The following is a 57,671-nucleotide window of genomic DNA, read 5'->3' as shown; positions in this document are numbered from 1 at the left end:
CTCATCGCCACCGGTGGCCGCATCGAACCCCAGCGTCCGGTAGGCGGTGCACAACGACGCCCACAGTGGTGTCGAGATCGTTGAGACGATCTCCAGCGGATCGCCATCGACACCGGTGGTGGCCAGCCCGAGGTCAAGGGTGGTTTGGCCTTCGGCCAGCCGCTGACGAGCCGCAGCCTTGAGGGCTTCGACCTCGCCCTCATCGTGCGCTGAGCCCAGGTGCTCGATGTTGCGCGACCCACGCCGGGTGGACCACACGATCTGCACCGCGACCGCGCCCGAGGCCGTTTTCACGGTGCGCACATAGGCCACCACAGCACCCTAGAGTCCCCGGTTTAGTGTGCAAATCTCGACCCGACAACCAGAAAACCCGCAGCTCAACCCCCCACAGGACTAAGCAACCCCAGAAAATGTCCTAAGTCGGGTTGGACGGGATATCAGTTTTCACGTCCACAATGGGCAGCCCTTGAGGGTTGTGGAAGCTCAGGTGTACTCGGATATCACTAGGTCGGAAATCGCGGGCCACACGCCTAGGGCCCACTCGCCGAAAACGCGGTCGGTTAGGACCACCAGCGCCAGATTCGTCTCTGGATCCGCCCATATAAAACCGCCTGATACCCCGAAATGTCCGTAGGTTCGTGCCGAATTGCGCCCACCCGTCCAGTGTGGTGATTTCGAACCCCGAACCTCGAATCCCAGCCCCCAATCGTTGGGCCGGTGCACGCCGAATCCGGGCAATACGCCGTCTAGACCCGGGAATTGCACCGCGATCGCTTCGGCGTGCATCGGCGCTGAGACCAGCGACGGACGAAGCAGTTCGCCCGCGAAAGCCGCTAGGTCGGCAACTGTCGAAGTTGCCCCGAACCCGGCCGCCCATGCACCGTAATCAAACCGGCTGGCGGCCATGCCCAGCGGTTCGAATACGGACTTGGTGAGGTAGTTACTGAATTCGATGCCTGAGGCCTGCTGTACCGTCTCGGCTACCACCCGAAAGCCATAGTTGGAGTACATCCGGCGGACGCCGGGCTTGCTGAACGTAAACTTGGAATGCATCGATAGTCCTGCCGCGTGCGCGAGCAGGTGACGGACCGTGGAATCGGGAGGGCCGGCAGCGGCGTCGAGATCGACGAGCCCCTCCTCGATGGCGATATGCGCGGCGCGTGCTACCAGTGGCTTGGTCACCGAGGCGAGCTCGAACTCCCGTTCAGTGTCACCGTGGGTGGCCAGGATTCCGCTAGGTCCGATCACCGCGGCGGCGGCAGTCGGGACCGGCCAGTTGTCAAGAGCGTCGAGAGCGGTCATCAGGTCGGGCACGTCACTTCCTGGCGATGTCGTAGTTATCGAGCGGGTCCGGCTCGATTTCAGGTAGGCGCACATGGCCGAACCCGGCGTCGGCGTGGCTCGAGGTGGCGAACGGGGTTCCCCAAAACAGCGATAAGCGGAAGGATGCCCGCTGGCTTGCCGGGAAGCATGTTGTCGAGCTGCCATGTTAACCAACCGATTTGGGGATAGCTACTAAGTGCGGTAGCTTCGCCGAGTACACCCGCGAGCAGTAGATCGTCGGAATCAACAACCTGGACTACCGCACTTCGGACGCGACCCATCGGGCGGTCTCGGGTTTGAGCTTCGCTGAATTGGCGCTGATGCAAATGGTTTTCAGCGAACGGAAGCTGTGCCATGCCTGCGCATACGTCGGTTTGGTCGCTGTCTTCCAGACCTGTCCGTTCCCGTATCCAGCCAAGAGGACGCACCTGATATGCGCGGCTGTGGCGTGCTTCTGTGGGCAAGTCCCGTAGTGATCGTTGAACGGGAGCCAGCTCAAAGGTAGTGGGCACGGTTGGACTCCGTTCTGCTCGGTTCGGCTCGGTTCTGCTCGAAATCGAGAACTCTCGGGTTACGTGTTATTTGCGAACGCTGCTCGTTGACAAGGCGGGTCGTATGGTAGAGCGCGCAGTATCTGGCTCCATTGCTGGGGGGTTAGCACGTTGCGCGTGCTGGCACAGATACGTTTGGTGGCGTTGTCGGTGTTGAGCTTCCAGATGCGTAAAGTAGCATTTCTGCTGGCGGCGTACAGACGACCATGAGGATCGAACGTGACCCGTGTGCGTGACGCGGCTCGTGGGGGTACCAGCGAGTCACCGACCGCGACAGGTTTAGTTTGGTCGGTTATGTCCCATAGGAGCACGCTTCCGTCGTCACTGCCCGATGCTAATGTCTTTCCATCTGGGCTGAAGGCGATCTGGACTTCATCGCTGCGCGATTGGAGTGGATGGCCAATTGGTGCGGCATGTAGTGGGTTGGTGATATCCCATAGCCAGATGGTTTGGTCCTGACTGCCTGTGGCAAGGGTTTTGCCGTCGGGGCTAACACTTAACGACACGACTGCTCCGGTGTGGCCGGTGATTGCGGCGGCCGATGGTTGCGGGTGGTGGCGGTCGGTGATATCCCAAGCGCGCACGGTGCCGTCGGCACTACCGGCGATGACCGTCCGGGCGTCTGGGCTGAATGTTACTGCGTTGATGAAGCCGGTGAATCCGGTTAGCGGCTCCGAAAGTGGTTGCGGGCGCTTGGGATCGGTGATATCCCACAGTTGCAATGTGTAGTCGTCACTGGCTGTGGCGACGGTATGTTCGTCGTGGCTGAACGCGACGACATTGGTGTATTTCGCTTTATTGGGCAGCATGCTGAGCTCGACCGGTTTCGCAATGTCGGAGATGTCCCACAACACCGTGGGCGTCGAACTCATTTCTGTGGCCATGATGGTACCGCTTGCGTTGACGCGGGCTTCATACTCGTAGCCGCCCCCCGAATTATCGGGCAAGTGTAGCGTCGCGGCGCGTATTAACCGGTTCGGGTTGGTCCACAGCTGAATGATGTTGTCTGATGCGGTGACCATGACTTTGCCGTTCGCGCTGAATGCGGGGGAATTGATGCGGCCCAAGTGATTCGGGATGAGTCCGGTGGGCAGTGTCCACAGCGATACAGCACCGGACGTCCCAGAGGTTGCGAGGTAGTGGCCGTCGGGACGAAATGTCACCGACGTCAGTCCACTGCTAGCGTCGGTTAGCGGCTGCCCAAACGCAATAGGATTAGATGGGTCGAGCACATTCCAGAGTTTGGCCATGCCGTCGTAGCTCGCCGAAGCAAGGGTAGTGCCGTCGGGGCTGAATTCCAGGGACCAAGATGCTTCGTTGTGGGCTGCGAGCGGATCGGCCAAACGGATGGGGCGAGCGGGATTGGTAACGTTCCACAGGCGGATCACGCCGTCCTCGCCGGTTGCCGCCAAGAGGCGGCTGGCGGGATCAAAGGCAACCGCGTGCGCGATGTTGGTGAATCCGGTTAGAGGCGGTCCCATCTGCTGTACACGAGTCGGGTCGGTGACGTCCCAGAGTCGTACGGTCTTGTCGTTGCTTGCTGATGCAAGAGTGTGCCCGTTCGAGCTGAAGGCAATTGCTCTAACTGGACCTGTGTGGCCCGACAAGATAGGACCGGCATGTGGTGCGCGCCGGTTCGTCACGTCCCATAATCGGACGGTGCGATCGTCGTTCGGCGCTGCGAGCGTGCGGCCATCAGGGCTAAAGGCAACCATGTAGAAGGCGCCGTCACCCGTCAATGGCTCAGTGAGCATCTTGACATCCCTCGGTCTCGTGAGATCCCAGAGCCGTACGGTTTTGTCGCCACTGCTTGAGGCGAGTGTCTTTCCATCGGGGCTGAACGCAACAGAGGTAACGAAACTGGTATGCCCCCGTAATGGCTGGCCAACGGGCCTAGGATCGTTGGGGTCAGAAGTGTCCCAGAGTCTGATGGTGTTATCCCAGCTTGCTGACGCTAAGAGGTTGCCATCCGGGCTGAACCTCACTGTGGCCACTTGGCCGCTATGGCCTGTCAGTTGTGTGGCCAGGGGCGCGTTCTCGGTCGCCACTAGGCGGGACCGTACCTGGTTATTCGGGCGCAGTTGCTGAGCGACCATCAGCAATTGCGCAGAGAGCGACGGATCAATCAGTAGTCGCTCATCGGCGGCAGCCAAGACTTGATTGAAAATTGCTTCGCTGTATTGACGGGCAATCGCGCTGCGCTGTCGGATCGCGACAACGGCTACTGACGCGCAAACGACGGTCAGTATGATAAGGAGCACTGCTGCTGCGCGCACTGACCTAGTCACGAGTCGCTTATGTTGCAGCGATGCTTTTACAAACTCCGCGAGCGCATGATCGACGTCTTGGTCATCAGCGAGCAAGGCGAGAGTGTCCACTAACCGGGCTCCTCGCTGCAAGAAGGACCTGTTTTGGCCATTCTTGATCCAGGCGGCGGCGTCGTCTTCGGCTCGCTGGCGCATCGGCGCGTTGGCTCGGTCGTCGTCGATCCAGGCGGCTAACCGCGGCCAGGCACGCAACACAATTTCGTGTGTGAAGGTGACATCGCTGTCGTGGATAGTGAGAAGGCGGGCTGAGGTGAGCATTTCCAGCACATCCGCAGCATCTTCGGCATCGGCAAACCTCGCCAGTAGCGCCTGCTTGGGTTCCCGGCGGCAGCCGTCGTGCCCAGCTTCGCCGATGGCGACCAAGCGCATCAGCATGCGCCGGGCGATTTTGCGTTGTGCCGCATCGAGCTGACTCCAGGCGTGTTCACCGGTTGCGGCCACCGAGCCACGTAAGCCGCCGGCAGCTCGATAACCGGCGATGGTCAATTTGCCAACCCGGCGCCGTAACCACGTGCCGGCCAACACATGTGACAACAATGGAAGCCGCGCGGCCTCGACAGAGCATTCTTCGACTCCGACGTCATTCAGGATGAGATCGACGAGGCCCGATTCTATGCGCAGCCCCGCCGTCTTGGCCGGCTCGACGATAACGTCGCGAAGCTCGGCGCGGTTCATCGGTCCGAGCACCATGCACCGAGATTGGACAGCTGTGGCCAATACGGGCAGTTCAACGCAACGGCCGAGAACATCGGAACGAAGGGCCATAATGACGACCGCGCTCGGCGCCGACATGGATGGCTGGCTCATCGCGTGAAGCGCACCGACGAATTCCGCCCGAGATTGCGGGCAGGCGTCCAGCGTGAAAAGCTCTTCGCCTTGATCAACTATCATCAACAGCCGTACACCCTCGGCTCGCCCCTGAATGTCTGGTTGATCGAGGCATCGCTGAAGTTGTGTCATTGGCTCATTGCCGGGGGTCATGCGCGCCGATACCCAGCCACCGTCGCTATCTGAAACAGATTGGCATGCCCCGCCCATGGGTGTACCTATTTCGAGGGCCCCTGAGCACGCCGCAGAGATGAGGCCCGCTGACAGCAACGAGGACTTACCCGCCCCCGAGGCGCCCGTCAACAACACAATCCCCGGATTGACGCCCTGGACTTTTGCGATGAGGGCCACCAACTCGTTGATGGTGCGTGCTCTTCCGAAGAATCGGGCACTATCAACGGCGCCGAAAGAGGCAAGTCCTTGATAAGGACAGATAGTGCTGGGGGCACCGTCCATCCGCGGTCGTCGGTCGGTTGCGTCGGCAGCTGAGGCGGTCCGCGCTTCGCTCCACCATCGCCGCCAACGCCCGATGTCATACATTCCGGCCATTGCTGGCGGCGCATTCCTCCGTTGCGCCTCGCCGATCAGTACGCGCAGCACCGTCTCAACCGATTCAAACCGCTGCGGCACGCGGCTGCCTCGGCGCCAATCGCTGACCCGCTGCACTGTCACCGCAGAGGCTCCGGGATAAAGCTGCTGCTGCGCAGCAGAGGCCGCAGCGGCCACTTTCTTTAAGGGTGGATTGCCCGCGCACACGAACAACAACGACAACGCCTCGGAGAACGCCGACCGCTGCCGAGGTGGCGAAGCCTCAGGGATCGTCTCTCACCTCCTCAGACCGTCAACCAAGACCTCGCCACCCGCGGAACTTCGTCAACATGGCCACGGGATTGCGTGAAACGTCGACAGCATACGACCCAGTTGGGCATTTCAGGATGTCTGCGGCTCAGGATGTCTGCGGCGCGAAGTTCTCCAAGGACCACCTTTCGAACGCCCTGAGGAGTCCGCGTTCCGCATGCGGAAAACACGCACATAGCTTCTGAGCTGGTATAACGCGACCCTTGGCGAATGGCTCGGTTGTACCTCTGGCTCTCCGGTTGCTTGCATTCCCTGCCATGTGTCAGTTCGAGCTGGCCCTGACCCGGCTTGGCCTCAGGAAGTGGTCTCGACCGTCTTCGTGCGAAGACCACCACAAGTCGCATCAACCGGCTCACGCCCGACGATCGCCACCGATGGCAAGGACCGCAGACTTGGATGCCGAGGAGTCCTCGACCGAGCGGACTCCGTCGACGAGTGCGTCGCCAATACACCGGCGGTCGCCACGGTAAGCCGCCATGCGGCCAGCCGCATATCCCTCGCAATACAAACCCGCAATTTGGAGATTAATGATGCTCGACACCACCGCACACCACGTCGCCGAGCCTGCGTTCGTGGTGGCCGCCAGCAGCACTCACACACCGTTCTCCATCGACAACGACGCATTCGCCGGATGGCTCGCCACCGGAGGCGATCAGCTGCAACGCAACCTCCCCGCCCCGAGCAACGAAGCCCCCGGGCAGACTTTGTCGGAACTGGCCTATCGGGCGCTACGTGCGGCGGTTCTCGTTGGCGATCCCGGCATCGAGCTGAACGTCCACGGTTGCGTCGCCATCGGGACTGGATACGTCGTGCGGCTCAACAACCTCGCCGGCTCCCAACAGCTAGTCGGAATAACCAGAGGATCGCACGAACCGCGATGGCCGGCAAACAATCCTCCTGCAGGTGAGAAGGCGCGCTGTTACCTGCAGCAAATCTGCGAGGTCGCCAACGCATTGCTGAACGATCTGCTGACAACTATTCCAGCGTTTGATGCGACGAGGGGACAGGGCCGTCCGCTCATCGCGACCTCCCCGGTGGATGCGGGGGAAATCGCATCCACGAGCCAAGAGAGGCCTTCCTATGGAGTGTGACGGCAGGCAGTTGGTTGGGATCGATCAGCATCGGCAGCGCTCTGACGCGGTTGTGGCGCAAATGCCAACGCCGCGCGACAGCCCGTTTCGACGCCGAATCGACTGGCTCAGGAGCCCAATAACGTTGCAAGGCTGTGGCCTGGTGACTGATCCGACTCCCTGGGTATCTCGTGCGCCAGCTGAAGTTCTCGATCGACTGGCCGGGAAGTCGATCATCTCCGTTCTGGACATGAGCCGCGATGAACTATTGGCCCTTTTTTCGACCGCCGCCCGACTGCAGATCACCGGCATCCCCCCGAAAGCTCTGTCCGACAAGATCCTGCTCACCGCTTTCTTCGAGCCCAGTACCCGAACTCGCCTATCATTTGAATCCGCTGCCCTCCGACTCGGAGGGTCGGTCATTAGCGTTCATGATGTGCGGTTCGCAAGTGTCGAGAAGGGAGAGTCCCTCTCCGACACCGGCGTCATGTTTGCGTCCTATGCAGATGCGGTTGTTCTGCGCCATTTCAACAAAAATGCGGTGCATGACATACGCGCTGGCGGAATGATGATCCCGCTTATTAACGGCGGAAACGGATGCCACGAACATCCCACGCAAGCAATGGCTGATTGGTACACATTGGCGAAATGGCGTCCAAAATTAATGGACGTCAGCCCAACCGAGGAGTCCAGGATTTCCTTATGCATCCTGGGCACACCGCGCCGAATGCGATCGATACGCAGTTTCTTGCTCACAGGTGTCACGCATTTTCCTGATGCAATTAGAGACATCACAATTATTTCCGACGAAAACGATCCGCTGGACGTCGAGCTGTTATCAGCTTTGACACGTCACCGTGTTGCACACCGGCGCAACCAAGAATTCCAGCGTTTGGCGTCCGAATTCGATGTGATCTACCAGAATGCTCTGGCTCTGGTCGGAGAGGAACATCAGATGATCGGGCCGCAGACCACCGTCGACGCGAACACACCACTCAAGCCCGGCACGGTCGTGATGCATCCCTTGGCCAGGCGATACGAACTCAGCACTGATCTCGACGCCACACCGCACAATCTGTACTTCGACCAAGCCGCGGGAGCAGTACCTATACGGCAAGCGCTGCTACTGGCGGTTATCGGACGCCTCAACACCAAGAGCGATGGTTGAACGAATGTGCGGAATGACGGGCTTTATCACACACCAGCGACTTTCACCCGACACACCACGCACCCTCGACCGGATGCTTAACACACTTATGCACCGAGGACCGGACGGCCCGGCTGTCCGAATCCTATTCGAAGCGGGAGTAGCAATGGGTCACGTCCGACTGGCGATCAACGACCTCAGAACGCAGGCAACACAACCACTGGTATCCACAGACGGCAATATCGTTGCGACGATCACGGGCGAACTGTACGGATTTCGTCGGATCCGGGCGGAGCTGACCGCGCAGGGAGAACAATTCGTCTCGAAATCTGACAGCGAACTGGTTGTCGCGCTCTACAGGCGGCATGGTCTTAATTTCGTCCGCCACCTGCGTGGTGAATTCGCCATTGCCCTAGTCGACCTCCGCCTAAATCGGCTTGTGCTCGTTCGAGACCGTTTCGGCGTTCGACCGCTGTTCTTTCATGCCGGGACCGACATGTTTGCCTGGGGATCGGAGGCAAAGGCACTACTGACCCACCCAGCTATCCCATGCCGGCTTTCGCGGCCTGCAGCGATCAACCAGCTGATCCAGGTAATGGCACCGGGAACAACGGCTTTCGACTCGATCGAGTCTGTCCGACCCGGCCAGATGGTGGTCGTTCATCGGGCAGACGGTCGGTTCCGCGTTCGCACGCACCAATACTGGGATCTGAATTTCCCCCATCGAGATGAATCGGATCTTATTGAACCCGAGGCCCACGTCGACGCGGTCCGACGAGTAGTGACGGACGCGCTGATGGTGCGCCTCGAAGCGGATGTGCCCATTGGACACTATCTGTCCGGCGGCATGGATAGCGGCGCGCTGCTTGGACTGTCGCAGGCATTGTCACAGACACCCTCGTCCGCTTTCACGATCGCATTCAATGACCGTGCTTATGACGAGTCTGCCATCGCGACCAAGGTAGCGAAACACACCGGTGTCAACCTTACCGTGCGACACGTCCCAGATGAGGAGCTCTACGCCGAGCATTACGTCCGGGCCATCTGGCACTGCGAGCGGACCTTCTACAACACCCTGGGCATCGCCAAAATGCAGCTGAGTGCGGCTGCACACGAGCACGGAATACGTGCAGTCATATCCGGCGAAGGCGCCGACGAACTGTTCGCCGGATACCCCGCATTCGCACTCGATAACGCTTCGCCGCAACAACATCCGGCCGACAAGCTATTCATTGGCGCCATCTTGCCGTCACACCCACACCGACATCCCGGATTCGATCGCGTCGTGGGATTCACGCCCGGCTGGGTCCAACCGTGGGTGTCGACGTGGCATCGCGTACGGCCACTGCTCGTCGATGGACTCACCGACGAACTCGGCGGCTATGACCCACTCGATGCCGTGGCCGAACAACTCGACAGACGTCGGCTCGATAGCCGGGCACGGCTGGACAAGGCCCAATATAGCTGGATCAAAACCATGTTGGACGGTCAAATCCTCAGCTGGGGCGGTGACCGGGTAGACATGGCCAACGCGGTAGAGAGCCGTCCGGCGTTGCTGGATCACTTGGTTGCCGAAACCGCTGTGCGAATCCCACCAGAACTGCGCATCCGTAATGGGACCGAAAAATGGGTACTGCGTGAAGCACTGCGGTATGCGATGCCCGAATTTCTGTACAGCAGACGGAAATTCGCATTTATGGCACCTCCGGCGCATCGATCGGCTTCTCGGGCGGCGCAATTATCACGGCTTACGTCCAAATATCTCACTCGCGACCGGATCGCTGAGCTTGGGATCTGTGATCCTGACCGCACCCTGGGATTTCTATCCGAATCTCCCGCGGATCCGGCAATTGCCAACGAGCACGACAAGATTCACAACCACTTGCTGGGTCTGCATATCCTGCATGACTTATTCACTAGGTAAAGGGGAACAGAGCAATGATTACGACCGGTCAGCCCACTATCCGCTGCGCGCCAAGGATCACCGGCCTGCCGCCGGCCCGCCCCGACGAGGCCCAACCTGGCGATTGGGCCGGTTATGGAGGCCTCCCTCTCGTCATAGAGGGTGTCGCCGGTCAATGGGAAGCTATCGGCAAGTGGACCGCCGATTATCTAGTCGAGCGGTGCGGTGATGAACAGGTCACGGCATTCATGACGAACGCTTCACTCCAGGGCACTGTGCTGCAACAAGTTAACAACACAGTCACCACGCGCTTCGGTGAGATTATTCGACACATCTTCGGTATCGAGAGACGCGATCCGAACCTGTCCTACTACCTTCGAGTCGAACCAGGATCCGAGGTATACGAGAAGCTGTCGCCCGACTTCGAAATCCCTTACACCGGACGCGAATTCAATCCGCAGTGGACCGGTATCTGGATGGGGCAGGCCGGAAACGCTACCCCCTTCCACAACGATCAGTGGCATGGCCTGCTGTTCCAAATATCCGGACACAAGCGCTATACGATGGTGCACCCGTTTGATGCCGTGCAGCTGCAGCATAACTGGCCTGCCGAGGCTCGTTACGACCTGGCGCACGCCGACATTCTGCCGGAGGATGCTCCGGTGCTCAATGAACTCGAGCAGGTCTATCAGGGCATCTTGGCGCCGGGTGAGGTTCTCTACGTTCCGCCCTTCTGGATGCATCAGGTGGTTACCCTCGATGACGGCAATATCTCGATGCCAACCCGGTTCAACACCTCGCAGTCCCCGGATGTGTCGCTATTCCAGTTCAGTCAACGGTCCTCGCTGCGTGATCTGACCAACCAGCCAGTGTTCGACGTGGACACCATCGTGAACTTTCTACGTGACAATCGCGCACATTTTGCAGAACTCGAAAGTGAATTTGTCGAAGCATTGGTGCGTGTGCGACAGCTGAATGTCACCGCAGCCGATCTGCTCGGCGCGGTGTCGACCCGGAAGGGGGCGTGAGGTGGGATCACTACTCGAGGAATGCATTTCCGCGGCGGGACCGGCATGGACGCGTTATGAAAACCATCCTTGGTTTCAGGCGCTGGAACAGGGACTGCTTCCTATCGAGCGATTCGTTCACTTCCAGCTCGACGACGCACCGTTCATCCCCTATCTGCACCAGACAGTGGCACTGGCGCTGGCGAAAGCTCCGGTGGGGTCGAAGTGGTCTCATACAGCGGCAAAGATGTTGAGTCAGGTGTTTGTCGCCAACGAACTTGCCACAAAGAAGGAAATCCTCGAAGCACTCGGGGTGCGAAACCCGCGGTTCGACCGCTGGGCGCTGTCGCCGCGGCGGGAGGCCTACGCGAACCATCTGGTCCGTGTGGCGCTCGAAGGTACTACAGCCGAGACCGCTGCCGCGTTACTCCCGTGCACGTTTTTTACCCGGCTCGTGGGCCGTCGCTTCGAATCGGTCGAGATCCCGGGCCCCGAGGCGTACCGGAGGTGGGCACGGATTTATGCAGACAAGCAGATGTATCAAATGCTCGAAGCGCACGAACAGATGATGGAAGACGAAGTCGCCCGCGAGCCTAGCCGCCGCGAGCACCTTGTTCGCTTGTTCGTCCGCAGCACCCAACATCAGGTCGCAGTCTTCGACGATGCCCTCAACCCTGGTCAGTCATGGCCAACCGTGGCCCTCTCAGACTTCCAACCCCAGCTCACTGACCTATGACTGACGAGTCGACTCGGCGTATTGAGCATGCTCGCGACGGCCTGGAATTGCGGTTCGGCTCTGGTGTTCAGCTCGAAACGCCGGTAGTCAACTGGGACAACCGGGCGGTATGCCATGCGCAGCTCCCCAACGGCCGCAAGGTCGTGGTCAAGATCGATGCCGACGGCGTCCGGCATCGCCGCGAAACTGCGGGCCTCTTGGCGGCAGCGCGCGGCGGAGCGCCGGTTCCTCGGATGCTGTGGCACGGGTTCCACGGCTCCTGGTTGCTTGTGCTCGAAGAAATCCCAACCAGCGTGACACTGGCAGATGCCGCGGGGGCGTGGCGGACGGCGGGTGGAGCGGTACGGGCGCTGCACGATTGTCCGATTCCGCCAGACATGGCGATGTTCTGCGAAGGCGGCGTGCATTGGCGCAGCCACGTCGACCACCGGATTGCAACAGAATGCAAGGACGCTGTCGCACGTGGGCTTCTCAACCAACACGAATCCGATGCCGTTCGTCGCTATTCGATGCGTGTGTTGGCCGCCGCCGGACCGGCTAGTGCCGTTCTATTACACGGGGATCTGCAGGCCCGCCACTTGCTGGCCCACCGAAACCAGATCATTCTCATCGATTTTGGCGACGCCGGATGGGGCGATCCCGCAATGGATCTCGTGGTGCTCACACACTTGGATCCACAACGCATCGAGGATGTCCTTGATGGCTATGGGGCCGATAAATATCTGCGCGAGCGAGTGGCGCAGTTGGGCCCACTGTACTCGCTGTGGCGCAATCTGTTCGTATCTCGGTGGTACTTCGACAATGCTTTCGAGCAGCACCGCAATTCCGAGCTGGCCCGTCACATCGTGGACACCGTTGTAATGCCAAATGATGTGATCACCCCGATTCGGCTCGAATGCTGTGCAGTGCTAATAGATTTCGATGGTTTGCTCATCGACACTGAATACGCGGGGTGGCAATCATGGCATGAGCTGTATGCCCGCTATGGGGGGAACTTAGCGATCACGACATGGGCGCAGCGCTGCGGTGGTGACGATCCTTTGTCGCCGTGGCAGGAACTGGAAGAAATCGCGGGCACAATACTAGACCGAGACAGCATGGAACAGGCGCGCCGCACACGCCGCGATTTCTTGCTCACCGTGTTGCCCGGCGTACACAGATTTCTGCAGCGGTGTCAGGACCGAGGAATTGTTGTCGGGTTGGTGAGCAACTCGCCGCTGAAATGGATCGAACGGCAAATGATGGCGCTGGGCGTCGATCCCGATGGATTTCGACTGATTGTCTCTGGCGAAGGCCACGCGCCCAAGCCGGCCCCAGACGGATATCTCATTGCGTTAGCTTCGCTGGGATTGTCAGCAGAAAGAGTCGTCGCATTCGAAGATTCAGCGAAAGGTATCAGTGCCGCTAAAGCGGCAGGGCTGCGGTGTGTCGTCGTTCCCAACCGGGTGACCATACATTCCAACTTGTCCCACGCCGACGCTGTAGTCGACGCGCTTGATGCAATCGAACTTGTCTCCACAAGTGGGGCCGTGGCGTGACGATCGGAGTCACCGCGGAGGACGCTCACCTACGAGAGCAGATAACCGAGTTGATCGAGTCAACATCGGATGCGACGGACTGTGTACGCATCGTCACCATCGACGCCGACCTCGGCGTTGACTCGGTGCATCAACAACTGTTCATCACCGATCGCGACGGGATTGGACTCAAACGACTCGCTGATCTCGTGACTCTGAGGCGCCGCATCACACCCAGCCGCGGCGAATACGCGATGCATGCAGCCTACGGCGCTGCGCTGCGGTCGGCAGCAATGCGAGGCGGAGTTGGCGCCGCGCTGGCCGATAACAACGGCGAAGTGGTCGCCTTAGGCACTGCAGAAGTGCCGACGTCCGGTGGCGGGCAGTATTGGGATGGCGACAGCACCGACGCCCGTGACATCGTCTACGGTGTCGACCCGGCGACGACTGCGCGCAACGGAACCGTGACGCGGCTGCTTGAGCTGCTATCGCGAATGGGGACCGTCTTACCGTCTTCGCCGGCCCGGACAGCCGACGTATTGCTGGCCGACTTCGATTCCGATCAGGATTCACTCGGTGTCGGGCATGGTGAAGCATTAGCACAAAGTTTCGAATCGCTCGGCCGGGTGGTGCACGCCGAAATGGCCGCAATGCTGTCCGCCGCAAGGTCCGGAATTCCCGTTAAAGGAAAGAGCCTGTACGTTACTGCACAGCCATGCCGACAATGCTTGCGACATCTAGTTTGCGCGGGGCTCAAACGTGTGGTTTTCCTGGGTCGGCAATTGGCTAAACCGCCTCCGTTCCACGCCGACTCTATTAGCACGACCCTGGACGGCTCCGACAGAATGCTTCTGTTGCCATTCACCGGTGTCGGGCCAGGTGCCTACGAACTCTTGTTCGCCCATCAGATGCGGGCAGCCGCAAGAATAAGGAGATAAATTGCATACCAAAGACAATTCCGGGATAACCGAAACCATCGCGACAAAGCTAGGGGTGAGAACCGTTTTTGTTGCCGGCCCCTTTTTTAAGCTTGTCGATCCGACAACCGGAGTCATGCAAGCACGGGATCGAACACGCTTTGAGCGGCTGATCCATTATTTTGAAGGCAGCGGCTGCACCGTCCATAACGCACACCGACGCGAAAGCTGGGGCGAGGCCTTCCTGGAACCCGACGACTTCACCAAACTCGACTATGATGAGATCGCCGCATCAGATCTTATTGTGGCCGTACCCGGACCACCGGCGTCGCTTGGCACACATATCGAATTGGGCTGGGCATCGGCGATGGGTAAGCCCATCGTGTTGCTGCTGGAAAAAGATGAGGACCATGCGTTGATGGTGTACGGGCTGCGCCACATCACAAAAACGGCGATAGTTGAAATAATCAACGGCGAATTCGAATTCTCGGCGCTCAAGGATGCGGTCATCGCAGTGTGCGGCGCATGAGTTCGAACCCTGGTATACACCAAGTCGCCAAGATAACGGCGCGCGACGTTGCCGACACCCTCGCCGACATCTGCCCCGATCTGGTCGTATCGTCCGTTAGCCGCGGACCCAGCAGTTACAGCAACCGACTCTGGCGAGCCGACACTAGCGACGGAGCCGTGCTGGTGCGCATCCCCGGCCGCAATACCAATGTGGAGCATGCTCGCGCCACCCTGATTGCGACGGAACTGGCTCGCCGCGCGGGCATCCCGACTGTGCACTACCGAACCTTTGCCTCGACCACCCGTCTAGGACTCCCGGTGATTGTCCAGGAGCTGCTGCCGGGTGAGAACGCAACCACTGCCGTGCGCGCAGGTCGGGCCGATATCCGTGAGATAGCCGCCAGACTCGGCGATTGGATCGGCCGCCTACACGGAGTGAGGCGCGATACTTTCGGCGACGTCGCGGTCGACGCGGGTGCGCAAAGCTGGCCCGTTGCGGTTGCAGCACAAGTTTCCGCAGCCCTGTCCACGGTGTTTGAGGACATCCTCCCTACCGACCGCACGACGATCGAAACGGCCTTCGACCAAGCCATCGCCGAACTCGGACCGACCTGCCGAGCGTCGCTGACTCATGGCGATCTGTATCTGGATAACATTCTTGTCGACTGCGGTAAACCGGTGGCACTTCTGGATTTCGAGGCTGCGCGATTCTCGGACAGATTCGCCGATTTCGGTAAGCTTAGCGAACTCCTTTTCGAGTGGTGGCCCGATAGTAAAGAGCCCTTCTTAAGAAGCTATTTCGAGCACTTTTCCGCAGCGCCGTCGGATCCGGTACGTCTGCGTCTGGGAATCGGGCTCTACGCATTGAATCAGCTTGCCTACTTCGCCAAATGGCAGCCTGACCTCGTACCGGAATACCGAATGCGCCTCGAACACTGGCTGTCCTCACGAGCCTAACTGTGACAGTCGGAGATTGTCTACTCTGCTGCGATCAGATGCGGAAAATGTAAAGGAGAGCCATATGACCGCTGCGTGGTTTACCCATTCTTACGAGACTTTTCAACAAGCATATTTGGCACATCTGCGAAGGGTGCGCGACCAGCCAGAGTTCTGCAACTCACCCCGCGGATATCACAGTCGCGAGATCCTCGGCGTTGCATATCGACTCGTCAACCCCCGCGAGCGAGTTATTCGAGTGCCAAGCCGTCGAACAAACATTGTATTCAATTTCGCCGAGGCTTTGTGGTATCTTTCTGGATCGAATTCACTCGATTTCATACGGTTCTACGCGCCGTCTATGGACAGGTACTCCACTGACGGGCACACGCTGCGCGGCACCGCATACGGACCCCGCATTTTCAACTGCGGCGGCGCAGGTTTCGACCAATGGGATAGCGTAGTGAATACGCTGCGCGCAGACCCCGACTCCAAGCGCGCTCTCATACAGATCTTCGCGCCCGAGGAACTGCTCATAGCGGGCAACATCGACGTCGCGTGCACCATCGGACTGCAGTATTTAGTCCGTGAAGGACAGTTGCACGCAGTGAGTTTCATGCGCGCAAACGACGCCTATCGCGGCGCTGCGAGCGACGTGTTCTCCTTCACGTTCCTGCAGGAAGTGCTCGCCCACCAATTGGATCTCGATGTCGGCAGCTATACTCATATCGCTGGCTCGTATCACCTGTACGATAACGATCGCGAACGCGCCGACCGGGTGTTGGCCGATCCTGATGCCAGCACCCACGCTGATCCCTTTCCGGCGATGCCGGCCGGCGATAACTGGCCGGCGATCCGGGAAGTGCTCACCTACGAGGCGTTGCTGCGTACGGGGCGCAGCCACCCAAATCGTGCGGACATCGAACGACTTGGCCTGTCGCACTACTGGACACAAGTGCTGGCATTGCTGTGCCTGCATGCCTATCGCAAACACGCCGGAAAGACCGATCCAGACCTCTTTGCCCTGCTCGATCCGCTATACGGCCAGTTGCTTGAAAACTGCTGGTGTGACAGTTATGCGACCGCATCATGACGAACCGCGACGACAACGGTCCAACAATATTGGCGTCGGCTGCCTCTAGCGTGCCGGTGGGGCTAACGATTGGCTCATCCGATTCCAGCGGAGGAGCAGGAATTCAAGGCGACATCAAAGCCATGGCTGCGGTGGGCTGTTACGCAGCGACGGTCGTTGTTGGAGTAACTGCCCAGAACACCAATGGAATCATGGACCGCTTCACCGTGCCGGTCGATACGGTGCTGACGCAGCTGGATGCCGTGTTGTCCGACATCGATGTCGACGCTATCAAGGTGGGCATGACATGGAGTGCTGCACATATCCAGGCTGTGGCCGAAAGACTCGGCGAGCTGGACACTCCTATCGTGGTCGATCCCGTGATGGTGACAGCGGCCGGTGCCAAGTTGGCCGGCGCCTGTGCCGTCGACGCCGTCCGCCGGTGGTTGTTTCCAATCGCCACTGTCATAACGCCGAATATCAGTGAGGCCAGGATGCTGACTGGCCTTTCGGACGGAACCCCATGCGAGATGGCAGAGCGCTTAGTCGAATTCGGCGCCGCCGCGGCGGTGGTGACGTGCGGCGGAGTAGATGGCGGTGAATGGTACGCCGAGGACGCGATTTCCCATGAGTTGTTCCGCCCTGGCTACGTGACCGGCGCCGAGCACGGTGCCGGTTGTTCCCACTCTGCGCTGCTAACCGGGCTGTTAGCATCTGGAACGCCCACACGTGTAGCAGCCGAACAAGCGACGCAGCTGGCTGCTGAAGGCGTTCGTGCCGGCCTGATTTCAGTCGGCAACGGCGTTCATCCGGTCGACATGCTCGGTATCGGCCAGACGTATCAGCGAAGGAAATCGAAGATCGTCAACAGTTCTTAGCGGAGTACGCCCGAGGAGAGCACTATTGTCGCCGCGAGTTGCGCAAGGATACCGAGTAATAGTACGTAGCAGAGGCGGGCCGATGTTGATCGGTGCGCTGATTGTCGATGCGGTCGGATACGGCTTGTTCATGCCGTTGTCGCTGGTCTATTTCGTCAAAATGACCGGCGTGCCGATCGGCATGATCGGTATTCTGGTCAGCTTCGCCAACGTGATCAGTCTGCCAGCCCCGCTACTCGCAGGCTGGCTCGCCGATCGTCTCGGCGCCAGACGGGTGGTCATAGCAGCCCAAGTCATCCAGGGCATGGGCTACCTGCTCTACAGTGCGGTCGCTGGACCGTACGGCATTCTATTTGCCGTCGGCCTCGTATCTTCGGGTGTGCGCTGCTTCTGGGCATGCGTATTCACCGCGATTGCCGATTTGGTAGATGGCAGCAACTCACCGTCTGCGAACAAAGACAGCTGGTATGCCTGGGCGAACATGGCGCGCACAGCGGGAATCAGTATCGGTGGCCTCATAACGTCGGTAGTCGTAGCAATCGGCACCGACGCGGCATATCGGACGATCGCACGTGGCTCCGCCGCATGCTTTCTCGCCGCGGCCGTCGCGGTTGCAACCGCGGTCCGAAGCCCGAGAGGAGGCGTTACACCACTTGAGGATGACACCTCAACACAGGGCTACCGAACGATGTTGCGGGATCGCCTGTTCATCTCGTTCGTGAGCATCAACACAGTCTTCGCGCTGTCCAGCCGAATGCTTGCCTTGAGCATGCCCGTTTTCGTAGCCGAAGCGCTGCACGGCCCATCGTGGTTGGCTCCGGTCCTCTTGGTTGCGAACACAGTAGCGCTAGCCGTACTCGCCGCTCCGGTAGTGAGAAGACTGGCGCCTTACCGTAGAACCCGAGTGATCGCTACGGCAGCAGGACTATGGGCGGCGTGGTGTATAGCGGTGGCGATCCTAGATTCGGCCGAACAAGAATGGACCATCCTCGCCCTATTTGCAGCGACCGTGCTGTTTACCACGGCCGAACTTATCCACGCTCCTCTTTCGATGGCGTTGGCTACAGCCTTGTCCCCGCCTACCGCGCGTGGACGCTACCTCGCCTCATTCCAGTATTCGTTCGTGATATCCGGAATCATTGCTCCAACGTTTTTCACAACACTTTTCCAATTCAACCATCGACTCCCCTGGCTCGTTTTAGGGATCCTGAACATCGTGGCAATTCCCGGCATGTTGTGCATAGAACGAATGATCTCGAAGCCCCAGCTCGCCAAAGATCCGGCCGCTCGAAGCGCCTGATTTGCATCCTGCGATGATTCAACATGGCCCACATTCTTCCGCACAACCAGACGTAAACGAATTAACGACACGCAACACTAACCCGGATCTTTCGCACGGTTGATGTGCTGGCCTGGTAGGTTTCGGATTTGTTTGTTGATCCCGAATTTCGGGCGTTGGGGGTGGCTGAACCGCCCGGTCAGCGGGTTCCGCCGGGTTCCTTGGGCCCGGTGTGGGTGGTCCTCTCTGGTCCCGACTTAGGACAATTTAGTGTGCACGGCCCGGGGTGATCGCTGCGATGGCTTGGCTGAGGTCGTCGGGTAGTGGATCTGCGGCGGTCAGGATTTGGCGGCCGGCTTTGATTTGCACGGTGCGGTAGCGGCGTGCGGTCCGCACGAATTTCTTGATGCTCCAACCGGTTCGGGTCTCGATGTAGTGGCTGACGGCCATGGCTGCGAACACGATCGTCAGGTGGGCGTCGATGGACTCGCGTTTGTGGTGGTAGATCGGGCGGGCCTGTAGGTCGTGCTTGGAGACATCCGAAAGGCCTTCTCGATGCGCCAGAGCTGGTGATATGCACCGATGACGAACTCCGCAGACTGGTCGGTGAGGTTGGTGGTATAGCCCTTCCACCCGGCCAGTGCCCGGCTCTTTGCCTCCAACGCACGGTCGACGGTCTTGGTGGCACCGGCTAGCTTGATGAACCGGTTGCGTTTGACCGCGGCGTGTCCGTCGACGGCGCGTTGGGCCTTGGCGACCTGCTCGTCGATCCCGCGCAGACTGCGCCGAGCCCGGTCGTGCCGGTATTGGTAGTAGGTGACCCGATCCGGGATCCCGCGGGTCTTCTCGCTGCTGGTTGCCGGCCAGGGCTGGGTCAGCACCAGCCCGTCCGGGACTGCTTCTTCGGGGTGCTTGTCACGCCATTCGCGCACCACGTCGGGCAGGAACGGGATCCGCGCACCCAGGATGTAGGAGAGGCCAGCAGCCTTTAGATCGACCTGGTTGGCTTCGGAGATCATGCCTGCGTCGGCGACCACGGTCACGTCGGTCAGGTTGTGGGCGGCCTTGAATGCGTTGATGACCGGCAGCATGGTGGCGGTCTCGGCCTTGTTGCCTTCGAATGCCTCGACCGCCAGCGGCAGGCCCGAAACGTCGGTGAGCAAGCCGATGGTAATTTGCGGCTCCAGGCGTCGCTCCTTGGAGAACCCGGGTTCGCGGAACCCGTCTGCGGTGTCAGTCTCGAAGTACAGGGTGGACACGTCGTAGAGCACCAGTGACGCCGGTCCCAGCCCGGCCCGCGCTGCACATGCCGCTGACAGTTGTTGGCGGACAGCGGGTTTGGCGAACTTCGGGAGGCGTCGTGTCACGGTGCGGTAATCGACGGCGGCCACGCCGGCCTCGGCGACCACCCGCAACGCATCGGCCTTACTGGTCGGTTCGATGATCCGCGCGAGCACCAGATCCCGGAACACCGCATCACCGCCGACAGCGGTATCGAATCCCATCACCCGATACGCGGCGCATAGCGCATCCCACAGGTGGCTGGATTTCGTGGCCAGCAGCTCCAGCGGCTCGCCATCGGTGCCGGTCGTCTCGATGCCCAGGTCTAGGGCGCCCTGGCCTTCGGCCAGCCGCTGGCGAGCAGCGGCTTTGAGCGCTTCGACCTCACCGTCATCATGGGCTGAACCCAAGTGCTCGATCTGGCGTGACCCGCGCCTCGTGGACCACACGATCTGCACGGCGACCGCGCCCGAGGCTGTCTTCACGGTGCGCACGTAGGTCACCCCAGCACCCTACGAAGCCATATTTAGTGTGCAAATTTTCGGCCGGCAACACACTAACCCACAGGTCAAAGCACTGGGCCGTCACCGACTCCCAAAAAATGTCCTAAGTCGGGCCCCGGGATTCAGAAACCGCCCCCACTACCGACCGCCCCCACTACCGCACTGCGGCAACCTCACCCAAGGGATCGGCGCACACTAATCCCCCTCCCCCCGGAACAGCCTCGAAACATCGATTTACACAACGGAACATGCAGACAGGAATTTCATTCATGAAACTGCCCCTGCGGCATTCTCAATGAATCTGGGGCACCGATGTAGAAGACAACTGGAATCGCGACATGTGTTCCAAGCCTGGGTTGCAGCGGAAACAGTTGTCGTACAGCCTAGTTCGAGCCGCCGTCGATAGCGCCGCTTAGGCGGAGAGCTTCGCGGTGGAGCGTTGCGAGTTCGGGATCGCTCGCCCAGCCATCGAACAGCGCTCGCAGTTCAGAATCGTCAAATGCGTGTTCTAGCACCCCGAGGAGAACGACCTCTCGTGTCCGTTGATCGTCGCTGCGCGCAAGTCGCTGGAGCATCGCAAGAATGGCCGCTTTTGCAGGATCCGCGTTGGGGTCCTTGGACGTTGACAGCTGGTTCAGCCAGCCAAGGACTGTGTGCGCCCACACGTAGGGGCCGTCGGGCAGGGCGGATCCGAACGTTCCAGCGAGCGCCTCTTCAAGGAACTCGATGCAGAGCTCGATGCGCCGCGCTCCAGAGAGCCCCGGCACATCCCCAGGATGAACGTAAACCGTGTGGAATGCTAAGTACCGCAGTTGAGGATCGGCCGCCGAAGCCCATTCCTCCAGCCGCGTTAACGGGACCGGACCGTGTCCGGTTTGGCTGGTCATTATTCTTGAGTCACCACTCGTACACCATTACTGGCGAGAATGCCGAGCACAGTCGCGAGTGCCTCCTCGGAGAGGATTCCGGCGAGAGCACCGACAACCACTGCTCCACACGGCTCGGCCACGATGCATGCGATTATTAGCCCGATGACCACCACGGCTATCGCGTACGGCAGGGCCTCATAGATCTGGTCTTTTATCCGCTCGCGCCGCTGCTCGGGAGACTCTTCGGGTACCGACTCGGGCACGGGGATGTAATGCGGCTGGTCTCTGCATTTGATTTGGGCGATGTTTACACAGTTTTCCAGAGCGCGCGTGAGGTCTTCGATCTCTGCGAGATGACGTCCCCCTGGATAATTCGCATCGGGATGAGTTAAGTCCCATTCCCGATGGCGCTTGATTGTGTGCTTGAGATAGTTGATCTTCAGCGAGATGGTTGAGCAGTCATCGGACATACTGCAGCTCAGCTCGGTACCCTCGGGAGGGTGGTACGGCCCTCCCTCAGCCGTCCGGCTGATTGTCGACGAATGCGATTTGCCCTGCTGTACGACGTGGGTAAGCTCGTGGGCGAGTAGCTGGTCGCCGCTCGGTGTACCCGGAGTGTATTGGCCACCGCTGAAGAAAATGTGCGAACCAATGGTGTATGCGGACGCGTCGATAGCACGGGATGCGAGGGCTGCGTGGTGGTCAGTATGGATGCGGACCTCGCGGAAATCGTGTCGCACAGTAAGTTTCGGCTCCAGTGAAGCGTCGTTTGATGCGGTGATCCTTTCAGCGATGGCGTCGGCCTCGCGCTCCTCAGCCGAACGTGGATCGCTTATCAGGCTCGTTTGCTGCGGGGAAGAGCGCGCCGCCGAGATCGGGACTGAGGCGCCGACCGTGTCGAAGCGGCGCTCCATCCGGGCTCGGACCTCGGTTGGCAGAGGGATGCCCGGCGTGTTAAGTGCATCAATGAGGGCAATAGGGGCACCTGCGCCTTTGTCGTCAATGGATCGGTCGAGCTGATCCCGATCGCTGCAGTCGGCGGGATTGCAGCCGCAAGCCATTCCCGAGCAGCGTTGGATCGGCCCGACAAGGCCAGCCGTTGGCGCGCTCAGACCAATGTCCCAGCCGAAACCTGCGCTGAGACTTTCGGCGAGAGAGGCGGATGGACCGTTCCTCGACGCAACGTTGACAGTGGGCCGAACACGGTGGTGGCTGGTCGATTCGAGGCGCGACCTTGATAAGGAGGGTTGCAGAAAAGGCAGCTCGGACCGCTGCACGTGCTGGAGGACGGACAGACTGTCGGATTCAGCGGGCTGTGGCAGCTGCCGTGAGCGCATTAAGTGGCGCGAAGGCCTTGTCGGGTTCACAGTCGCCTTCGAATCCTGAGTGGCGCTCTTTGAGCCGAACATGCCTCACCAATCCTTCGGGCGCTGCGTCTCGGCGCCCTGCTAATTCTGACTCGCCGCCACCCGTACGGTCGAGGTGGACTTTCTGCCAATATGCCCAGCGGCCCTCGACCTCGACCTCGACCTCGACCACATTCGGCCTTATGCCCAACCACCGGACGGGCTGTTGACTTATCAACCAGCTCCCGAATGGATGTCTCATCGAGGGGGCACCGCCGTCGGCAGGGGCGCCGCCGGAGTCATTATCGCCGCAATTATCGATCGGTCCGGGCGGCGGGTATGTGCTGCGGAACCCACCCCACTGCGATAAAACCCAGAACGGACTGGCTTTCGCCGGCTAGCGTCCGAGTCGTTAATTCGGGTGCAGCCCTCGCTCCTGTTTCCGAGCGTGGGTCTTATGGAGGAAAAGTGTTGGTGGTTTCAACTTTTCCCCCACGTTCGACGTATTCACCAGCGGGATGAGCGGTCGAGGATGCTGGTGCACTAGTAATGACCCGCCGGCTAGTGAGTGACCGCCCCAGATGGATGGGGTGCCACTGTGTGACTGCCGTTGGGCATGAACACGTGCACGCCGGTCGGGTCGGCGACGAACTGCGGGCGGCCCTGCGCGACGGCGCGCGCACCGAACCAGCTTTGGCACCCAGGGCATAGCGGCTTCGACGACGCGAATACCTGCTCGGTTGTGCCGGCAGCCTGTTGACGCTCAGAATGTGAACTCTCGTACTGCCCTTCGCCGCCCGCGGGATCACGATAGTGCGGCTGCGTCTCGTGGCCGGCCTCTCTGCCCTCGGCTTGCGCCTGCTCGGTCGCGGCGCCCTTCTCCCCCGCCCAACCGCTGGTAACCGGAGGGGCCCCCGGCTTGCCGGCAATGTTCTTGGGGTTCTCGATGTCGGGCAGCCGGGCGAATTCATCGGACGCGTCGGCGATGTGTGACTGGTATTCGGGGAGGTCGAGCACGTTGGCATCCTTGGGATCGACATCGGTGAGGCCGACGTCTTTGGATTGGTCGGCGGCCTGCTCGGTGGCCAACTTGCCCAACTCGCTTCCCTCTCGTCCCGACGCCGCTTCAAGCTCTGGGATCAGCTTGGCAATCGCGGCCGCGCGGCTCGGGAAGTCCTCGATTCCCTCCGCAGTCTCAAGCTTGGCTTCCAGGCCTGGATCTTTGAGCGCCTCGGCATACCTGGCTCGTATCTCCTTGCAGGGCGATCCGCAGACCTCACAGATTCCGTCCGCGCCGACTTTGACCTCCCTGGTCCCGTCAGCTGAGGTCGCCTCGCCGGCGACTGGCTTGCCGTCGGACATTTCGGCCTCGGATCGATTGGGGCCGGCGTTGTCAGCGGTTTTGTCTCCCGGTGTGGATCCCTCGGACGGCTCGGCGCCTGGCGCGTTCGTGTCGCCCGGCCTGGCCTCGCCGGGCCTGGGTTCGCCTGCCGGGCTGGCGTTCTCGCCCTCAGGGATCGTAACTTTGGCGATTTCACCCCTGCCCGCCGCGGGGTATTCACCGGGCGGCAGCGGTGCGCTTGTTTCACCCGACGCCCGCTTTCCTTTGCCGCCGATCAACAGCATCAACACCAGGACGGTGGATGCGCCGACGGCCCTGGCGAGCGCCGCGCCGGCGGCTTTTACCTCAGCGTTGCTTGTCGCCCCGGCCCCCTTAAGGAACTTCCCGACGTCGGTTCCGATATCCACGGCCATCTGGTAGTTGAGCCCCGCCTCAACCGCGATCTTGATCAACTCGATGACGGCGACCCCGTCAACGAGAACATTGGCACCCGGAACGAATTGCAGGAGAGTAAAAGCAATCGACAACCCAACCATCATCTCCAGGGAGCCGACGAGATTGTTGTAGATCTCCTCGCCGATGGTGTCCTTGGAGCACAAGAGGGCCTTGCCCAGTTTGTCGCTCGCGCTCGCCGATTTCACGTCGAATCCGGCCAGGCAGTCGTCGGCTGAGCCCGCGTTTGCTGCTCCCGCATCGGCCGCAGCCGGCTGCTGCGGACTGGATTCGCTGTGCCCCTTCGCGTAACCCTCGTTATAGTCCGTCAGGGCATCGCCCTGCCGTGGGCCCGGCGCTGCCTCGCCACCGTTGACGCCGTCCTGATAGCCCTGTTTGTAGTCGTCGGACTGCGTTCCCGGTGGCGTCGAGGCTGTTCGCTGCGTGAATTCGTGATGTCCCCGGGCGTAGCCGTCGTCGTACTCGGTGAGCGCGTCCGCGTCGCGTGGCCCGGGCGCCGAGTCCGCACCGCTCAGGCCGTCTTGATACCCCTGTGTGTAGTCCGCCGACGGCTGCGAGCCCCCGGGCGCGGGTGCTTGGGGTGCCGCGTGGGCTGGGGCTGGTGGTGGCGGGGCGGCGTTCTGCGCTGCCGGCGCCTGGGGTGAGGGGGCGGCCGCCGCTTGCGACGCGGTTTGCTGGGTGAATTCGTAATGGCCTTTGGTGTAGCCCTCGTTGTAGTCGGTGAAAGCGTCCTCGCTGCGTGGTCCCGGGGCCGGGTCTCGGCCATTCACGCCGTCCTCATACCCCTGTTTGAAATCCTCGGAGTTAGCGTCGAGCTGGATCGAACCATTGGCCGCCTTGAGCTGTGTGCCTCCATCGCCGGCCGTGCCGAGCACGTCAACGGCCCCGCCCCGTGCCGCGGTCTCGCCGGCGACGTCGGCTTCGTGCTCGAGGTCGCCGTCGGTGGCCACGGACGCCCCACCTCCTGCTGCCGGCGACGTCACGCGGCCGGCGGCCTGCTGCACGACGTGGGTGAGCTCGTGTCCGATCAGTTTGCGACCCTCGGCTGTCGTGGGCGCGTAGCGGCCTTTCGCAAAGACGATGTGCTCGCCTTGGGTGTATGCGTGCGCGTGGACTTGGCGAGCCGATTCGGCCGCCGTGGGATCGGCGTGCACCCGCACGGTACTGAAGTCGACGCCAAAGCGTGGCTCCATGAGCCTTCGGGTGCCAGCGTCGAGCCGCTCGCCGGGTGATTGCAAGACACTGTGGACCAGCGGCGGTGCCGTGCTGTGTTCTAGGCCGCCGTCACTAGCCTTCGGCTGCAGCCACCGCGGGTGTTGTTCCGACTGTCCTGATTGGCATTCCGCGCAGGTGCCTGCGCAATCACATTTCCGCTGCAGTGCTGGGTGGCGGCAGGGCTGCTTGGGGGCGGGCGCGCCGGCGCGGAGCTGCTGCGGGTGCGCTGCGTCAGCGGCGCGGTGGTCTGCCGCAGGGTCGCCGTGGCTCGCCGGCGCCGGATAGATGGTTGCCTGACCGGGTCTGGGTTCGACGACGGGACGCCGCGCGAAGTCCAGTGATGGGTTTATGGCGTGGTGTTGATGCCGACTCGGTTCTGGGTGCCGGACTCCCGATAGGGGCGTCCACCCATGGTCACTGGTCTCGGGTCGGCTCAGCGCTGACTGGTTGTCCATGGCTTCGCGGCGGACACGGGTATGTGTTGTGCCGCCGCGGGATCCCGTCGCCCGCCCGTTGGACTGCGGTACGGAGCTACGCGTCGAGGACGTGGCCGCCGTTGTCTGCGTCGCGATCTGGGGAGTCAGCATCGCTCACCTTCCTTGCCCGCTTGACCCTGGTTACGCGCCCGGCGTTGCGCTCCGGGCGCGCTGGTGATCGTGTGCGGTTCAGCCTGACCCATTCTGACTGGTCGATAAGGGCACGGTCGATGCCGGTTTTCTCCTGATACGCACATCGATACATTGCGTTGACGACACCACGATCCCGCGTCGGACACGATTGGTCGTCGATCTACGAACGGAGCGCGCGATGGCGGATTCCCACGTCGCTGTAATTGGCTCGTCGCCGGTCAGTTTTCATGACAGCAACGGGGCACAACATGTCATCCCTTTGTCGGCATTGCAGTTCAGTGGATCGGCCGTGCAAGTGACGAACGCATGGAAGAAGGTGGCGGTCCTCGCTGCGAACGAGGCGACCATCGAGGCGGTCGCTCAGGCCCGCGCCGCCATCGGCGAACTCCTCCCGGCTCCAACGCCGGCACCGTCCGCCGCCTCCGCAGGTGAGGGTGGCCAGTCTGGCGGCGGCAACGCCGGCGGAGCTGCCGAGCCCGGTGGCGGCGGCCAAGCGGGCGGTGGCCAAGCATGACCGTAGTTGTGCGGGCAGCTGTCGCGGTGTTTGGACGCCCGGCCATGCACAGGAGCCGACGCACAGCTTGCGTCGCCGCCACCGACCTGCAGTACGTCTGAGGGAGGAAACCCCACATGCCGGTCACGCCAACATATCCCGGCCTCTACATCGAAGAGGTCCTTAGCAACGCGCACACGATCACGGCAGCACCCACCTCGGTGACGGTGTTCGTCGGCTACACACACCCATATAAGACAAAGCCTCGGAATTACGGCGCGGCTATTGAGGTCTTCAGCTTCAGTGACTATGAGCGAGAATTCGGCGGTTTGTTTGATGTGGACTGGCTGGCCGACGACGTCGGCCGAGCGGTCTTCCAGTTCTTCGCCAATGGCGGCGCGGATGCCTGGATCATCGCGCTGCAGCCCGAATTTCACGACTTGAGCAACAACACACCAACCGCTATCACCAATCCGACCCTGCTGGTGGGCGATGCGAACCACGGCATCACTTTCACCGGGCTCGAGCCTGTCGACGCCAACCAAACCCTGCAGGTCTCGATACACGCTCGTCAGAGCAGCGGCAGCAACACCAATGACCTGGCCGATATGACGATCACTTACGGCGGCCGCGCCGAGTCATACCGAGGCGTGACGCTCGATTCGTCAGATACCACCAACTTCATCGAGAAGCGGATCGGCACGACCGCCAATCCGGTGTCCTCCCTGGTGACTGTAGCGCCCACCGCCGCCTACCCGACGGCCTGGGCGGAGCAGTCGGCGACTGCGCTCGATGGTCACCTGCCGACCAACCCGTTCACCACCTTCTTCCCGGGGGACTTCACGGCGGCATTCGATGCCGACCGGGCGCTGGACAAGATTCCGATCTTTAATCTCCTTCTCACACCGGGGATCTCAGATGTCGGAGTGGTCGGCGAGGCGCTGGCGTTCGCAGAGCGCAAACGCGCCTTTGTGGTGGTGGACCCGCCCGCCGATGCTGCCGCGGACCCGACCAGCAACCCGCTGCCGTTGATCGCCGACGTGATGACCAATTTGGTGCCCAAGAGCCAAAACGGCGCGCTGTACTTCCCGTACCTGGTGTCGAGCGATCCCGCGACCGGCGCTCCGTTGTCCCTGCCGCCGTCGGGCTTTGTCGCGGGCGTGATCGCGCGCGAGGACACCAACCGGGGCGTCTGGAAAGCGCCGGCGGGCTACGAGGCGCTGGTGTCGAACACAACGGGTGTGGTGGCGTCTGGGCGGATGACTGATGCGCGCCAGGGCACCCTCAACCCAATCGGGGTCAATTGCCTGCGCACGCTTCCCGGTATCGGCACCGTCGTCTTCGGTGCGCGCACCCTGGTGGCCGCCAATCCCGCCTTTCAGCAGTACAAGTACGTGCCGGTACGGCGAATGGCGCTGTTCCTCGAACAGTCATTGCTTCAGTCGCTGGGATGGGTGATCTTCGAGCCCAACGACGTTCCGCTGTGGGTGTCGATCAAGACCACGATCGACAACTTCATGCTGGGACTGTTCAACCAGGGCGCGTTCCAGGGTTCCACGCCCAGCCAGGCGTTCCAGGTGGTCTGCGATGCGACCACTACCACGCCCGACGATCAGGCCAACGGGATCGTCAACATCGTCGTCGCGTTCGCCCCACTCAAGCCGGCCGAGTTTGTGATCATCAAGATCGCCCAGCTCGCCGGCCAGACCCAGTCGTAGGAGGCCACGATGACTGCGCCGCTAAAACCGTTCTCCGTCAACATCTCACGCTTTGACCCCTATAAGAGCTACCGGTTCCTGGTCTACTTCGAGGGATCAACTTCACCGGTTGCCGGGCTGAGCAAGGTGACCGCGGTCAAGCGCTCCGCCGATGTCGTCGAGTACAAGGAGGGTGGGTACGCGATCATCCGCAAGGGCATCGGTCGGACCAAGTATGAGCCCATCACCATGGAACGTGGTGTTACCCACGACAACGCGTTCGAGTTGTGGGCCAACGCCGCACAGGTACTCGACAAAGGCGCGCCGTCGTCGTCGCTGGCCCATTTGCGCAAGGAAATCCGCATCGAACTGCTCAACGAGCAGGGCCAGCCGGTGCACCGCTACCTCGTACACCGCGCGTGGGTGTCGGAATACCAGGCGCTACCTGACCTCGACGCCGGCTCCAGCGCCGTGGCGATCGAGCACATCAAAGTCGAGAACGAAGGCTGGGAGCACGACCTGTCGCTCACGGAGCCAAAAGAGTTCTAAACAACCATGATCACTTTGCCGATCAGCCGCCTATGCACACGATGGCGGCCGTCGAACGGGCACGACGACATCGCGCTCGCCGACAGCCCGCCCGGCCTCGCCGGCACGGTCAAATGGCTGTCGGTGTGCGTCGATGTCGATGTGGCGCGGTTGCCGGTCGGGGACTTGGACTGGCTGATCGTGGGCCACAGGCGCGAACTGCGTGGCGACAGTTTGGTCGCCGAGGGTAGCTGCGATCGGTGCGCGGCAATCATCGACCTGCAACTCAGCATCGCCGACTATGCCGCCTATCACCGTCCGCGGCCGTCGCGCAGTGCCGTGCCTGGCAGCGACGGCTGGCTGACATTGCGGCACATGCCCGACGTGTCGTTTCGGATCCCCGCCGTGGCCGACGTCGTCTCGAGCCTCGAGTCGGACGTGCCGCGAGCAGCACTGCTGCGGTCATGCACCCGAGGCCCGGTGACGGCGCGCGCCGCGCGGGCGGTCGAAACCGCCCTTGCCCGGCTGGCCCCCACCCTGCGCGCCGATGTGTCCGGCACATGTCCGGAGTGCTCGGCGAGCGTGGTATTCGACCTCGACGCACGCGAATTGTGTATGGCAGAGCTGCGGTTCGTCGCCGCCTCGGTGTACGACGACGTCAACCTCATCGCGTCGATGTACCACTGGAGCGACACCGCCATCCTTGACCTGCCTTCGGCGCGCAGACGGTGCTACGCCGACATGATTGCCGGGCGCCACCACTCGCAGCTGGGGGTCGCGGTTGCCTAAACCTCGGAGCTACTTCAGCAGACTGCTCGATGACGCCGATCGCGCCGCCGGCGCCATGGCGCGGGCGCCGCGGCAGCTCGATTGGGGTCCGACCCGCCCCGCCTCGGTTGTCGATGACGGGCTTACCCATCGCACTGCGGGGCAGCCCGTGGCCGCGCCCCCGCCACCCGATGAGAGCCGCCAGTCAGCCCCCGAGATCAGCGGACAAACCGCCGCGCGGACCGAAACGGAACCCGCTGCACCACCAGTATCACCGTCACCGGAATCTTCTCCGCCACAGCATGTCCCGGTACAACCAACGATCCCCCGACCATCCGAACCCCGAGTGCAGCAGCCCGCGTTTTCCGCGGTGGCTTGCACATCCGAAGTCGACGTGGCGCCACCGCGGGCGAATGGCGAGAGCTCGGGGCCGCGATCGAGCGAGAAGAGCGCCTCGACACCCCCGCCGGTGCCGCCCGCGGGGCCGGTGCGACTGCCCGCCGTGGCCGCCGCTGCGTTCCAACGGCTGACCGAGTTGTCGACACCACCGGCTGCCGCATCGGCGAAACCTTCTGCTTTCCAAGAACTTCCGACCGCAGCAGTTCTGCCTGTCCAACCACCCATGACCACCACGCACGCCCCCGGCCCGGCTGGCGCTCCCCCGCCGACACCCACCGTTGAACGCAAGCCCCCACCATCGAGAGGCACGCAGGTACACATCGGCAGCATCGAGGTCATCACCACCGCCCCGGCACCCCCGCCGGGGCCGCCACCCGCCGTTGCCAGGTCGGCACCTGCGCCGACCCCACCGGCCAGCCAACGGCTCAGCCGCCCGCACAGTTCATATGGCTTCGGACAGGTGTGAGCGGCCATGCAGGACTTGACGATCGTCACCGACGCGCTGCTCAAGATCATCAACGACGCACTGGCCGCCAGCCCGCTGTACGGCCAGGCCGGTCCGCCGTTTTCGCTGAACGTCACCGGCCAACATCCCGAGACACCCAACGGCGGCGGACACGACTGCGAACTCAACCTTTATCTCTTCCATATCGGCTCCGATAAGTACCTGGCCAACCAGTTCTGGACACAAGCCTCTCAGCGCGGCGGCAAGCAGCCCGTCGCGTTCGAACCGCTGTCGCTGGATTTGTGGTACATGCTCTCGGCGCAGTCGAAGCTCAGCTATACCCAAGAACAACTGGTGCTCAGCATCGCGATGGAGGCACTGCACCAAAACGCGACATTCACCCTGAACACACCCACACCCGGTCGGAACCCGGTGACGCCCAGCCAAGCAGCGTTGGTGCTGGAAGCAACAACATTCGACGAAATGAGCCGACTTTGGCAGGCCCTGGCGATCCCGCTGCGCACCACCGCCCAATACCGGGTCAGCGTCGCGTTCCTGACTCCCGCCGACGCTCCACCCGCCGACGAGCCCGGGGTCACCGACATCGGTCTGGCGGCGACACCATCGGCCCCGAGCAGCGACGCGTCGCTGCCGCATCTGTTCGCCACCCGCCGCGCGGTGACCTACACCGCGCCGTCGTCGACGGTGACCTTTCAGCAATGCCCAGCCGCCGCTGCGCCGGCGCCGAACGGTGTTGGCGGCCAGGTGGTGTCGCTGGACGGGTTCGGTGTCCAAGACAGCGACCACGTGCTGCTGGTGTCATTCGACACCGCCGGCAACCCGACCGAGACCGACGTCACCTCGACGTGGAAGCAACCGATCACCCCGCCATACCCGGCACCACCGGCCAACGGGGTGCCGTTCTTGCTGCGCGCACCCGAGGGCGCCGCGGTGGGGCCGGGACGCTACGAACTGCTCATCACCCGTCCGTCGGTGCCGGGATTCCGGTCGAATTCGGTGCCACTGTATGTTGCTCCGTGGATCAACCCGGCCGGGGGGCCGCTGCTCAACCACGACGGCAACCAGATCTACACCATGGATGTGCGCAACGTGCCCGAGGCCGGTGCGGCACTGCGGGTGGGCAGCGAGCAGCTCACCCGCATCGGCGACGGCGCGGCACCCGGGCCCGGGCACTGGCAATGCAGCGGCGGGTCGCAGATCACCTTCACCGCGCCGGCCGGCACCCCGCCGGGACAGCACCAGATCGGACTGCGCGCCGGCGACGTGGAGGCCGATCCGGCACTGTGGGCGGTGGTGTAGATGGGCTGGCTCCCCGCAATGCACCGCCTGGTAGGCGCTCACGTGATCGCCCTGCGGGAACGCTGGGAGGCGCGACCCAGCCCCGGCAGCGTTCACGACATCATCGATGAGATCGTCGCGGCCGACGATCCGGGGTGGGCCCCAGCGGTGCGCGAGGCCGCCGAGGACGCCGACGCCGCGATCGCCGCCGATCACCGCTGGGTGCGACTGACCGAAGCGCTTGGCCTGCCCGCACCCGAGGTGCAGTGGCTGGCCTTGCTGGCGGCCTGCGAGCTCAACCCCCGCCTCACCCGGGTGATGGGCTACATCGATGACACCGCCTCCCCGATCCCCCCCTCCCCCGCCCTGGCCGCACACCTGTGGAACTGGCCGCTGGGATACCAGCCCGGACCGGCATCGCAGATGGTGCGCTGGGAGCTCGCCGGGCCCGCCGAGGGATGGCAGTCAACCACCCCATGGGGTATCGACTCCGATGTCGCGGCCTTCCTCGCCGGGCGCGACGACTGGCGCGACGTGCGCGCCGACGCATCGGTGCTGGACATATCCGGGCTTGAGTGCCTACACCCCGCGCTTCTTGCCGAAATGCACTCCGCGGCAAAGACTCTCGATTCAACCGCCTGCCAGGTCGAACTGGTCGGGCCGAGCGGATCGGGACGACGCACCCTGCTGACCCAGCTGGCCGATGCGCTCGGGCGCCGGGTCGCGCTGATTGACCCCGACTCCGGGATGCGCGGTCTGCGCACGGCGCGCCTGCTGGACGCCGTGCCGCTGTGGGTCATCGACGGCGACCATCCCGCACCCGCCAACCCTGGCGGCGGGCTGGTCTTGGCCGCCCGCACCGCCGCACCCGCCGCCCCCAGCGACGGCGCGGTGCGACTCACCTGGGCGATGCCGCCGATCCGGGTCGACCAGCGCGAGCGGTTGTGGACGGCGGCCACCCCCCGCCCGGCGCCGGCACTGCTGACCGACTGGGATCTCACCCCGGCCGATGTGCACAGCGGCGCGGCGGCCGCAGCGGCAGGTCCCGTGATCGCAGCACGAGTGATCCGCAACCGGGTCCGCCGCGGAACTTCCCCATCGATGTCGCCGCTTGCCTTGCCCTACGACTGGGACGATTTGGTCGTGCCCCCGCACGTCGAGGCCGCGCTGCGCCGACTGTGTGATCAGGTGCTGTTTCGCCGAGATGTCTTGGACCGCTGGGAATTCCGCAGGCTGGTGCCCATGACCGCCGGGGTGACGGCGCTGTTCGCCGGCCCCAGCGGCACCGGCAAGACGATGGCGGCTCAGGTGCTGGCGCGCACACTGGACCTGGACTTGTTCCGCGTCGATCTGGCCACGGTGGTCAGCAAGTACATCGGCGAGACCGAAAAGCAGCTCGCGGCGGTGTTCGAGGAAGCCGAACGCAGCCACGTGCTGGTGTTCTTCGACGAAGCCGACGCCCTGTTCGGCCAGCGCACCAAGGTGCGCGACGCGCACGACCGGTTCGCCAACATCGAAATCGACTTCCTGCTGCAGCGTTTGGACACTTTCCGCGGGGTGGGCATCCTGGCCACCAACCGCAAAAGCGATCTGGACGCGGGGTTTTTGCGGCGGCTGCGCACCATCGTCGACTTCGTCGCCCCCACACTCGCGGAGCGGCTGCGGCTGTGGCAGCTGGCGTTGCCGGCGCACACGTCCACGGGTGAGCCGATCACCGCCGACCTCGATCATGAGTGGCTGGCGTCGTCGCTGGACCTCACCGGCGCCGAGATCAAGGCGATCGCCTTGGCCGCCGCGTTCGATGCACGCCGATCCGATGAGCTGATCACCGTGTCGTTCGTGCTGGAAGCGGCGCGGCGGGAAATGGCCAAACGCGGAGCGGTGCTGCGCGTCGAAGACCCCATGGCGGTGGGCCAATGACCACACCTGCAGCCTTGCCGACGACCTCACCCAGGACCGGTGCCGCGGCGCAGAAAGTGTCGATCGGGCGGTTGAGCCTGCATCTCGGGGCCCTCTCAGAAGCCGATGCCCGGCGCCTGGCCCAGCTCGTCGGCCTGGCACTGGGGCGGGTGCCGCTGCGGGCCGCCGATCACGTCACGGTGACGATCCCCGAGCAGACCGGAAAACCGGTCCAGCAGATCGCCGACGTCGTGGCGCATGCCATCGAAGAGGCCCTGCGCGTGGAGGGTGCCCAATGACGTATCTGCGTGGGGCGCTCGTGGAATTCATGCCCACCCCCCTCATCCCCATCCCCAACGTCATCGTGTTTCAGTACAACCCCGAGACGATGACGCACACCTGGACTCAGCCCGACGCGCCCGCGGCCGGCCCGAACCAGACCACGTCAAATCCGTTGGCCGTCAACGGCAACCCGGGGGAATCCTTTTCGTTCACCATGTCGCTGGATGCCGCCGATTCGATCGCCGACGGCTCCGTCAGCGCGGGGCTGGCCGAGATCAGCGGCGTGTACTCACGCATCGCGGCGCTGGAGATGCTGCTGTATCCCGCCGATGCCACCACCGACGGCCTGCTCGGCACGGTCACCGCAGCGATCGGCGGGGCCCTGGGCATCGGTGGTGGCGGCCCACCTCCCCGGTCTATTCCGGCCCACGTCCTCAATATCGTGCTGTTCGTTTGGGGGCCCGGCCGGATCGTGCCGGTGCGGGTGACCGCGCTGACGATCCACGAAAAGCTCTACGACGAACTGCTCAACCCCACCAAAGCCGAGGTGCAGATCACCCTGAAGGTGCTGACCAGCGACGACCTCAAACACGACACCGAGACGCTGGCCGGGGTGGCCAGGACCGCCGCTGACTACACCAACGGTCTGCGTCAGGCACTGGCGGTGGCCAACCTGGTTAACGCCGTCGAGTCCATCGTCGGAATGCTGCCGGTCTAAGGCACCCCGATGTTCACCTCAAACAGCCGCTACGCCAACACAGGCACCTACCAGGTGACGCTGGCCGACGGCTCGATCGTGACCGTCACCCGTATTCCGGCACCCTCGACGCCCAAACCGATCGGTTTCTACCGGCGCGGTGAGGAAGAACACCTCGACGTGATCGCCTACCGATTCGTCAAGGACGCGACCCAGGCGTGGCTGCTGTGCAACGCCAATGACGCCATGGTTCCCGACGCGCTGGGGTCCCACAGTCTCATCGGCATCCCGCCGCCAGGCGCCGGGCGGTGAGCGGCGGTGACCGCCTACCAACTACTGTTCAACGGCACCCCGGCCGATCAACCGTTCTACGACCTGGTCGGCCGACTGGAAATCGAAGAGAACGCCGACCTGCCCGGCGCGATCTCGCTGCAGCTGCCGGTGGCCGCCGACAACGGCGAACCCACCTGGGTGGGTGATGGCCGCATCGGGCCTTACGCGAACATCGCCGTGGTCGTCACCCCCGACGGCGGCGACCAGCAGTGCATCTTCGACGGCTACGTGCTGACCCAGAAAGTGCATATGCCCACCGCACTGACCGGCGCGACGCTCGATGTATGGGGTCAGGACGCCACCGTGATGATGGGACTGACCGAGACGGTCAAGGAATGGTCTGGGCTGTCCGATGTCGATGTGGCCAACCAGATCTTCCAGAACTACGGTTGCGTTCCCGCCAACGACAACAGCACCGAAGCCGCCCCGTCGCACACCGACGACGAGCACACCCTGATGCAGCGCGGCTCCGACGCCGACTTCCTGCGCCGGCTGGCGCGGCGCAGCGGACGGTGGTTCCGCGTCGCCTGCACCGACACCCCAGGACAGCGCACCGGCTACTTCGCCGCGCCCGATCTCAGCGCCGACCCGGCGCTCACCATCGACGTCAATGACCCGGCCAAGGCCAGCGTTCCGTCGTTGGACTTCTCCTGGGACGCCTCTCGCCCCTCGGCGGTGGCCGCCCGCCAGGCCAGCCTGACCGATGCCGACCAGGACGGCGTCAGCGCCGACACCGCCGATTCGGGACTCAATCCCCTCGACGCCCAAGGCCTGCAGGCCTTCACCGGCCAAACCAAGACCGTCATCCTCACCGCGGCTGCCGACACCGCCGAGTTGCCCGCGCGCGCCCGCGGGCTGCTGCGCGAGTCCGACTGGTTCGTCAAATGTGAGGGCACCGCCGACGCGGCGGTGCTCAAGCAGGTACTGCGGGTGGGCGCGGTGGTGGACGTCGCGGGCTGCGGGTCGCTGCTGTCGGGCTCTTACTTGGTGTGGAGCGTGCGCCACACCATCAGCGCCCAGGCGCACTCGATGGCCTTCGTGCTGGTCCGCAACGCGATGGGGGCGGCGCCGTGAACGAGGATCTGCTGTTCGAGCTCGCCGATCGGCTGCAGAACCGGTTCTTCGGCAAGTACCGCGGCATCGTCACCGACGTGGACGCGCCCACGTTGCGCATCAAAGCCGCGGTGCCGGCGGTGCTGGGCACCACACCGACCGGATGGTGCCTGCCCTGTGTCCCCTACGCCGGTCCGGCCGTCGGGTTCTTCTTCGTTCCGTCGCCGGGTGCGGCGGTATGGATCGAGTTCGAGGGCGGCGACGTGTCACTTCCCATCTGGACGGGATGTTATTGGCGCGCGGGCGAACTGCCGGCCGAGGCCGCGCCCACGACCCGCGGCATCGTCACCGGCGCTCCACACCAGCTGCTCTTCGACGACGATGCCGACGCGGTCACCCTCAGCGACTCCAACGGCGGTGCCGTCGCATTCGACGGCAGCGGGGTGACCACCACCCGCGGCCAGATGTCGGTCGCGGTGGCCGACGGCGCGGTCTCAATCAACGACGACGCGTTCACGGTGACCTGATGGGCGAGTACCTCACCGCGAACAGCACGCTAATGTGCCCGCACGGCGGCACGATCAGCCCGGTCCCGGCGAACTCGACGATCTCGTTAGGCGGCGCGCCGATCGTGGTGGCCAGCGACACCTTCCCAATCTCCGCATGTGCGTTCACCATTCCCGGTGTCGGACCGCATCCCTGCACCCAGGTCCAGTGGGTCCTTTTCGTGCTGCGCGGCGCCGCCGACGGGGATGCACCGCTGAGCACCGACAGCGTCGGGCTGTGCGTGGCCGCCGACGGGGCCGTGCAGGGCCCGGTGCTCATTGAGGACACGCAGCCGAAGGTGAGCGGGCTGTGATCCGCCACGATTACGCCTATCCGCTGCGCATTGACGCCGCCTCGCGCCAAGTCGCGCGCGCCGGCTACCCGTCACACGTCGACCAGCTCATCCGCCAGCTGCTGTTGACCAGCCCGGGTGAGCGGGTGTGTCTGCCCGAATTCGGTTGTGGGCTCCGCAAACTCGTCTTCGCACCACAGAGCGACGCGCTGACGGCCACGGTGCGCCTGCAGGTGCAACAGGCCATCACCAGGTGGCTGGGCGACCAGGTTTCACTCGGTGAGGTCACCGTCGTCTGCGGGGCCACGGACCCGGCCAGTGGCCTCGATGAGGGGGCGCTCCGGGTCACCGTCAACTACACGCTCATCGAGACGCAGACACCGTCGGCCGCCGAAGTCACGGTGAGCCTGACATGAGCGACCGCCTCGGGACGCTGATCGCCTCCTCGACACTCAACGGTATCGACTTCGTGGAGGTCACCTCGGCCGACCAGACCTCGCTGCGGGTGCACTTCCTCAATACCGTGCCGGTGCAAGGCACCCTGGCCGCCAACGACCCGGTGACGATCAACGGCGGCGAGTCGGTGGTGTCGGTGCCCGTAGCCCCGATCGCCGGCGCGGACTGGGCCGTCGACGACGACGGGCGCCCCACCTTGGACCTGCACACCCCGTTCCCCGGTGACTTCTCCCGCTACCTCCTGCACATCGACAGCACCGTGCTGGACTCCTTCTACGCGTCGGTGCGGTTCTCGTTCAAAGCCGGCTGCCCCACCGACTTGGACTGCGCTCCCGTCGAGCCGTGCGGACGGGCCCCCGGCAGTGGGCCGGCAATTGACTATCTGGCCAAGGACTTCACCAGCTTCCGCGCGGCCCTGCTGGACTACTCGGCGAGCGCCTATCCCGAATGGGTCGAACGCGACGAACCCGATCTTGGCATCATGCTGGTCGAGTTGCTTTCGGCCGCGGGCGATGACCTGAGTTATCTGCAGGACCGCATCGCCAACGAGGCCACGTTGGCCACCGCCACCCAGCGCAGCTCGGTGATCCGCCACGCGCGCCTGGTCGACTACGAGCCCCGCCCGGCCACCTCCGCGCGGGTGCTCATGCAGATTGACGTGAGCGCGGCAAACATCCCGGCATTGATCACCGTTCAGGCGCCACTGCCCGACGACGGCGCGCTGTCCTTCGAGCTGGGCGACGGACTCCTCGACCCCGACACCGGCGCACTGGCCGGCGGCACCTTGCCGGTCGACCCGCGCTGGAATCGCGGCATCCGCCCCTACATCTGGGACGACTCGCACACCTGTCTGCCCGTCGGCGCGACCGAAATGTGGGTGCACGGCCACGGCTACGACTTCCCGACGGGTGACCCGCAACTGGGCACCACGGGCATCGCGCTGCTCATCGACACCGCGGCGGCCAACCCGGCCGACCCACCCACCCGCGAAGTCGTGCATCTGACCAATGCGATCGAAGAAACCGACAAGCTGCTCGGCGACACACCGATCACCCATCTGGGCTGGGCCGCCACCGAGTCACTGACCGCCGAACACGACCTAACCAATACCGTTTTGGCCGGAAACCTCATCAATGCTGTTGAGGGACGCCGCTACAGCGAAGACTTCGTCATCGACCCCGACCCGTCGAGCGCCGACGCGGCCAAAGCGGCCGTGGCCCGCAGCGGCCCCGACGCCGGCTGCGGCGACCCGCTGCCCTATCACCTGCACACCCTCACCCAGGGCCGGCTGTCCTGGCTGCAACGCGACGACACTTCCATCACGCCGGAGGTGTGCGTCACCCAGGAGCCCACCGAAACCGGAGGCATTGCCCAGGTTTGGCGCTGGCGTGGCTCGCTGCTGGACGCCGACCAGTTCGAGAACGCCTACACCGTGGAACCGCTGGCCTACAGCGACATCCGCGCCGATCGCAGTCACGGACTGCCCTGGTTCGAATATGACGGCGACGCAGCGGATTCGGTGCGCTTCGGCACCGGCCCGTTCGGTAATCGCCCGCCCGCCGGGGCGCGTTTCGCGGTCACCTACCGGGTGACCGCCGGGCAGGCGGGCAACGTCGCCGCCGACTCGATCACCGCGGTGCCGCCCTCGTCCGCGGGTGTTCTGACTGCGGTGACCAACCCGTTTCCCGCCGCGGGCGGCGCCGACGAGGAGCCGATCGCCCAGGTGCGAGCCAACGCACCGCACGCTTTCCGCGTTCATCCGCTGCGCGCGGTGCGTCCCGAGGATTACAACCGGGTCGCCGACGAGCTTTCCTGGGTGCTCGATGCGGGCACCGTGATGCGCTGGACGGGCAGTTGGACAACGGTGTTCACCACCGCTCAGCCGCGCGACGCCGAACAGGCCGGCCTCAGCCAATTCGTTGCGCTGGACCAGTTGCTGGGCCGGCGGCGCCTGGCCGGCTATGAGGTCTACACCCCAGACCCGCGCTACGTGGCCCTCGATGTCGTCGTGTTCGTCTGCGCGCAACCGTGGGCATTTCGCGCCGAGGTCGAGTCGGCGGTGCTCGAGCAGCTCGGTACCGGCCCGCGCTGTGACGGCCGACCCGGGTTCTGGGCGTCGGGGCAATTCCAGTTCGGCACCCCACTGTTGCGCAGCGAGCTGGAAGCAGCCGCCCAGCATGGACACGGCGTCGACGGGGTGTTGGCGGTCGACTACCGTCGCCGCGGACACACTGTCCGCTACCTGCCGATGCCGCAGGTGGTTAGCGTCGGCGCTGATGAAATCCTGCGCTGCGACCAGGATCTCAGCCACCCCGACCGAGGGTCGCTGCGTGTCGTTGTGGAGGGCGGCAAATGACCTGCTCGTGCGGCTGCCCGACGGCCTGCGGAGAACTGCCGACAAGGTTTCCGATCACAAACCCCAGCGGACTGACCCAACTGGCCTACCGGGTCGGCACGTTCGCCACGTTCCGGCGCGCGCTGCTGCAGTCCCTGGACGGCGAAACAGATTTGGCCGCTTGGAGACCCACCGCCCGCAGCGATCTGGGACTTCAGCTGATCGACTGGTGGGCCTACATCGCCGACGTCCTGACCTTCTACAACGAACGCATCGCCAACGAGGACTATCTGGGCACCGCCCAACTCGACTCCAGCGTCGCGCATCTGGTCAGCCTGCTGGGCTACCGGCCCCGTCCGGGCATCGGCGCCGTCGGCACGCTCGCGGTGATCGCCTCGACGCCCGGTCCGTTGATCATCCCCAGCGGCCTGGCGGTGGCCTCCAAGGCCACCCCCGCGGTCGAATCGCAAACCTTCGAAACCACCCAGGCGACCACGTTCACCCAACCGACCAGTGTTCCCAGACCGGCTCCCGATGATCTGTCCACGCCCGCACCGCTGAATGGCCCACCGACCACCGAGCCCGGCGCCGCGCAGGTCGCACCGCACCAACAGCTGATCGCGCGCGGCGGGGTCTTGGTGAAGGGCATTCCGACGTCGATCTCGGTGGGTGATCGGCTGCTCTTGATCCCCAAGGACTGGACGAGTTCGCACACCCCCCCATTGGCGGCGGTGGTTCAGGTCAGCGGATTGGTATCCGAACCAGATCCCCACGGCCGCAAGAACACCCGTGTCCTGCTGGACGGCGCTGGAAAGCTGCCCGGCGGTGCGGACGCCTCCACCTACCGGCTTGCCTACGCCACCCGGGCCGCGCATTTGTCGACACTGCCGCCGACGGCCACCGTGATCACGTCGGTCACCGACCCTGCCACCAACGCGCCCGCCAATACGATCGTGCTCGACGGTCCGGCGCGCTATCTCAAGACCGGCGACCCACTGCTGGTCCAGACCCCCGGCGCGGGCACCGGCCCCAGCCCGGGCGCCGGCTTTGATCTTGTGCAGCTGAGCGGCTACGCCGAGGTGCTGTGGTACGCCAATGCTCCCGACTCGACCCATCCGGGCACCTTCCCGGCCAACGCAAACCCACCCGGTGTCCCGATCGTCCTCAGCCGATTGACCGTCGACGCGGTCGCGGGCAACGACTTGACCCACTTCGGCGTCACCAACGACAACACCACCACCGTCACCGTGTACGGCGGCTGGCACGACGTCGGCACCCTGCTCAACACACCCGTGCAGACCCTGAGCGCGCTGCCCGGCACGCTGACGCTGGCCGCCAAGCCCGCCGCAGCTGCCGGCGCCCCCACAGCAGCGCTGCTCGAAGACGCCAACGGCGCCGGCGTAGCGGTCAGAGCCGTCGCGGCCAGCAATTCGACCGACGTGGCGATCAGCGGGACCGACACGACATTGGTGGCGCCGCTGCGCATGCTGTGGGACTTGATCACCGTCACCCGTGGAGCCACCGTCCGCAACGAGCTGCTGGGCAGCGGCGACGCCAGCCAACCCGGGCAGGACTTCACCCTGTCGAAAAAACCGGTGACCTTCTTGGCCGATTATCCGGGACGGTCCGCCGACGGCTACTCCTGTGCGCTGACCGTGTCCGTGGACGACAGGTACTGGACCGAGGTGCCCACCCTCTACGGCCACGGGCCCCAGGAAACCGTCTTCGAAACCTACAACGACGACAGCGGCAGCACACACGTGCGCACCGGCGACGGCCAGGCCGGGCGGCGCCTGCCGAGCGGCGCGCGCATCGTGGCGACCTATCGGACCGGATCCGGTGCCGCCGTCCCTCCGGCCGGCAGCCTGACGCAGGTACTCACCGCGGTGCCCAACCTGCGCGCGGTGCGCAACCCGGTGGCGCCCGGCGGCGGCTGTGACCCGGACCCGGCCGACCGCATCCGCGCCCTGGCACCACAGACCGTGCTGACGTTCGGGCGCGCCATCTCCGGCGATGACTACGCCGCGGTCGCGGCCGCCGCGCCCGGTGTCACCCGGGCCGCCGCGGCCTGGGAGTGGGATCCGACCGAGCAACGCCCCGCCGTGCGGGTCTACGTCGGCGACGACGCGACCGCGGTCGAAAGCGCCGCCATCGCGCTGCGGGCGCAGGCCGACCCCAACCGTCGGCTGGTGGTGCTGCCCGCCGTCCAGTGCGACACCGTGCTGACCGTGATCCCCCGGATCGACCCGTCGTATGTGCCCGACGCGGTGCGCGAGGCGATCCGCGCCGCGGTCACCGACAGCCTCTTCGCGCCCGGGGTACTTGCCCTCGGGCAGGCGCTGTACCGCAGCCGCATTGAGGAGGTCGTGACCGCGGTACCGGGCGTACTCGGCATCGACGATCTGGTGATGAGCTGGTCCACCGCCGCGGGGAACCAGACCTCGCGCGGACCACGCTTTCGCCCGGGCCCAGGAGGCTTCTTCACGCTGCGCCAGCTGGCGCTTTCAGAACTGCCGGTCTTGTTCCTGCACAACATATTTGAGCTCCCCAAGGGGTTGATGCTGTGACCGACGCGGTTCAGGACGGCTACGAGGCCCGCTACGCCGACAAGCTGTGGTCGCTGGTTCCCGCGGTCTACCGCGCTGCCGACGCGACCACCCTGGATCGTGACGGGCCGTTGCGTGAGCTCCTCGACCGGATCGGCGCCTCCATGGCGGTGATCCGGCGCAGCATCGACCGGCTCTGGGAAGACCAATCGATCGAAACCTGCGACAGCTGGGTCATCCCCTATGTCGCCCAGCTGCTGGCCACCAACCTGGTGCCGGCCATGGACCAGCGCGCTCAGCGCCTCGACGTCGCCAACACCATCTCCTACCGGCGGCGCAAAGGCACCGTCGCAATGCTCGAACAGCTCGCCCACGACGTGACCGGCTACGAGACACGGGTGATCGAGTTCTTCCGCCGGCTCGCCCGCCACCGACACAACCTCGACCCCCCGATCGGGCGCCCGGCGTCGGCACCCGAACCGGTCACCGCGCTGACCCTGCAGCGCCTCGAACAACTCACCGGACTGCTGACCGGCACACCCGCGGGTGGCTGGGCCGATCTGCGCGTCCCGCTCGGCGCCGAGCTGACGGGCAGCGCGTTCGATGAATACGCACACCGGGTCGACGTGCGCTATGGCCGCGGCAACCTCGGCTGGTACGGCATCCCCAAGGTCGGGTTCTTTCTGTGGCGCAGCGTGCCGATCGCGGTTACGCGGGGCACTCCGGTGCCGGTTTCAGGCTGCGATGGGTACTTCGCGTTCGACCCGACCGGCCGACAGATCCCGCTGTTCACCGCGGCCTCGCGCGGCGGGGGCGACCGCGCCTACGGCGACAACTGGCTGCCGGTACTCCTCTGGCAGGTGCCGATGCCGCTGACCGATGCCCTGTGGCAGGCGATCACCGCGCCGGACGGGCCAACCCAATACCCCGACCCTGGCGCCACCGCGCTGTGGGGGACATCGCTGTGGGCCACCGCACCGGGGTCCGATCAAGTGGTGCCGGTCGACCGCGTGCAGGTCTGGCCCGAGGTGGGCCGGCTACATCTGCTGCCCGACGCACCTGCCGAGGTCGAGGTCGGCTATCACTACGGGCTGTTTTCCCTTATAGGCGCCGGCCCCTACGATCGCCGCCAGCCCGGGCTGCCGCCCCCCGTCGCCCCGCCGCCAATCACCGCCATCCCCGGCGGATCAGCCAAAGGTTTGGCCGATGCGCTTGGCGCCCTGGGTGATTCGGGCACGGTCGAAATCACCGACGGTCGCACCCTCACGACGATCAGCAATCCGCCCGCCGCGATCCGGAATGTGGTGATCCGGGCGGCCGACGAACAGCGCGCGGTCATCCGTACCGATCCGGGAACGCAGTGGATCTTCACCGGCACCAACGGAACCCTGCGGCTCGAGGCGCTACTGGTCAGCGGCGCAGATGTGGTGTTGCGCGGCACATTTTCCGACGTGACGTTGTCATGTTGCACGCTTGACCCAGGGTCGGGTGCGTCGCTGCTCACGTCCGCGCAGCCCTGGGACATCAGTGTGGACGGGCGCCCGCTGTCACCGGTCACCGTGTGGGTCGAAGGCACGGTGCAGTCGCTGATCGTGGAGCGCTGCATCACCGGCCCGATCCGCACCCGCACCGGAGGTGTCATTGAGACGCTCGCGATCGCTGACTCGGTCGTGCAAGGCCTGCCGGTTGAGCAACCCGGGCAGCTGACGCAGCTGCGCGACGCGGACGCCGTATTCAGCGCGCTGGCCCATCAGCGTGATGCGTTGTCAACCTGGTTGGCGGGCCAACTCGTCCAGGTCGACCAGGCAGCGGCCGAGATGATCAGCGCCCACACCGATCACACCTCGGTGAGCGACGCCGCCGCGCAGGCGGTTGTGGCGGCGCTGCAGAACATCATCGACGGCCCGCTGATCTACACCGACGCGCGTTTCGCTGACCGGTCCCTGCGCGAGTCCACCCGCCAGGCCGCGCGGGCCGCGGTGGCGTCCAGCCCTACCAGCCCGGCGCTGCGGGCGCTCAACCGGCAGCTGCTCGCCGAGGCCTACCCGCTCGCCCTGGCCGACGCCGCGATCGCCACCGACGCCGGCCTTGTCGAACTGACCCGCTGTAGCGTGCTCGGCCAGGCCTACCTGCATCGGCTGCACTGCAGCGAAACGATCCTTGATGATGTCGCCCGCGTGCAGAACGCGCAGGACGGCTGTGTGCGGTTTTCGGCATGGTGCACCGACAGCGCCCTGCCACGCCCGTACGAGTCCGTGCAAATCGCGCCGGACGCCCCCATCATGGTCAGCCGCCGCTTTGGCGAATGGGGATACGCGCAACTGGACGACGGCGCAGACGCCGCAATCCTCGACGCCAACACCGCGGGACCGCCCAGCCTGCTCACCGGCAGCCACGACGGCTCGCAGATGGGTGTGTTCTGCCGAGACAACGCGGCACTTAAAGATCGTTCGCTGCTGATCAAACTGCAGGAATTCCTTCCGGTCGGACTAAGCCCCGTGCTGATCCACCTCCCCGGAGCGGACCCCGACGGTGAACTGATGAGAGGCAGACCATGGCCACAGACATAGCACGGTTGTCCTTCGACCCCGAGCGCCTCTACCGCGGCGTCGTGGCCCAGCAGGGCCGGGTGAGCCTGGAGGCCGAACAGAACGAACAGCGCATCATCGACACCGAGGAGCGTCGCAAAGAGATCATCGACATCGTCGGTCCGGCCGGCACCCCGGACAACGGCTACGCGGTCGGCAAGGGCAGTGGCGCCGGATTCGACCTCACCATCGGCAAGGGCACGATGTATGTGGGCGGATGGCGCGTACATCTGCACGCCGCTATGGATACCGCCAGCCAACCCGACTGGATCGACAACAAGCACCTACAAACCGAGGACCCGGTACGTCCGGGCCGCGAACATGTCGTGTTATGGGTGCAGGACACCGACGTCACCGCCGTTGAGGATCCCGCCCTTTACGAGGTCGCCGTGGGCGGGCCGGACGGCGCCGCGCGTACTCGACTGCTGCAACGCGTCATGCGGTTGGACGCCGATGACGTCGCCGATTGCGCCGCGGCGCTCGCCAAAGACGTCACCACGTGGGCTGAGAGCGGGCTCAAGCTCCACCCCGAAACGCTGGAGCTGAAGTCGCAATCACGGCTGAAGGCGACCTGGCTACCCGATACCGAGCACCCCAACCCCTGCGAACCCTCCAGCACCGGCGGCTACCTCGGCGCCGAGAATCAATGCATCCGGGTGCAGATCACCGGGGTCGACTCCGCCAATGGCACAGTGGATTTCCTGTGGGGATATGACGACGCCTCCTTTCTGTACCGGGTCAGCGCCCAGCCTGGGACCGAACCGGTGGTGCTGACTTTGGACCGGGCCCCCGTCGACGACAATCACCGTCCCCGCCAAGGCCAGGCCGTGCAAGCGCTGCGCGCCGCCGCCGCACTCAACACCGCCGGCGCGACGACCGAAGGCTATGCCGCCGCACTGGGCGGGGTCCCCGGAACCGTCAGCGCCGACTACAACCCCGACACCAAGACCGTGCAGGTCCAATTCCCGACCGGGCTGGGACCGGACTACACCGACGACAAAATTAACCCCCGGCTCTATCTGCGGATCTGGCAGCAGTGGATACAAGGCGCCGCGGTCAACCAGCCCATCACCCTGACGGATCCTGCCACGCACAACGACACCGGCCTACAAATCACCATCACCTCGTCCGGTGGGCACGCACTGCACGTCGATGACTACTGGTGTATCGCGGTGCGCCCGGCCACGCCCACCGTCGTCTATCCGGACCGCTACCTCAACGACCCGCAGCCGCCGGACGGCCCCCGGCAATGGGTGTGTCCGCTGGCCATCGTCGACTGGACGGCAACGGATTTCCTCGTCGCCGACTGTCGCCACCCGTTCAAGCCGCTCATCGATGCACAATGTGCGGACTGCTGCACCCTTGACGTCCACCCGTCTGATGCCGGTAACCTGCAGGATCTCCTCGATGCCGCCGCGGGCGGGCGTCCCGCCAGCCCCGACGGGCGCCTCATTGTGTGTTTCCAGCCCGGTCGCTACCAGCTGACAAAGCCGTTGCGGCTGACCGCCAAACACTCCAACCTCACGCTGCGCGGGTGCAACAATGCCGCCGTGCTGGCCGTCGCGGCCGGACACGAGGCCGCATTCGGCCTGGGCATGGTGCAGTTGGTTGCGATCAACGATGTGAGGATCACCGGCTTCGAATTCGATGTGGCGCAGGCGCCGTTGACCCGTGCACCGGCCCAGACACGCGCCGCCCCGCTGACTGCCGAGGCCCAGCGCGCGATCAGTACAGTGTTGAACGTCAATCTCGTCACTTCCTTTGCTGTGGTCATGATCAACTGCACCGGAGTCGAGATCGATGACTGCGTGTTTCAGTTCGGCGCCGACGCTGGGCGGCCGGATGAAGTGGCGGGGCCAATGGCGTTGGGCGCCGCGCTTTTCGCTGTCGGCGCGATCAGCGGGTTGCGGGTGACCGGTAACCAATTCTTGCTGGAATCCGCGGCGGGCGACGCCGCGGATGGACCCGCTGTCTTGGGGGGATTTTGGGAGGTGCCGGGATCCAGCGGCCTGTTGTCCTCGCAACTCGACGACGCGCTGATCGCGGGCAACAGGTTTGTCGGCATGACGGTCGCCGTCGGGGTGATCGCCATGCTTGGTCAAATTGACGTCAGGGAGAACGTCATCGACGACTGTTACTGCGGGGTGTGGATCGTCGATGCGGAAGCGTTCGCGAACATCAACTTTGGGGCGCGCCAAGTCGCCTCCAGCATCAGCGACGCTGTCCAGCAGACCCAACATGTCCTAGCCCGCGGCATGCTCGACCCCGTTCTGCTGCGGTTGGCAGTGAGCACGCAGGTCTATCCGCTCCCTCCGCCGGATGGTGTCGAACTCAGCGGCGTGGCGCGCCTGAACACCGCCGACCTGGCGGCCCTGCGAGAACAATCGGCTCAGGCTCAAGTCTCGTACATGGCCAAGTTTGATGAACGGCTCGCGGCCGCACACCCCACAGCCTCGGCGTCCGACGTGCAGCAGGCCGCCGCGCAACGGGTCAGCACCGCAACGGTCGATTCTGCTGCGGCAATCGTCGGCGACCGCAACCTTGCCGTCGCGGCAGCCGGGCTCGCCGACATTGCCCGCCTGGTCGGATTCGAGCCGCGGGTTGCCACCTCGGTGCGCATCGAGCGCAATTCGGTTGCCTGTGGTCCTTCCGACGTTAACCCGACGGCGTCGGCGGTTTTCACCGTTCTGTCGGTACACAGAAGCGATCCCGCCGTGTCGGCGGTTGCAGTCGACAACAACCGGCTGATCAGCCGCGGCACCTTGGCCGCGGGTGTTTTCGGCGGCGCAGCAGGGACCATCAATGGCAACACGGTCGTCAGCGAGCCCGCCTCCACCGAGCCAACGTCAACGTTTGCCCTGGCTGTGGGTCAGGTCGGTCCAGCGCGGGGACGCGTCGAGCGGGTGGCTATTGTCGGCAATGTCGTCACCGGCAATGCGTTATTGCCGAACAGACCTCAGTCCGCGCAGCCGCTGACGAGCTGGTGGCCACTCAACGCCATCAGCTGATCGGCTGAGCAAAGTCACGCTTAGGTGCGCCACGCCTGCGGGCGACGCGGTACGGGCTGCGTGACTGGTCGTGTGTCAAAACCGTGCGCCCGCAACGGAGGAGCCGTGATGTCCCTGCGCTCGGGTGCCGGTCCGGGGGCCGCGGCGGTGGGCGTCAAGCCAACCTTGCAGCGAAGCTCAGCGGACGCGTGTAGTCGAAGTTCACGCCACAACATGGCAGCGAAGATGTCGAATTGCCGACGGGCTTCGGACATGTTGCCGTCGCCGATATGGGCTTCGATGAGCACGCTCTGCGCCGATTCGCGCAGCGGCTCTTCAGCGACAACCCCCAGCATCACATCAATTGCCGCCTGGTAGTGCCCTGATTGGATCAGCCGTCGACCCGTCGCTTCTAGCGCATGAAGACGCAACTGTCGCAACTGCTCGCGGGCGAGCAGCAGCCATTCCTCATCCCATCCCGGCAATAGGACAGCGCAGCCCGAGGCCAAGGACGCGTGATTTGGACGGATATAACCGCACAGTAACTGCTCGGCTTCAGCGCGCAGTCGGTGGACATCCACCTGCACGTCGTTGCCCAGTGCTATGCGGTCAGCCGAATCGCAGACTAACGCGGGACTTGCTTGCCTGATTCGCCACAACGCTGTTCGCAGACTCGCGCGGGCTCGCGGCACCGGTGCATCGGTCCAAAGCCTTTCGGCCAGGACCCCGCGGTCGCAGTCGCGTTCGACGATCTTGTCCAGCGACAAGAAGGCCAATACGCGGCGGGCATGGCGCGGGAGGGTGACGGCATCGCCACCGATTCGAAGCGAGAATCCGCCGAACAGCGACAGCTGCGGATATTCTTCAGGACACCGGGCAACGTCGCTTGACCTCACCGCGCACCCTTCTCGACGCTAGTGACTCAGCCCAAAAACTATGAAACACCGTGTATTCGGTAGGCGTCAACACTTCGTCAACGCCAATCAAGTGTTGACGATGATCGCTATGGGGCTCACCGAGACTGGGCAGGTGGCCAGCAATAGCAGCCGGATTATCGTGGTGCGGGCATGGAGGAATCTCGGTCAGCTCGTGGTACGGATTCTTGCTGCCCCGGTCGATTCAACACCTCCGCGAGAATGGGCATTCTCGGATGCCGACTCCGCGTGCGAAAAGATCGCCGAAATTCTGCACGAGCTCGACACTTGGATGACGGGCTGAGCTGGAGGACACTTTGTGGAGCAGTCCGAGATCTTCGAGTATCAGGCGGCCCCGTTTTGCGTATCGACGGTCCGAGCCAACGCCGACGTTCTGTCAAATGACACGTGCTCTTCGTCGCCGTTGCGGCGAGTCCACAGAAGCCCCGCGACCGCCGACAAGCTCGACGTTACCGGCCACGGCAAGTGGTGGATGATCACCCTCTCGAGCTTGCCCGCTACGTCGCCGCCGACGGCTCGATGAGCCTCAGCGACACCACACGGCAACGCACGACTACGAGATCACAGTCATGGATAACCGGGATTATTAATCAAGTGCGCCCGACGCATTCTGTTCCGAGAGAGTGCCCAGATATTCGCCTACAGACTGTCGCCACATTCGTGCAGGTTCGTGCAGGTCGATAGACTGGAGATCGTGGCTGGCTTCCCCGATATCCCGTCCGACCCCGCCGTGGTCGTCCTTAACCCCCATGAGGAGATCACGCCGGAGTCTTTCGTCGCATGGCTTGATCGTCGTCAGGCCGGGGAACCGATTGATCCAGGGGTGCGGGCAGCTGACACCCTCGCCGACGCGCGCACCGCTGGCGAGGTGTGAACCCGGTCGTCATCGATGCCTCCGCTGGCGTCGAGCTGGCCGCCGATACGCTTCGCGGGCGAGCTCTGCGAGCGCTGTTGCCGGCCGACGCGGTGCCATGGGTGCCGGAACTGTTCTTCGTGGAGTGTGGAGCGGTGCTGCGAAGATGGGACTTGAACCGAATCCTGACACCCGCGCAGATCAATCATGCCATCGACGCGCTGACGGGCTGGCCCTTGCGCGTCACCGAGGTACGCGGGTTGTTCGCCGACGCGTGGCGGTTGCGGGCAAACGTGACATTCGCTGACGCGGTGTACGTGGCGCTTGCCAGGCACATTGGTGCCGACCTGCTTTCTGACGATGGCCGATTAGCCAACGCTCCCGGCCTACCAGTCCGGGTGCTGCGCCTCCCCTAACGTCTAGGCTGCCCGGTCCGCTTGACCGCCGAAGACTCGACAAGGTCATCGAGCACATCAACGACACCACCGACTGCCGCGCGAGTGCCAGCCCGCCATGCGCCTATGCGGTTCGTTTCGAGCCAACCAACCGCATCGTCAAGCTGCAGGCCTCCTCACCCGATAATCGGGCACCTATTGGCCGACCCGCGACGCCGTCCCCGAGGTACCCAGATGACGTAGTTTCGGCCCGCCGTGCACGCATAGCCAGCGAATGGCGAGCCGCACGAGAAACCGGTCCTTAGATGCACTAACTTCACTGCATCACCGAACATCAGACCTCTTGCACTCAGGTCAGGCATCGTCAATACAATTTCGTCGGTATCTAATTAATGAGGTTGTCCTTATTATCTTTCTCATGCCAACTAAACGCTGTCTGCGATGCGGCGCAGAGATGCCGAGCAAGACCTGGCCGCCGCAGCGCGGACGCCCATCGGTGTGGTGCTCACAACGGTGCCGACCAGCGGCTTATGACGAACGACGCGCGGCGAGGAACGGCGCCGTGGCCGTGCGAGTCGAGGTCGTCGAGAAGCCCGTCGACCGGATCGTGGAACGCGTCCGGATCGAGACAACACAGGCTCAATCTAGCCCGGCCGAGGCCGCGCAGATCGTGCTGGGATCGCCCCGCGCATGCCGCGCCGTGTTGGAAGCGCTGACCGCCGAAGCGGATGCCGGACGGCTTAGTACCGCCGCACACGCCCCAACGCTCCGGGCGGCTCAGCGCTTGCTGTCTTCCCTCAGACGGGCGCGACTCATCGATGGCTAGAGTCGCGCTCGTTGACGCGATCTGAGTCAATGTTGTAGCCGAGGGTGAAATCGCCTGCGCCTAGCACAGTCGGCGCACCGATCCACCGCCATTCATCGACGTACGCATCGCAACAAGGTAATGCCGTTGCGATGCATGGCGTTCGCGATGTTTCACTGCGCTACGCGAATCATCGGTAATCACATGCGCTGCAGGGAGATTCGATCAAACGAAATTCGCGTGACCGTCGCGCAGCGCCGTTAGCCGTGGTTAACGTTTACCCATGGAACGACGCGAGACGGATCGCCGCACGGCACAGCCCGCTGAAACGGGTTCTGTTAAGCCGTCTTTTTCCGGGGCGTCAGTATGAGCTGGGAAGCACTCGCGTGGGTGAAGGACTTAGACATCTGAGGTTCCCCAGAAAAAGTGGACACGGTTAGCTTGATTGCTGACGTGCTTGTGAGGCGATCTCGAAGTCGATGGGTGAGATCATCCCGAGCGAGCTGTGTCGCCTTTCATGGTTGTAGAATCTGATGTAATTATCAAGTCCCGCTGTAAGATTCGCGTATGTGGCGAAGGCGTGACGTTTGTAGTATTCGTGCTTGACGGTCGACCACAACGACTCGGCACCCGCGTTGTCCCAGCAGATCCCGGTCGCGCCCATGGAGCGCAGCAAGCCATGCTGAGAGCATGCCTGGGCCATGTCATGGCTGGTGAATTCACCTTGACTGCCTCTATCCGCATGCAGGATCGTGCCGGACACCCCACCGCCACGAGTGAACACCGCAGCGTCAACAGCCGACTCGACCAGCTCGGCGCGCATGTGATCGGCCAGCGACCAGCCCAGCACCCGCCGCGAGTGCTCGTCGCGGATCGCGCACAGGTAGGCGTGCCCTTCGCCGCAGGTCAAATAGGTGATGTCCGACGTCCAGACAGCGTCCGCGCGGCCCCGGTCGAAGGCGCGGCCGACCCGATCCGGCGGGAACGACGCCGTCGGGTCCACCACCGTGGTCTTGACCTTGAACGTGCGGGGACTGATGCCCTCGATGCCCATTTCCGCCATGATCGCCGCGACGGTGTTCTCCGAGACCGCGACGCCCGCGGCGTGCAGATCAGCGGTGATCCGCGGCGACCCGTACGTGCGCTTGGATGCTTGCCAGTGCGCGAGGATCTTCACCTCCAGGTCTCGGCGCCGCTGCTCACGCAGCGACAGCTCGGTACGGCGTTGCCGAGCTGCCCACGCATAGAAACCCGACCGTGAAACACCGAGCAGCTGTGCAAGATTCGATACATCGTGGTCGGCGCACTCCGCAGCGATGAGCTCGAAACGACTCACCTGTGTTGCTGTGCTGCAAAGTACGCCGATACTTTTTTCAGGAACGCGATGTCACGGTCCTTGTCGGCCACCTCCGCGCGCAGCCGGGTCAGCTCGGCCCGCTCGCCCGCCGACAGGTCCCCATCCGGCGGCACTGTGCGTGCGCCGCCAGCAGCACCATCCCGGATACGTTCTGCAGCAACCCATTTTCGCAACAGATTTTCATGCAGATTCAACTCCCGGCCGACCTCGGCAACCGACCGGCCGCTATCGATCACCCGCCGAGCGGCCTCCACCTTGAACTCCGCCGTAAACGACCGACGAGTCCTGGACATACCCACATCCTCCCAGCAGAACCCCATGTCCCGCTATCTCAGGTGTCCACTGAAACTGGGGAGGCTCACACACATAATCCAGCCAGCGATCTACTCGTTACCGCCGTTAATGTTCCCAAACGTGTTCCCATCGGGCATGAAAATGGCCCCCGGAGAGATCTCCGGGGGCCATTTCACCTGGTAGCGGGGACAGGATTCGAACCTGCGACCTCTGGGTTATGAGCTAACCGGTCACGTTCTTGGCTGTAGCGTTAGGTCTCATAGCTGCAGGTCAGCAAGGTGTAACCGTCTACCCTGTCTCGCCCCGTCCCACATGTTCGCATTCATTCCGCCGTGTTCTGTGTCCAAATCCGTGGCCAAACCTCTGGAGCGAAAAGTACTGTTTGCCCCGCCGCATCAGGCGCGTTACCGAACCTCAGCCTGTGGATAAAAGTGTTGCACCCAACATTGGTTCGTGTAACACTTTTATCCATGTCAGGGCTTCAGGGACTGCCCGATACATTCACGACCGCGACCGCCCTGGCTCGTGGTATGCACCCACGAGTGCTGTACGCCTTGCGTGACAGTGGTGACGTCGTCGAACTGTCACGTGGGGTTTTTCGACGTGCCGACGCGCCGCTGGCCAGTGAACCGGATCTGCTGGCCGTTGCGTACCGATCCCCGGTGGCGATCGTTTGTTGTCGGTCGGCCGCGGCGGTTCACGAACTGAGCGACGAGCTCCCGCCCGCGGTGCAGATTGCCGTGCCCATGGGGCGCCGCCCACCGCGGATCGCATATCCACCGACCGAGGTATTTCGCTTTGCTGCCGATACTTTCGAAGTTGAGCTTTCACGGCTGGAGGCGGCGCCGGGAGAGTGGGTACGCATCTACACTCCTGCTCGGACGGTCATCGATCTGATGCGACTGCGGCATCGGTTTGGCGAGTCGCTGGCACTCGCCGCGCTGCAACGGTACCTGCGCCGACGTGACGCGGCCCCAGCGAAGTTGCTCCACCTGGCATCGATGTTTGATGTGGCCGGACCGGTCCGCCGTGCGCTCGACGTGGCCACTGCGGAATGAGCCGTCCGACGCGCAGTACTGCAGCTGGGCGCGCCTACCTGGATCTGCAGCGCCGTGCCCGTGCCGAGGGCCGTCCTACCCAAGAGTTGCTCACCCTTTACGTGGTCGAGCGGTGGCTTGCGCGACTGGCACTGTCGCCATACACCGAGCAGTTCGTGCTCAAAGGCGGAATTCTCTTGGCGGCGTTCGACGCACGCCGACCGACCGCCGACGTTGATGCGTTGGCGCGCAACTTCGCCAACGACGAAGCGACGGTCCTCGCACGAATCGTCGCCATCGCCGAGCAATCAATACCCGACGACGGAGTCGAATACCGCACTCACACTGTGACATCACGCGTGATCCGCGACGAGGACCTGTACTCGGGAGTGCGCGTCGCGATGGACTGCGCAATCGCGTCTGCGGTCATCAAGCTACGTCTAGACGTCAATTTCGGCGACCCGGTCACTCCCGCACCTCAACAAATCGACCTACCTGCGCTGCTGCCGGATCATCCGCCGATTCGAATCCTCGGTTATCCGCTCGAGACCGTGTTGGCCGAGAAGATCACCACCGCAATAAGTCTCGGGCCAGCGAACACTCGCGTGCGCGACTACGCCGACATCTACACCCTCACCGGCGACCGAGATATCTCGCATTCGGCCGCTCGCTGCGCGCTGATCGCGACGGCCAGCTACCGCGGCACTAATGTCGTCGCGCTGTCGTCGGTGATCGGAGACCTTATCGAGTTGAGGCAACGTTCGTACGACGCCTACCGGGCCAGCCTCGGACCCGATGGCGCTGCGCTGCCACAGGACTTCGCCACCGTAGTGCAGGCGGTCCTCGCCTTCGCCGATCGACTCACCGACGCGGCAACGCCGACAACAACGTGGGACGGTTCGACGCGATTATGGAGTGACTGAGCGGCACACTGTGGTCGTGGAGGAGCGGTTCCCGGGCGAGTTGGAGACGTTGCGCGCCGACAATGCGCGCTTGCGTCGCCTGTTGAAACTCAGCGAAGAGCAGGCGCGCGCGGCGGATCCGGATCAAGCCACGCTCTCTGGCGCGCCGGAGTCACCGGTCAATATGAGGTCGGTGCCCGAAGCTAAGGTCCGCTTCTTCCTCGATCTGTTTCGTTGTCGCTCCGACGTTTACGCGCTGCGATGGGAGAACCGCCGCGACGGCCGATCCGGTTGGATGCCGGCCATCCGCGGTTACTGGCGCAAGGGCATGAACCGCGCCGACGCACCGTATCTTCCACTGACTCCGGACGTCGTCGACCAGCACCTGCGCGGGGAGGTTCATATCGGCCTATATCCGCTTGGGGACGATGACACCTGCTGGTGGGTCGCGGCTGACTTCGACAAAGAAGCCGCGATGCTGGATGCGCTGGCTTATATGAAAGCCGCACGAGCTCATGATGTTCCGGCCGCCTTGGAAGTATCGCAGTCGGGGCGAGGCGCACATGTGTGGATCTTTTTCGCACAGGCGACGTCGGCGGCCACAGCCCGCAGCATCGCGACCAGCCTGCTCGGCGAGGCTTTCCAACTTCGCGGCAGCATGCACCTCAGCAGCTACGACCGACTATTTCCCTCCCAAGACGTCCATACCGGCCGCGGCATGGGGAACCTCATTGCCGCCCCCCTCAACGGCAAACGCCGACAGCACGGCACAACGCTGTTCCTCGACCCCGCCACGCTGGAACCCTTCGACGACCAATGGGCCTACCTGTCAAGCATTGCGCGCCTCTCACACAAGGATGTGACCACGCTGGTTCGCGCTCTGCCCGGTCCATTGTTCGGCCATCGCGTGCGCCGGTTGCAGTTGCCCACCTCGTCCAAGATCGTGCCGAGGCCGGCAGCGATCATCCGGGCAACCTTCAGATCTCGAATCACTCTGACCGCCAGCGATCTTGGTCCAGCCATGATCGCGGCCGTCAAGCACGCAGCCTCCATTCGCAATCCCGAGTTTGATGCTCGCCAGCGCGCTCGACGCAGCACCTGGGATACTCCGCGCTTCCTGCACAGCTACGACGAGACAGTCGAGGGCGATCTTGTGCTGCCTCGTGGCCTCTACGGGCTGCTGACAGACTTGGTCGAGTCCGCGGGAAGTACGTTGCACATTGATGACAAACGCGCCATCGGCGACCGTCACGAATTCATCTGCTCAACCGAGCTCAGGTCCGAACAGGCCGACGCAGTCCCGCGATTGATTGAGGGGACACCAGCGTGCTGATCGCGCCTCCTGGCTTGGGCAAGACGGTGATTGCCTGCGCCGCCATCGCTTCACGCGCCACCTCGGCCCTCATCCTGGTCGACCGCAAAGCACTGGCCGACCAGTGGCGTGACCGCTTACAGAAGCATCTCGGATTCAAGTGCGGACAGATCGGCGGCGGGCGATCCAAAACCACCGGCATCATCGACATTGCATTGCTACCCACCCTGGCGCGCCGCGACAACATCGAAGCTCTCACCGCCGGTTACGGTTTCGTCGTCGTCGACGAATGCCACCACATCGCCGCTAGCGCGTTCTTCCACGTCCTCAATCGAATACCCGCAAAGTACTGGCTCGGGCTCACTGCCACACCTGAACGTCGCGACGGGCTTGAAGACCTCATTTACCATCAACTCGGATCACACCACGTCACACTCGAAGCGCCTACCGCGGGCCAACTCCCCTCGGCAGGTGCCGACCTGCTCGCACCGCACCCCGTCTTATACGTCCATCCCACCCAGTTCCGCTACACTGGGCAAGCCGATCCCAGTGCGCCAGGCGGGATGGCCGAGATCTACCGAGCCCTTATTGCCGACGGAGCCCGGCTTGAGCAGATCATCGCCGACGTCCTCTCCGCTCACGCCGACGGCGCCAACATCCTCGTCCTCACCACATGGGTCGACCACCTCAACCTCATAGCCGAACGACTCCGAAACGCCGGCAAGGATGTCGTAGTTCTGAGCGGCCAGATGAATGCGCGCCAACGCCGCGAGATTTCCGAACAACTCGCCAACCACACCTCCGACGACGAGCCCTTGCTGATCGTCGGCACCAGCTCATTCATTGGCGAGGGATTCGACTGCCCGGCCCTGGACACGCTGTTTTTGGCCGCCCCAATCACTTTCAAGAACCGGCTCGTCCAATACGTCGGGCGCATCACCCGGCCGTACGTCGCCAAGACCACCGCAACCGTGCACGATTACCACGACGAACTCACTCCGGTGATCGCCTCTTCGCTGCGAAAGCGCGCGCCCGGCTACACCAAACTGGGCTTCCCCGAACCCAGAACGCTGCTCCGATAGGCGTCGCCGGCCAGCCAGCCGACAGGAGGTTTCGGTCGATGTCGCGTTTTCGCGGATTTTCGAGCCGATCTAGCAACACTCGTCCATCAACTAATTACTCAGCTAAGTCCGGCCCTAGCAGCGAGATCGTGATTGATCCGGATAGACCAGCAAAGGCTGACGTGGCCAAACACGTGTCCACCGGGTATGAAAATGGCCCCAGAGATCGCACTCTGGGGCCATTTCCGCTAGTAGCGGGGACAGGATTCGAACCTGCGACCTCTGGGTTATGAGCTAACCGTTTGTCAACCGTTCGCGGTTTCACCTGGGGCACCTCGTCTCATCGTTCCAGGTCACGGTGGTTTGGCCGTCTAGCGTGTGTCGCCACGTCACATCTGTTCGATGCGGTGCCGTCGAGTTCTGTTCCCAAATCCGTTCCCAACACAGCAAACAGAACCTTTCGCCGACTTGGGATAGCTCGCCGGTGTCAGCGGTCACGTATTTCCCCAGGTCTGAGGGGTTGTCCGTCACGTAATTCCTCACCTGCCGTCACGTAATTCCCCAACCCTGGGGCGTGTCC

46 protein-coding genes and 1 pseudogene (1 of these 47 running past the window's edge) are annotated in these 57,671 nt (G+C 63.6%); 37 read left to right on the top strand and 10 right to left on the bottom strand.

Features of this window, described 5'->3' with window-relative positions; translation table 11 throughout:
• From SKC42_RS25275 to SKC42_RS25260, 3 genes are all read right to left on the bottom strand, one after another.
• Nucleotides 1-312, bottom strand: the 5' end (the start) of a protein-coding gene (locus SKC42_RS25275) for an IS1634 family transposase (protein WP_442932259.1). Its footprint begins 1,203 nt before the window's first position; 312 of the gene's 1,515 nt are visible here — the first part of the coding sequence; its start codon is at nt 310-312; its stop codon lies beyond the left edge, outside the window.
• A 171-nt stretch (nt 313-483) separates the two neighbouring features.
• Nucleotides 484-1,302, bottom strand: coding sequence for a serine hydrolase domain-containing protein (locus SKC42_RS25270; RefSeq protein WP_330966980.1), 819 nt, complete (start codon nt 1,300-1,302; stop codon nt 484-486).
• Nucleotides 1,303-1,894: 592 nt separating this feature from the next.
• Nucleotides 1,895-5,755: an nSTAND1 domain-containing NTPase gene (locus SKC42_RS25260; RefSeq protein WP_330966978.1), complete on the bottom strand. Its 3,861-nt coding sequence runs from the start codon at nt 5,753-5,755 to the stop codon at nt 1,895-1,897.
• 662 nt (nt 5,756-6,417) lie between these two features.
• Between SKC42_RS25260 and SKC42_RS25255 the strand changes: the two genes are divergently transcribed.
• The 12 genes from SKC42_RS25255 to SKC42_RS25200 all read left to right on the top strand — a co-directional run bounded on the left by SKC42_RS25255 (nt 6,418) and on the right by SKC42_RS25200 (nt 18,880).
• Nucleotides 6,418-6,978 (top strand): hypothetical protein, encoded by a 561-nt coding sequence (locus SKC42_RS25255; protein ID WP_330966977.1) that lies wholly within the window; start codon nt 6,418-6,420, stop codon nt 6,976-6,978.
• Nucleotides 6,979-7,120: 142 nt separating this feature from the next.
• Nucleotides 7,121-8,125: an aspartate/ornithine carbamoyltransferase family protein gene (locus SKC42_RS25250; RefSeq protein ID WP_330966976.1), complete on the top strand. Its 1,005-nt coding sequence runs from the start codon at nt 7,121-7,123 to the stop codon at nt 8,123-8,125.
• On the top strand, nt 8,118-10,028 hold the full coding sequence (asnB, locus tag SKC42_RS25245; protein WP_330966975.1) for an asparagine synthase (glutamine-hydrolyzing): 1,911 nt from the start codon (nt 8,118-8,120) through the stop codon (nt 10,026-10,028). Before SKC42_RS25250 ends, asnB begins: the two co-directional genes overlap by 8 nt.
• Nucleotides 10,029-10,042: 14 nt before the next feature.
• Nucleotides 10,043-11,035, top strand: coding sequence for a cupin-like domain-containing protein (locus SKC42_RS25240; RefSeq protein WP_330966974.1), 993 nt, complete (start codon nt 10,043-10,045; stop codon nt 11,033-11,035).
• A gap of 1 nt (nt 11,036) precedes the next feature.
• Nucleotides 11,037-11,750, top strand: a complete 714-nt coding sequence (locus SKC42_RS25235; RefSeq protein ID WP_330966973.1) for a TenA family protein — start codon at nt 11,037-11,039, stop codon at nt 11,748-11,750.
• Nucleotides 11,747-13,288 (top strand): HAD-IA family hydrolase, encoded by a 1,542-nt coding sequence (locus SKC42_RS25230; protein WP_330966972.1) that lies wholly within the window; start codon nt 11,747-11,749, stop codon nt 13,286-13,288. The genes SKC42_RS25235 and SKC42_RS25230 overlap by 4 nt, the downstream gene beginning before the upstream one ends.
• Nucleotides 13,285-14,205, top strand: coding sequence for a deoxycytidylate deaminase (locus SKC42_RS25225; RefSeq protein WP_330966971.1), 921 nt, complete (start codon nt 13,285-13,287; stop codon nt 14,203-14,205). Before SKC42_RS25230 ends, SKC42_RS25225 begins: the two co-directional genes overlap by 4 nt.
• 1 nt (nt 14,206) lies before the next feature.
• Nucleotides 14,207-14,713: a nucleoside 2-deoxyribosyltransferase gene (locus SKC42_RS25220; RefSeq protein ID WP_330966970.1), complete on the top strand. Its 507-nt coding sequence runs from the start codon at nt 14,207-14,209 to the stop codon at nt 14,711-14,713.
• Entirely contained in the window at nt 14,710-15,651 is a 942-nt protein-coding gene (locus SKC42_RS25215) for a phosphotransferase family protein (protein ID WP_330966969.1), read from the top strand. Before SKC42_RS25220 ends, SKC42_RS25215 begins: the two co-directional genes overlap by 4 nt.
• A gap of 64 nt (nt 15,652-15,715) precedes the next feature.
• Nucleotides 15,716-16,723 carry a thymidylate synthase gene (locus tag SKC42_RS25210; RefSeq protein ID WP_330966968.1) on the top strand — a complete coding sequence of 336 codons (1,008 nt, stop codon included), beginning with the start codon at nt 15,716-15,718 and terminating at the stop codon, nt 16,721-16,723.
• A complete protein-coding gene (gene thiD, locus SKC42_RS25205; RefSeq protein ID WP_330966967.1) occupies nt 16,720-17,580 on the top strand; it encodes a bifunctional hydroxymethylpyrimidine kinase/phosphomethylpyrimidine kinase in 861 nt (286 codons plus the stop codon). Before SKC42_RS25210 ends, thiD begins: the two co-directional genes overlap by 4 nt.
• A gap of 82 nt (nt 17,581-17,662) precedes the next feature.
• A complete protein-coding gene (locus SKC42_RS25200) occupies nt 17,663-18,880 on the top strand; it encodes an MFS transporter (RefSeq protein WP_330966966.1) in 1,218 nt (405 codons plus the stop codon).
• Nucleotides 18,881-19,126: 246 nt separating this feature from the next.
• Here SKC42_RS25200 and SKC42_RS25195 read toward each other — a convergent pair.
• The 4 genes and pseudogenes from SKC42_RS25195 to SKC42_RS25180 form a co-directional block, all read right to left on the bottom strand.
• Nucleotides 19,127-20,643: pseudogene (locus tag SKC42_RS25195) on the bottom strand (IS1634 family transposase).
• Nucleotides 20,644-21,026: 383 nt separating this feature from the next.
• Nucleotides 21,027-21,530, bottom strand: coding sequence for a hypothetical protein (locus SKC42_RS25190; protein WP_330966965.1), 504 nt, complete (start codon nt 21,528-21,530; stop codon nt 21,027-21,029).
• Nucleotides 21,530-22,426 carry an eCIS core domain-containing protein gene (locus tag SKC42_RS25185; protein WP_330966964.1) on the bottom strand — a complete coding sequence of 299 codons (897 nt, stop codon included), beginning with the start codon at nt 22,424-22,426 and terminating at the stop codon, nt 21,530-21,532. Before SKC42_RS25185 ends, SKC42_RS25190 begins: the two co-directional genes overlap by 1 nt.
• 993 nt (nt 22,427-23,419) lie before the next feature.
• Entirely contained in the window at nt 23,420-26,323 is a 2,904-nt protein-coding gene (locus SKC42_RS25180; RefSeq protein ID WP_330966979.1) for an eCIS core domain-containing protein, read from the bottom strand.
• Nucleotides 26,324-26,675: 352 nt separating this feature from the next.
• On the opposite strand from SKC42_RS25180, the gene SKC42_RS25175 reads away from it, so the two are divergent.
• From SKC42_RS25175 to SKC42_RS25095, 17 genes are all read left to right on the top strand, one after another.
• Nucleotides 26,676-27,011, top strand: a complete 336-nt coding sequence (locus SKC42_RS25175; RefSeq protein WP_330966963.1) for a hypothetical protein — start codon at nt 26,676-26,678, stop codon at nt 27,009-27,011.
• A 116-nt stretch (nt 27,012-27,127) separates the two neighbouring features.
• The gene (locus SKC42_RS25170; protein WP_330966962.1) at nt 27,128-28,708 is read left to right on the top strand and encodes a phage tail sheath family protein; all 1,581 of its coding nucleotides are present in this window, start codon (nt 27,128-27,130) and stop codon (nt 28,706-28,708) included.
• 9 nt (nt 28,709-28,717) lie between these two features.
• A complete protein-coding gene (locus tag SKC42_RS25165; RefSeq protein ID WP_330966961.1) occupies nt 28,718-29,236 on the top strand; it encodes a phage tail protein in 519 nt (172 codons plus the stop codon).
• 6 nt (nt 29,237-29,242) lie between these two features.
• Nucleotides 29,243-30,004: a hypothetical protein gene (locus SKC42_RS25160; protein ID WP_330966960.1), complete on the top strand. Its 762-nt coding sequence runs from the start codon at nt 29,243-29,245 to the stop codon at nt 30,002-30,004.
• A gap of 850 nt (nt 30,005-30,854) precedes the next feature.
• Complete coding sequence (locus SKC42_RS25155) at nt 30,855-32,147, top strand: DUF4255 domain-containing protein (RefSeq protein ID WP_330966959.1); 1,293 nt, start codon at nt 30,855-30,857, stop codon at nt 32,145-32,147.
• Nucleotides 32,148-34,046 (top strand): ATP-binding protein, encoded by a 1,899-nt coding sequence (locus tag SKC42_RS25150; protein ID WP_330966958.1) that lies wholly within the window; start codon nt 32,148-32,150, stop codon nt 34,044-34,046.
• A complete protein-coding gene (locus tag SKC42_RS25145; protein ID WP_330966957.1) occupies nt 34,043-34,324 on the top strand; it encodes a hypothetical protein in 282 nt (93 codons plus the stop codon). The genes SKC42_RS25150 and SKC42_RS25145 overlap by 4 nt, the downstream gene beginning before the upstream one ends.
• Entirely contained in the window at nt 34,321-35,025 is a 705-nt protein-coding gene (locus SKC42_RS25140; RefSeq protein ID WP_330966956.1) for a hypothetical protein, read from the top strand. The genes SKC42_RS25145 and SKC42_RS25140 overlap by 4 nt, the downstream gene beginning before the upstream one ends.
• 9 nt (nt 35,026-35,034) lie before the next feature.
• Nucleotides 35,035-35,316: a hypothetical protein gene (locus tag SKC42_RS25135; protein ID WP_330966955.1), complete on the top strand. Its 282-nt coding sequence runs from the start codon at nt 35,035-35,037 to the stop codon at nt 35,314-35,316.
• A gap of 6 nt (nt 35,317-35,322) precedes the next feature.
• Nucleotides 35,323-36,411 (top strand): phage late control D family protein, encoded by a 1,089-nt coding sequence (locus tag SKC42_RS25130; RefSeq protein ID WP_330966954.1) that lies wholly within the window; start codon nt 35,323-35,325, stop codon nt 36,409-36,411.
• Nucleotides 36,408-36,917 carry a phage baseplate assembly protein V gene (locus SKC42_RS25125; protein ID WP_330966953.1) on the top strand — a complete coding sequence of 170 codons (510 nt, stop codon included), beginning with the start codon at nt 36,408-36,410 and terminating at the stop codon, nt 36,915-36,917. Before SKC42_RS25130 ends, SKC42_RS25125 begins: the two co-directional genes overlap by 4 nt.
• Nucleotides 36,917-37,249, top strand: coding sequence for a hypothetical protein (locus tag SKC42_RS25120; protein ID WP_330966952.1), 333 nt, complete (start codon nt 36,917-36,919; stop codon nt 37,247-37,249). Before SKC42_RS25125 ends, SKC42_RS25120 begins: the two co-directional genes overlap by 1 nt.
• On the top strand, nt 37,246-37,644 hold the full coding sequence (locus SKC42_RS25115) for a GPW/gp25 family protein (protein WP_330966951.1): 399 nt from the start codon (nt 37,246-37,248) through the stop codon (nt 37,642-37,644). The genes SKC42_RS25120 and SKC42_RS25115 overlap by 4 nt, the downstream gene beginning before the upstream one ends.
• Nucleotides 37,641-40,040 carry a baseplate J/gp47 family protein gene (locus SKC42_RS25110; protein ID WP_330966950.1) on the top strand — a complete coding sequence of 800 codons (2,400 nt, stop codon included), beginning with the start codon at nt 37,641-37,643 and terminating at the stop codon, nt 40,038-40,040. The genes SKC42_RS25115 and SKC42_RS25110 overlap by 4 nt, the downstream gene beginning before the upstream one ends.
• Nucleotides 40,037-42,586: a hypothetical protein gene (locus SKC42_RS25105; protein WP_330966949.1), complete on the top strand. Its 2,550-nt coding sequence runs from the start codon at nt 40,037-40,039 to the stop codon at nt 42,584-42,586. The genes SKC42_RS25110 and SKC42_RS25105 overlap by 4 nt, the downstream gene beginning before the upstream one ends.
• A complete protein-coding gene (locus SKC42_RS25100; RefSeq protein WP_330966948.1) occupies nt 42,583-45,135 on the top strand; it encodes a phage tail protein in 2,553 nt (850 codons plus the stop codon). The genes SKC42_RS25105 and SKC42_RS25100 overlap by 4 nt, the downstream gene beginning before the upstream one ends.
• Entirely contained in the window at nt 45,120-48,161 is a 3,042-nt protein-coding gene (locus SKC42_RS25095; protein ID WP_330966947.1) for a DUF6519 domain-containing protein, read from the top strand. The genes SKC42_RS25100 and SKC42_RS25095 overlap by 16 nt, the downstream gene beginning before the upstream one ends.
• Before the next feature lie 20 nt (nt 48,162-48,181).
• Here the strand turns inward: SKC42_RS25095 and SKC42_RS25090 are convergent, their stop codons facing one another.
• Nucleotides 48,182-49,036 carry an AfsR/SARP family transcriptional regulator gene (locus tag SKC42_RS25090; RefSeq protein WP_330966946.1) on the bottom strand — a complete coding sequence of 285 codons (855 nt, stop codon included), beginning with the start codon at nt 49,034-49,036 and terminating at the stop codon, nt 48,182-48,184.
• Nucleotides 49,037-49,145: 109 nt separating this feature from the next.
• Between SKC42_RS25090 and SKC42_RS25085 the strand changes: the two genes are divergently transcribed.
• The 4 genes from SKC42_RS25085 (at nt 49,146) to SKC42_RS25070 (ending at nt 51,149) form a co-directional block, all read left to right on the top strand.
• Complete coding sequence (locus tag SKC42_RS25085; protein ID WP_330966945.1) at nt 49,146-49,358, top strand: hypothetical protein; 213 nt, start codon at nt 49,146-49,148, stop codon at nt 49,356-49,358.
• A gap of 411 nt (nt 49,359-49,769) precedes the next feature.
• Nucleotides 49,770-49,949: a hypothetical protein gene (locus SKC42_RS25080; protein ID WP_330966944.1), complete on the top strand. Its 180-nt coding sequence runs from the start codon at nt 49,770-49,772 to the stop codon at nt 49,947-49,949.
• The gene (locus SKC42_RS25075; protein ID WP_330966943.1) at nt 49,946-50,344 is read left to right on the top strand and encodes a type II toxin-antitoxin system VapC family toxin; all 399 of its coding nucleotides are present in this window, start codon (nt 49,946-49,948) and stop codon (nt 50,342-50,344) included. The genes SKC42_RS25080 and SKC42_RS25075 overlap by 4 nt, the downstream gene beginning before the upstream one ends.
• Before the next feature lie 541 nt (nt 50,345-50,885).
• Entirely contained in the window at nt 50,886-51,149 is a 264-nt protein-coding gene (locus SKC42_RS25070) for a hypothetical protein (RefSeq protein ID WP_330966942.1), read from the top strand.
• Between the two features lie 415 nt (nt 51,150-51,564).
• Here the strand turns inward: SKC42_RS25070 and SKC42_RS25065 are convergent, their stop codons facing one another.
• Together SKC42_RS25065 and SKC42_RS25060 are read right to left on the bottom strand one after the other, a co-directional pair.
• The gene (locus SKC42_RS25065) at nt 51,565-52,464 is read right to left on the bottom strand and encodes an IS3 family transposase (RefSeq protein ID WP_330966941.1); all 900 of its coding nucleotides are present in this window, start codon (nt 52,462-52,464) and stop codon (nt 51,565-51,567) included.
• Nucleotides 52,461-52,778, bottom strand: a complete 318-nt coding sequence (locus SKC42_RS25060) for a transposase (protein WP_330966940.1) — start codon at nt 52,776-52,778, stop codon at nt 52,461-52,463. The genes SKC42_RS25065 and SKC42_RS25060 overlap by 4 nt, the downstream gene beginning before the upstream one ends.
• 471 nt (nt 52,779-53,249) lie before the next feature.
• Here SKC42_RS25060 and SKC42_RS25055 point away from each other — a divergent pair, with 471 nt between their 5' ends.
• The 4 genes from SKC42_RS25055 to SKC42_RS25040 are packed head-to-tail and all read left to right on the top strand — an operon-like array spanning nt 53,250 to nt 57,112.
• Nucleotides 53,250-53,837, top strand: a complete 588-nt coding sequence (locus SKC42_RS25055; RefSeq protein ID WP_442932258.1) for a type IV toxin-antitoxin system AbiEi family antitoxin domain-containing protein — start codon at nt 53,250-53,252, stop codon at nt 53,835-53,837.
• Nucleotides 53,834-54,739 carry a nucleotidyl transferase AbiEii/AbiGii toxin family protein gene (locus SKC42_RS25050; protein WP_330966938.1) on the top strand — a complete coding sequence of 302 codons (906 nt, stop codon included), beginning with the start codon at nt 53,834-53,836 and terminating at the stop codon, nt 54,737-54,739. The genes SKC42_RS25055 and SKC42_RS25050 overlap by 4 nt, the downstream gene beginning before the upstream one ends.
• Nucleotides 54,740-54,755: 16 nt before the next feature.
• A complete protein-coding gene (locus SKC42_RS25045; RefSeq protein ID WP_330966937.1) occupies nt 54,756-56,051 on the top strand; it encodes a TOTE conflict system archaeo-eukaryotic primase domain-containing protein in 1,296 nt (431 codons plus the stop codon).
• Nucleotides 56,045-57,112 carry a DEAD/DEAH box helicase gene (locus tag SKC42_RS25040; RefSeq protein ID WP_330966936.1) on the top strand — a complete coding sequence of 356 codons (1,068 nt, stop codon included), beginning with the start codon at nt 56,045-56,047 and terminating at the stop codon, nt 57,110-57,112. Before SKC42_RS25045 ends, SKC42_RS25040 begins: the two co-directional genes overlap by 7 nt.
• Nucleotides 57,113-57,671 lie beyond the last annotated feature (559 nt).

It is taken from the genome of Mycobacterium sp. 050134 (assembly GCF_036409085.1).
In the GTDB taxonomy this organism is placed as follows: domain Bacteria; phylum Actinomycetota; class Actinomycetes; order Mycobacteriales; family Mycobacteriaceae; genus Mycobacterium.
The sequence above is the reverse complement of the archived record's forward strand: the minus strand, read 5'-3'. Positions and strand labels throughout refer to the sequence as shown.

What these genes read in the sequence shown, in the direction of transcription:
- SKC42_RS25270 (WP_330966980.1), bottom strand. Translation starts at nt 1,302, where the DNA reads ATGACCGCTCTCGACGCTCTTGACAACTGGCCGGTCCCGACTGCCGCC.
- SKC42_RS25255 (WP_330966977.1), top strand. Translation starts at nt 6,418, where the DNA reads ATGCTCGACACCACCGCACACCACGTCGCCGAGCCTGCGTTCGTGGTG.
- asnB (WP_330966975.1), top strand. Translation starts at nt 8,118, where the DNA reads ATGGTTGAACGAATGTGCGGAATGACGGGCTTTATCACACACCAGCGA.
- SKC42_RS25240 (WP_330966974.1), top strand. Translation starts at nt 10,043, where the DNA reads ATGATTACGACCGGTCAGCCCACTATCCGCTGCGCGCCAAGGATCACC.
- SKC42_RS25230 (WP_330966972.1), top strand. Translation starts at nt 11,747, where the DNA reads ATGACTGACGAGTCGACTCGGCGTATTGAGCATGCTCGCGACGGCCTG.
- SKC42_RS25215 (WP_330966969.1), top strand. Translation starts at nt 14,710, where the DNA reads ATGAGTTCGAACCCTGGTATACACCAAGTCGCCAAGATAACGGCGCGC.
- SKC42_RS25210 (WP_330966968.1), top strand. Translation starts at nt 15,716, where the DNA reads ATGACCGCTGCGTGGTTTACCCATTCTTACGAGACTTTTCAACAAGCA.
- thiD (WP_330966967.1), top strand. Translation starts at nt 16,720, where the DNA reads ATGACGAACCGCGACGACAACGGTCCAACAATATTGGCGTCGGCTGCC.
- SKC42_RS25200 (WP_330966966.1), top strand. Translation starts at nt 17,663, where the DNA reads ATGTTGATCGGTGCGCTGATTGTCGATGCGGTCGGATACGGCTTGTTC.
- SKC42_RS25190 (WP_330966965.1), bottom strand. Translation starts at nt 21,530, where the DNA reads ATGACCAGCCAAACCGGACACGGTCCGGTCCCGTTAACGCGGCTGGAG.
- SKC42_RS25185 (WP_330966964.1), bottom strand. Translation starts at nt 22,426, where the DNA reads ATGGAGCGCCGCTTCGACACGGTCGGCGCCTCAGTCCCGATCTCGGCG.
- SKC42_RS25180 (WP_330966979.1), bottom strand. Translation starts at nt 26,323, where the DNA reads ATGGACAACCAGTCAGCGCTGAGCCGACCCGAGACCAGTGACCATGGG.
- SKC42_RS25175 (WP_330966963.1), top strand. Translation starts at nt 26,676, where the DNA reads ATGGCGGATTCCCACGTCGCTGTAATTGGCTCGTCGCCGGTCAGTTTT.
- SKC42_RS25170 (WP_330966962.1), top strand. Translation starts at nt 27,128, where the DNA reads ATGCCGGTCACGCCAACATATCCCGGCCTCTACATCGAAGAGGTCCTT.
- SKC42_RS25165 (WP_330966961.1), top strand. Translation starts at nt 28,718, where the DNA reads ATGACTGCGCCGCTAAAACCGTTCTCCGTCAACATCTCACGCTTTGAC.
- SKC42_RS25160 (WP_330966960.1), top strand. Translation starts at nt 29,243, where the DNA reads ATGATCACTTTGCCGATCAGCCGCCTATGCACACGATGGCGGCCGTCG.
- SKC42_RS25155 (WP_330966959.1), top strand. Translation starts at nt 30,855, where the DNA reads ATGCAGGACTTGACGATCGTCACCGACGCGCTGCTCAAGATCATCAAC.
- SKC42_RS25150 (WP_330966958.1), top strand. Translation starts at nt 32,148, where the DNA reads ATGGGCTGGCTCCCCGCAATGCACCGCCTGGTAGGCGCTCACGTGATC.
- SKC42_RS25145 (WP_330966957.1), top strand. Translation starts at nt 34,043, where the DNA reads ATGACCACACCTGCAGCCTTGCCGACGACCTCACCCAGGACCGGTGCC.
- SKC42_RS25140 (WP_330966956.1), top strand. Translation starts at nt 34,321, where the DNA reads ATGACGTATCTGCGTGGGGCGCTCGTGGAATTCATGCCCACCCCCCTC.
- SKC42_RS25135 (WP_330966955.1), top strand. Translation starts at nt 35,035, where the DNA reads ATGTTCACCTCAAACAGCCGCTACGCCAACACAGGCACCTACCAGGTG.
- SKC42_RS25120 (WP_330966952.1), top strand. Translation starts at nt 36,917, where the DNA reads ATGGGCGAGTACCTCACCGCGAACAGCACGCTAATGTGCCCGCACGGC.
- SKC42_RS25110 (WP_330966950.1), top strand. Translation starts at nt 37,641, where the DNA reads ATGAGCGACCGCCTCGGGACGCTGATCGCCTCCTCGACACTCAACGGT.
- SKC42_RS25105 (WP_330966949.1), top strand. Translation starts at nt 40,037, where the DNA reads ATGACCTGCTCGTGCGGCTGCCCGACGGCCTGCGGAGAACTGCCGACA.
- SKC42_RS25095 (WP_330966947.1), top strand. Translation starts at nt 45,120, where the DNA reads ATGGCCACAGACATAGCACGGTTGTCCTTCGACCCCGAGCGCCTCTAC.
- SKC42_RS25085 (WP_330966945.1), top strand. Translation starts at nt 49,146, where the DNA reads ATGGGGCTCACCGAGACTGGGCAGGTGGCCAGCAATAGCAGCCGGATT.
- SKC42_RS25060 (WP_330966940.1), bottom strand. Translation starts at nt 52,778, where the DNA reads ATGTCCAGGACTCGTCGGTCGTTTACGGCGGAGTTCAAGGTGGAGGCC.
- SKC42_RS25055 (WP_442932258.1), top strand. Translation starts at nt 53,250, where the DNA reads ATGTCAGGGCTTCAGGGACTGCCCGATACATTCACGACCGCGACCGCC.
- SKC42_RS25050 (WP_330966938.1), top strand. Translation starts at nt 53,834, where the DNA reads ATGAGCCGTCCGACGCGCAGTACTGCAGCTGGGCGCGCCTACCTGGAT.